Origin of the sequence: Gorillibacterium massiliense (assembly GCF_000455485.1) — a bacterium.
In the GTDB taxonomy this organism is placed as follows: domain Bacteria; phylum Bacillota; class Bacilli; order Paenibacillales; family NBRC-103111; genus Gorillibacterium; species Gorillibacterium massiliense.
The window spans coordinates 1-57,671 of the sequence record NZ_CBQR020000150.1 but is presented as its reverse complement, the minus strand read 5'-3'; the positions used below and the strand labels follow the sequence as shown (position 1 = coordinate 57,671).

At 51.5% G+C, this 57,671-nt stretch carries 55 protein-coding genes, 3 pseudogenes and 1 riboswitch (1 of these 59 running past the window's edge); of the genes and pseudogenes, 2 read left to right on the top strand and 56 right to left on the bottom strand.

Translation table 11 applies throughout. The features are described from left to right. The 24 genes and pseudogenes from TJ79_RS21180 to TJ79_RS21065 form a co-directional block, all read right to left on the bottom strand. Nucleotides 1-193, bottom strand: partial view of a methyl-accepting chemotaxis protein gene (locus TJ79_RS21180; RefSeq protein WP_040952340.1) — the beginning only. The gene continues 1,805 nt to the left of window position 1, outside the view; 193 of the gene's 1,998 nt are visible here — the first part of the coding sequence; its start codon is at nt 191-193; the stop codon falls past the left edge of the window. Nucleotides 194-327: 134 nt separating this feature from the next. Continuing rightward, nucleotides 328-858: a DUF4269 domain-containing protein gene (locus TJ79_RS21175; RefSeq protein ID WP_040952339.1), complete on the bottom strand. Its 531-nt coding sequence runs from the start codon at nt 856-858 to the stop codon at nt 328-330. Nucleotides 859-984: 126 nt separating this feature from the next. Further along, entirely contained in the window at nt 985-1,764 is a 780-nt protein-coding gene (locus TJ79_RS21170) for a prepilin peptidase (RefSeq protein WP_162162978.1), read from the bottom strand. A gap of 1,211 nt (nt 1,765-2,975) precedes the next feature. Beyond that, nucleotides 2,976-3,332: pseudogene (locus TJ79_RS28275) on the bottom strand (response regulator); the annotation flags it as partial. Nucleotides 3,333-3,367: 35 nt separating this feature from the next. Beyond that, the gene (locus TJ79_RS21160) at nt 3,368-5,128 is read right to left on the bottom strand and encodes a pilus assembly PilX family protein (RefSeq protein ID WP_040952338.1); all 1,761 of its coding nucleotides are present in this window, start codon (nt 5,126-5,128) and stop codon (nt 3,368-3,370) included. An 11-nt stretch (nt 5,129-5,139) separates the two neighbouring features. Next, nucleotides 5,140-5,727 carry a prepilin-type N-terminal cleavage/methylation domain-containing protein gene (locus TJ79_RS21155; RefSeq protein ID WP_040952337.1) on the bottom strand — a complete coding sequence of 196 codons (588 nt, stop codon included), beginning with the start codon at nt 5,725-5,727 and terminating at the stop codon, nt 5,140-5,142. Between the two features lie 13 nt (nt 5,728-5,740). After that, nucleotides 5,741-6,322, bottom strand: a complete 582-nt coding sequence (locus TJ79_RS21150; RefSeq protein WP_040952336.1) for a type IV pilus modification PilV family protein — start codon at nt 6,320-6,322, stop codon at nt 5,741-5,743. A gap of 67 nt (nt 6,323-6,389) precedes the next feature. Continuing rightward, nucleotides 6,390-9,611 (bottom strand): vWA domain-containing protein, encoded by a 3,222-nt coding sequence (locus TJ79_RS21145; RefSeq protein WP_040952335.1) that lies wholly within the window; start codon nt 9,609-9,611, stop codon nt 6,390-6,392. Nucleotide 9,612: 1 nt separating this feature from the next. Further along, nucleotides 9,613-10,827: an S-layer homology domain-containing protein gene (locus TJ79_RS21140; protein ID WP_040952334.1), complete on the bottom strand. Its 1,215-nt coding sequence runs from the start codon at nt 10,825-10,827 to the stop codon at nt 9,613-9,615. Continuing rightward, nucleotides 10,824-11,900 (bottom strand): type IV pilus twitching motility protein PilT, encoded by a 1,077-nt coding sequence (locus TJ79_RS21135; RefSeq protein ID WP_081757057.1) that lies wholly within the window; start codon nt 11,898-11,900, stop codon nt 10,824-10,826. The genes TJ79_RS21140 and TJ79_RS21135 overlap by 4 nt, the downstream gene beginning before the upstream one ends. Nucleotides 11,901-11,913: 13 nt before the next feature. After that, nucleotides 11,914-12,729: a hypothetical protein gene (locus TJ79_RS21130; RefSeq protein ID WP_040952333.1), complete on the bottom strand. Its 816-nt coding sequence runs from the start codon at nt 12,727-12,729 to the stop codon at nt 11,914-11,916. Further along, entirely contained in the window at nt 12,730-13,353 is a 624-nt protein-coding gene (locus TJ79_RS21125; protein WP_040952332.1) for a hypothetical protein, read from the bottom strand. Then, nucleotides 13,350-14,354 (bottom strand): type IV pilus biogenesis protein PilM, encoded by a 1,005-nt coding sequence (gene pilM, locus TJ79_RS21120; RefSeq protein ID WP_040952331.1) that lies wholly within the window; start codon nt 14,352-14,354, stop codon nt 13,350-13,352. Before pilM ends, TJ79_RS21125 begins: the two co-directional genes overlap by 4 nt. Nucleotides 14,355-14,427: 73 nt before the next feature. Further along, nucleotides 14,428-14,931: a prepilin-type N-terminal cleavage/methylation domain-containing protein gene (locus tag TJ79_RS28480; RefSeq protein WP_052339836.1), complete on the bottom strand. Its 504-nt coding sequence runs from the start codon at nt 14,929-14,931 to the stop codon at nt 14,428-14,430. A 100-nt stretch (nt 14,932-15,031) separates the two neighbouring features. Continuing rightward, complete coding sequence (locus TJ79_RS21110; protein ID WP_040952330.1) at nt 15,032-16,243, bottom strand: type II secretion system F family protein; 1,212 nt, start codon at nt 16,241-16,243, stop codon at nt 15,032-15,034. A 62-nt stretch (nt 16,244-16,305) separates the two neighbouring features. Further along, nucleotides 16,306-18,039, bottom strand: a complete 1,734-nt coding sequence (locus TJ79_RS21105) for a GspE/PulE family protein (protein WP_238323097.1) — start codon at nt 18,037-18,039, stop codon at nt 16,306-16,308. A gap of 58 nt (nt 18,040-18,097) precedes the next feature. Continuing rightward, entirely contained in the window at nt 18,098-19,024 is a 927-nt protein-coding gene (locus tag TJ79_RS21100) for a VanW family protein (RefSeq protein ID WP_040952329.1), read from the bottom strand. A gap of 225 nt (nt 19,025-19,249) precedes the next feature. Further along, nucleotides 19,250-20,092 carry a LuxR C-terminal-related transcriptional regulator gene (locus TJ79_RS21095; protein WP_155987979.1) on the bottom strand — a complete coding sequence of 281 codons (843 nt, stop codon included), beginning with the start codon at nt 20,090-20,092 and terminating at the stop codon, nt 19,250-19,252. Nucleotides 20,093-20,340: 248 nt separating this feature from the next. Then, a complete protein-coding gene (locus tag TJ79_RS26230; protein WP_052339835.1) occupies nt 20,341-21,006 on the bottom strand; it encodes a hypothetical protein in 666 nt (221 codons plus the stop codon). Between the two features lie 218 nt (nt 21,007-21,224). After that, nucleotides 21,225-21,935: a response regulator transcription factor gene (locus tag TJ79_RS21085; RefSeq protein ID WP_040952327.1), complete on the bottom strand. Its 711-nt coding sequence runs from the start codon at nt 21,933-21,935 to the stop codon at nt 21,225-21,227. Continuing rightward, a complete protein-coding gene (locus tag TJ79_RS26225; protein WP_052339834.1) occupies nt 21,932-23,209 on the bottom strand; it encodes a sensor histidine kinase in 1,278 nt (425 codons plus the stop codon). The genes TJ79_RS21085 and TJ79_RS26225 overlap by 4 nt, the downstream gene beginning before the upstream one ends. Before the next feature lie 213 nt (nt 23,210-23,422). After that, nucleotides 23,423-24,748: a UDP-N-acetylglucosamine 1-carboxyvinyltransferase gene (gene murA / locus TJ79_RS21075; RefSeq protein ID WP_040952326.1), complete on the bottom strand. Its 1,326-nt coding sequence runs from the start codon at nt 24,746-24,748 to the stop codon at nt 23,423-23,425. 191 nt (nt 24,749-24,939) lie between these two features. After that, complete coding sequence (locus TJ79_RS21070; RefSeq protein ID WP_040952325.1) at nt 24,940-25,188, bottom strand: DUF1146 family protein; 249 nt, start codon at nt 25,186-25,188, stop codon at nt 24,940-24,942. Between the two features lie 41 nt (nt 25,189-25,229). Then, nucleotides 25,230-27,425: a S8 family serine peptidase gene (locus TJ79_RS21065; RefSeq protein WP_052339833.1), complete on the bottom strand. Its 2,196-nt coding sequence runs from the start codon at nt 27,423-27,425 to the stop codon at nt 25,230-25,232. 311 nt (nt 27,426-27,736) lie between these two features. Here TJ79_RS21065 and TJ79_RS21060 point away from each other — a divergent pair. Next, nucleotides 27,737-28,246 (top strand): annotated as a pseudogene (locus tag TJ79_RS21060) (MFS transporter); the annotation flags it as partial. Nucleotides 28,247-28,457: 211 nt separating this feature from the next. Continuing rightward, entirely contained in the window at nt 28,458-30,452 is a 1,995-nt protein-coding gene (locus TJ79_RS21055; protein ID WP_040952324.1) for a sialidase family protein, read from the top strand. Between the two features lie 122 nt (nt 30,453-30,574). On the opposite strand, the gene TJ79_RS21050 is transcribed toward TJ79_RS21055, so the two are convergent. From TJ79_RS21050 to TJ79_RS20900, 32 genes and pseudogenes are all read right to left on the bottom strand, one after another. Continuing rightward, on the bottom strand, nt 30,575-32,092 hold the full coding sequence (locus TJ79_RS21050; RefSeq protein WP_040952323.1) for an NADH-quinone oxidoreductase subunit N: 1,518 nt from the start codon (nt 32,090-32,092) through the stop codon (nt 30,575-30,577). A gap of 4 nt (nt 32,093-32,096) precedes the next feature. Continuing rightward, nucleotides 32,097-33,719 (bottom strand): complex I subunit 4 family protein, encoded by a 1,623-nt coding sequence (locus tag TJ79_RS21045; protein WP_040952322.1) that lies wholly within the window; start codon nt 33,717-33,719, stop codon nt 32,097-32,099. Beyond that, on the bottom strand, nt 33,709-35,610 hold the full coding sequence (gene nuoL / locus TJ79_RS21040; RefSeq protein ID WP_040952321.1) for an NADH-quinone oxidoreductase subunit L: 1,902 nt from the start codon (nt 35,608-35,610) through the stop codon (nt 33,709-33,711). The genes TJ79_RS21045 and nuoL overlap by 11 nt, the downstream gene beginning before the upstream one ends. A 60-nt stretch (nt 35,611-35,670) precedes the next feature. Continuing rightward, nucleotides 35,671-35,982, bottom strand: coding sequence for an NADH-quinone oxidoreductase subunit NuoK (gene nuoK, locus TJ79_RS21035; protein WP_040952320.1), 312 nt, complete (start codon nt 35,980-35,982; stop codon nt 35,671-35,673). Next, nucleotides 35,979-36,533 carry an NADH-quinone oxidoreductase subunit J gene (locus TJ79_RS21030; protein ID WP_040952319.1) on the bottom strand — a complete coding sequence of 185 codons (555 nt, stop codon included), beginning with the start codon at nt 36,531-36,533 and terminating at the stop codon, nt 35,979-35,981. Before TJ79_RS21030 ends, nuoK begins: the two co-directional genes overlap by 4 nt. After that, the gene (gene nuoI, locus TJ79_RS21025; protein WP_040952318.1) at nt 36,523-36,978 is read right to left on the bottom strand and encodes an NADH-quinone oxidoreductase subunit NuoI; all 456 of its coding nucleotides are present in this window, start codon (nt 36,976-36,978) and stop codon (nt 36,523-36,525) included. The genes TJ79_RS21030 and nuoI overlap by 11 nt, the downstream gene beginning before the upstream one ends. A gap of 68 nt (nt 36,979-37,046) precedes the next feature. Continuing rightward, entirely contained in the window at nt 37,047-38,081 is a 1,035-nt protein-coding gene (gene nuoH / locus TJ79_RS21020) for an NADH-quinone oxidoreductase subunit NuoH (protein WP_040952317.1), read from the bottom strand. Beyond that, nucleotides 38,081-39,178 (bottom strand): NADH-quinone oxidoreductase subunit D, encoded by a 1,098-nt coding sequence (locus TJ79_RS21015; protein ID WP_040952316.1) that lies wholly within the window; start codon nt 39,176-39,178, stop codon nt 38,081-38,083. The genes nuoH and TJ79_RS21015 overlap by 1 nt, the downstream gene beginning before the upstream one ends. Nucleotides 39,179-39,184: 6 nt before the next feature. Beyond that, entirely contained in the window at nt 39,185-39,925 is a 741-nt protein-coding gene (locus TJ79_RS21010; RefSeq protein WP_040952315.1) for an NADH-quinone oxidoreductase subunit C, read from the bottom strand. Continuing rightward, the gene (locus TJ79_RS21005; protein ID WP_040952314.1) at nt 39,922-40,440 is read right to left on the bottom strand and encodes a NuoB/complex I 20 kDa subunit family protein; all 519 of its coding nucleotides are present in this window, start codon (nt 40,438-40,440) and stop codon (nt 39,922-39,924) included. Before TJ79_RS21005 ends, TJ79_RS21010 begins: the two co-directional genes overlap by 4 nt. Further along, nucleotides 40,425-40,790, bottom strand: coding sequence for an NADH-quinone oxidoreductase subunit A (locus tag TJ79_RS21000; protein WP_040952313.1), 366 nt, complete (start codon nt 40,788-40,790; stop codon nt 40,425-40,427). The genes TJ79_RS21005 and TJ79_RS21000 overlap by 16 nt, the downstream gene beginning before the upstream one ends. 612 nt (nt 40,791-41,402) lie before the next feature. Next, nucleotides 41,403-41,798: a F0F1 ATP synthase subunit epsilon gene (locus TJ79_RS20995; protein WP_040952312.1), complete on the bottom strand. Its 396-nt coding sequence runs from the start codon at nt 41,796-41,798 to the stop codon at nt 41,403-41,405. Nucleotides 41,799-42,041: 243 nt separating this feature from the next. Further along, nucleotides 42,042-43,448 carry a F0F1 ATP synthase subunit beta gene (atpD, locus tag TJ79_RS20990; RefSeq protein WP_040952311.1) on the bottom strand — a complete coding sequence of 469 codons (1,407 nt, stop codon included), beginning with the start codon at nt 43,446-43,448 and terminating at the stop codon, nt 42,042-42,044. A 145-nt stretch (nt 43,449-43,593) separates the two neighbouring features. Next, on the bottom strand, nt 43,594-44,466 hold the full coding sequence (atpG, locus tag TJ79_RS20985; RefSeq protein ID WP_040952310.1) for an ATP synthase F1 subunit gamma: 873 nt from the start codon (nt 44,464-44,466) through the stop codon (nt 43,594-43,596). A gap of 148 nt (nt 44,467-44,614) precedes the next feature. Next, a complete protein-coding gene (gene atpA, locus TJ79_RS20980; RefSeq protein ID WP_040952309.1) occupies nt 44,615-46,126 on the bottom strand; it encodes a F0F1 ATP synthase subunit alpha in 1,512 nt (503 codons plus the stop codon). 16 nt (nt 46,127-46,142) lie between these two features. Continuing rightward, nucleotides 46,143-46,694 (bottom strand): F0F1 ATP synthase subunit delta, encoded by a 552-nt coding sequence (locus TJ79_RS20975; protein WP_040952308.1) that lies wholly within the window; start codon nt 46,692-46,694, stop codon nt 46,143-46,145. After that, the gene (gene atpF, locus TJ79_RS20970; RefSeq protein ID WP_040952307.1) at nt 46,691-47,176 is read right to left on the bottom strand and encodes a F0F1 ATP synthase subunit B; all 486 of its coding nucleotides are present in this window, start codon (nt 47,174-47,176) and stop codon (nt 46,691-46,693) included. The genes TJ79_RS20975 and atpF overlap by 4 nt, the downstream gene beginning before the upstream one ends. Nucleotides 47,177-47,278: 102 nt before the next feature. After that, nucleotides 47,279-47,503: a F0F1 ATP synthase subunit C gene (gene atpE, locus TJ79_RS20965; protein ID WP_202903351.1), complete on the bottom strand. Its 225-nt coding sequence runs from the start codon at nt 47,501-47,503 to the stop codon at nt 47,279-47,281. Between the two features lie 94 nt (nt 47,504-47,597). Then, nucleotides 47,598-48,386 (bottom strand): F0F1 ATP synthase subunit A, encoded by a 789-nt coding sequence (gene atpB, locus TJ79_RS20960; RefSeq protein ID WP_040952306.1) that lies wholly within the window; start codon nt 48,384-48,386, stop codon nt 47,598-47,600. 34 nt (nt 48,387-48,420) lie between these two features. Beyond that, nucleotides 48,421-48,792 carry an ATP synthase subunit I gene (locus TJ79_RS20955; protein WP_040952305.1) on the bottom strand — a complete coding sequence of 124 codons (372 nt, stop codon included), beginning with the start codon at nt 48,790-48,792 and terminating at the stop codon, nt 48,421-48,423. Beyond that, the gene (locus TJ79_RS20950) at nt 48,785-49,021 is read right to left on the bottom strand and encodes an AtpZ/AtpI family protein (RefSeq protein WP_040952304.1); all 237 of its coding nucleotides are present in this window, start codon (nt 49,019-49,021) and stop codon (nt 48,785-48,787) included. Before TJ79_RS20950 ends, TJ79_RS20955 begins: the two co-directional genes overlap by 8 nt. Nucleotides 49,022-49,348: 327 nt before the next feature. After that, nucleotides 49,349-50,491 (bottom strand): non-hydrolyzing UDP-N-acetylglucosamine 2-epimerase, encoded by a 1,143-nt coding sequence (gene wecB, locus TJ79_RS20945; protein ID WP_040952303.1) that lies wholly within the window; start codon nt 50,489-50,491, stop codon nt 49,349-49,351. Nucleotides 50,492-50,624: 133 nt separating this feature from the next. Then, a complete protein-coding gene (upp, locus tag TJ79_RS20940) occupies nt 50,625-51,254 on the bottom strand; it encodes a uracil phosphoribosyltransferase (RefSeq protein WP_040952302.1) in 630 nt (209 codons plus the stop codon). Between the two features lie 229 nt (nt 51,255-51,483). Further along, nucleotides 51,484-52,078: pseudogene (locus TJ79_RS20935) on the bottom strand (LOG family protein). A 128-nt stretch (nt 52,079-52,206) separates the two neighbouring features. Continuing rightward, nucleotides 52,207-53,454 carry a serine hydroxymethyltransferase gene (locus tag TJ79_RS20930; protein ID WP_040952301.1) on the bottom strand — a complete coding sequence of 416 codons (1,248 nt, stop codon included), beginning with the start codon at nt 53,452-53,454 and terminating at the stop codon, nt 52,207-52,209. Between the two features lie 152 nt (nt 53,455-53,606). Beyond that, nucleotides 53,607-54,263: a TIGR01440 family protein gene (locus TJ79_RS20925; protein ID WP_081757055.1), complete on the bottom strand. Its 657-nt coding sequence runs from the start codon at nt 54,261-54,263 to the stop codon at nt 53,607-53,609. A 25-nt stretch (nt 54,264-54,288) separates the two neighbouring features. After that, nucleotides 54,289-54,747, bottom strand: a complete 459-nt coding sequence (gene rpiB / locus TJ79_RS20920; protein WP_040952300.1) for a ribose 5-phosphate isomerase B — start codon at nt 54,745-54,747, stop codon at nt 54,289-54,291. A gap of 186 nt (nt 54,748-54,933) precedes the next feature. Next, nucleotides 54,934-55,017, bottom strand: a riboswitch (ZMP/ZTP riboswitch). Nucleotides 55,018-55,165: 148 nt separating this feature from the next. Continuing rightward, complete coding sequence (locus TJ79_RS28265) at nt 55,166-55,348, bottom strand: low molecular weight phosphatase family protein (protein ID WP_052339831.1); 183 nt, start codon at nt 55,346-55,348, stop codon at nt 55,166-55,168. A gap of 66 nt (nt 55,349-55,414) precedes the next feature. After that, nucleotides 55,415-55,741 (bottom strand): arsenate reductase/protein-tyrosine-phosphatase family protein, encoded by a 327-nt coding sequence (locus TJ79_RS28260; protein ID WP_052339830.1) that lies wholly within the window; start codon nt 55,739-55,741, stop codon nt 55,415-55,417. A 203-nt stretch (nt 55,742-55,944) separates the two neighbouring features. Then, nucleotides 55,945-56,502 (bottom strand): manganese efflux pump MntP, encoded by a 558-nt coding sequence (locus TJ79_RS20910; RefSeq protein WP_040952299.1) that lies wholly within the window; start codon nt 56,500-56,502, stop codon nt 55,945-55,947. A gap of 189 nt (nt 56,503-56,691) precedes the next feature. Beyond that, nucleotides 56,692-57,003: a hypothetical protein gene (locus tag TJ79_RS20905; RefSeq protein ID WP_238323095.1), complete on the bottom strand. Its 312-nt coding sequence runs from the start codon at nt 57,001-57,003 to the stop codon at nt 56,692-56,694. A 223-nt stretch (nt 57,004-57,226) separates the two neighbouring features. Next, a partial coding sequence (locus TJ79_RS20900; RefSeq protein WP_040952297.1) for a Sua5 family C-terminal domain-containing protein occupies nt 57,227-57,671 on the bottom strand: 445 nt, incomplete at its 5' end.

Here is a 57,671-nt window from a genome sequence, read left to right as displayed (position 1 = left end):
CCAGCAAATGGACGTTTTGTTCCGCGCCGCTCTCCATTTGCTTGCCAACCTCGCTTTTTGCCGTTTGATAAGAAAGAACACTTATGGACAGTACAGGCCCAAATAAAATAATGACAAAGGTAATAATGAGTCTACTGCGTAGTGAAAGCCCTTTCAAAACTCCGAAGAGTGGTTTCCTTCCATTTCGATTCATGTTGCCTAACCTCCATTTAATTAATGAATTTATTAATAAAATCATAATTATATTATCCATTATTGTGCAAAAAACCGCAAGAACCCCGACCACATTTTGATCGGAGTTCCCCGGCTTTTTCTTATTCCGTCTATTTAGATAACCGCCAACTTTCGCCCCAGCACCAGCAGTGCCTCATACGGATCGCCTGCAAGACTTAAAACCTGGGCAAAAGCCGGTTCCGTCTTGACCCCTTGATCTTTCAATCGAATGACCTCCGCCTTAATCTCGGGCTGCTGCCGCAAAAGATACTCTTCCACGACCATATGCAGATAAGCATATTGCTCTACCACAGCCTGAGGCTGGCCAAACAATTCAATAGGGAAGCCGCCGTATGCAAAATTTGCTTTTACCGTCGGCACGTTCCGAATCTCTTTGTCTTTCACACGAAACCCCGGTAGAGTCCCATACAGCTTCTCGACCCGTCCCGTAAACTCCGCGAAATCCTCGACCCTCATGATGATATCCAGATCGGATCCTGCCACATCGATGCCAATGGGGAGCGTTCCACAGAGCAAAGGTTCATAGGCCGATAACGCTGCAAAAACACCCAACTCTTCGATTGCCGCATACGCTTCCCGCTGCCTGCCAGTTCCGTTTTTCAACCTCTCCAGACTATCAAACATGCCGATCACTCCTTTCCGCTAACTATACCAAAAAAGAAAAAAGAAGAAACCCGGCAACATTCCGCCAGGTCTCTTCGCTCACAGCCTCTGCCGTCTCGGGTCAGGGTTAGGGTGCTCCGTTCTCAGTTACGAAAATAAAATGAAGTCCAAGTACCACTTGATCATATCATTGCCAAAAAAGAACGCTACCAACGCTCCGAGAGCAATATACGGGCCATAGGGTATAGCCGTTTGCCTCTTTAATAGACCTGTCGCAATTAAAATCATCCCAACTAGGCTTCCGATCAGTGCTGAGATAAAAATGCAAAGGAACAGCAGCTTCAATCCCAGCACAAGACCCATAAGGGCGATAAGCTTCACGTCTCCCCCTCCCATGGCATCTTTTCCAAAGGCTTGAAACAACCGGGCGAGCCCGTAAAAGAACAATCCCCCGGCAAAAAAACCCGCCGCCGACTGCCACAACGGATAAGGATGAATGAAGATGCGCAGCAGAACAAAAAGCACCATTGCGGGATAAATGATTTTATTCGGAAGAAGCTGATACTTCAAATCCGCCACGGTGAGGATGACCAGAATAGATATAAGCGGATAGCCGATCCAAAGCTCCTGAGCAGGCAGGACAAAAGGCAGAGCGGCAAACAGGATAGCGGTAACCGCCTCTGTAACCCAATAAGAGTAACCGAGGCTTGCGCCGCAATACCGGCACTTGCCCCTGTTCCAAAACCAACTGACCAAGGGAATCAAATCGTTCCATCTCAAGGCATGGGAACAATGATCGCAGTGGGAGCGCGTGTTGATCCAATTTTCCCCTTTCGGGAGTCTTTCCCCTACCACCTGAAAAAAGGAGCCGAACACCGCCCCCGTTATGGCGAGTAAAGCGGTTAAAATGACTGTATCTGCAGACAATGAGATCATGAGCGATAGGATTTGAATGCCGGGGGAATTTTTTCGTCCATCCAATCCAGCAAAAGGTAGAAATTTTCCAACGACATCTTCATTGGATGGTTTTGATCGTTTTCATCCGTGGTCGTAATTTGAAAATGATCATCCCCTTCATTGTATTGGACCGTGTACAGCAAATCGTGCCCGTTTACCAGCTCCGTCCAATGACAGCTAAAGCTGCTGGCTAATCTTTTCTTCATCGGTCTCTCATTGTTGACGACAACGTCCGTTTTTACCAATTCCACAGGAACTGCCTCCTCTTTCACTTCAATCGCGTTTATTTCTGCCGGTTCCTCATTTTTTTCGAGGAGATCATCGATCCTATCGGCTTCGCTACCAATTGGAGCTTCCGTTTGTACGCTTAATACGTCTTCTTTGAAGCTTTCTTCTTCGAATGTGATACTCCCCTCAAGCACCTCTAGCTGCTCGCTAACCACTTCAACCTCACCCGTGATCCCGGTCTCGTCATGAAGAATCGCACTCGCGATCATTTCATCGGTGATCATGAGATTGTTCTCCGGAACTTCATTGTTCCGTACTACCTCCACGAGATTAACCAGATCATCATCTGCGGATTGAAGAGCGTGCATTCCCTGATCTTCCGGCGCAAGTGAAGCTTCTTTGATGATTACTGGAGCAGCCGGGTTTAACACAATCTCTCCCACCAAAGCGGATTCATCCGGCTCCGAATCATAAGTGGGGGCTGTCTCCAGCCGATGCTCATATGGCGGGTCTTCATCCTTCTGCAAGAACCTCCCTGTCCCCTCGATGACTTTGAGAGCCGGGACTCCTTCCTCTTCGTTCCGAATGATCCTCTTCTCCGAAGTATCCTTGTTGGATTTGCTCTTATTCACAAATCCAAAGCTCGCCAACCCGACGATATTGCGTTTACCCATTTCTTCGGTTTCTTCTTCGCTGATTAGCCCGTAAAGGCTTGTCTTCTCTTTCTCGGCAAGAGCCGCTTGCTGGGCCATTGCTGCTTGTTGAGCAAGGGCCGCCTGCTCGGCCACAGCTTGTGCAGCCGCTTGCGCGGCAGCCTCATCTGCCGCCTTTTCTGCCGCTCTTGCAACCGCCGCTTCTTGGGCTGCCGCCGCCGCTGCCGCCTGCTGGGCGAGAGCGGTTTGCTCGGCCAGAGCTAACTGTCTTTTTCTCTCGATGTTCACCTGGATTTTGGGCATCATTTCATTGATAAGCGTTTGAACCCGGCCTTCTTCAAATGGCTTCATGATGTACGTGTTAGCTCCAGCCTCCAGAGCATCCGCAATGAGGTCCTGCTGGCTGCTAGCTGAACATATGACGACGACGGCATGGGGATCGATCTTACGAATTTCTTTCATGGCTTCTACGCCATCCAGCTCAGGCATGGTGATGTCAAGCATGACCAGATCCGGCACGCACTCCTTATACCGTTCTATGGCCATTCTTCCGTTAGCAGCTTCCCCAACGACCCGATGACCGATTCTTTTTACAATATCCGCCAGCATCACTCGCATAAATCGTGCGTCATCGACAATCAACACGTCAATTGGCATTTTTGTTCACCTTCCTAGTTGAGGATGACCTCTTGTCATCTTACCGTATCGATACTTTTGACATAAACGTTGACGGTGTCAGTAACCGGTATGCCTTGGGGAGGATCATCATACAAGTTGTCGTCATACAAAATTTGCAGCCGGGATGTTTTCTCGGTTAAGTCGCTGTCGTCTTGGTTCGGTTCATTCAATGTGTCGGTTTCCGCGTTATACTTGAAATCTCCTCTTATTGCGTTAAGCGTGACGTCTTTTCCTCTTACGCCCCCTTGTATCATCAATTGAGACTTTACACCGTATAGGTTCATGCTTTTTTCTGAATAAAGATAAGAACGAAAACAGTTGGATGAATCTTTGCCGCACGACTTAACATTCGCATCCGTATTCGTGTCTGAAAAGCTGATGTTTCCGCTGGCAGCAATCACGATAGACTTTTTATTCAAAACATTGATGCTTTTTGCATTCTTCAATTCCACATCGCCGTCAACGTAAATCGTTCCGTTCGCCTCCAGCGTGCCGTTAATATACAGATTGCCGCGAATGAAAACATTGCCCGTCAGAGTCAAATCGGTAAACACCGCATCTCCCTCGACAATAAGACCGCCATCAGGTATGTCTACTGTTCCTCGTAAATCGGCGACTGTAATGCCCGATCCATTCAAAATGGCAACGGAACCGCCTGTGACAGACAGTTTGCCGGTTGACGGGATATCCAGACCGCCATCTTTTGTAATCCAATTGCCTGTATTGGATTTGGATATGGGGTATTCATTCGCCTCAGGCCAACTGTTAGGGCTTAACCACGGAGTAGTCGTCCATTTTTCCGCATCTGCAATCGCGTCGTTTACGTAATCGCGTACCGTCAAATAATCCCCATTGGTAAAGGAAGATCGAGTTGCAAGGGACGTGTCATAAATCGGATAAAAAGAAGCCCCGGTAAATTTCTGCGCTTTTTTTCGGCCAAGATCATCATTATCGTCGGCACCGGTGACCCGGAAGAATCCTCTTAGCGAGGGCCCTTTCGTTCCCGAAACGGTCTGATCACTCCCCGAAACAATAAAGTAATGGGCGATGTCGCTCAGAAGCAGCGTGGACGGATCGTCAGCCGGACCGTCAGCCGGTTTGTTATTCTTATCGGCTTTATCTACCAGCAAGTTGCCGACAATATAGGGAGCTCCGTTTAACATCATGTCTCCATGAGAGACTAGGGAATACCGGAAAACCGGTTCTATGGTGCTCACATATACTATCATCCGTTTGGTCACCACCGGCCATATCGCCTTGTTGGAGGCGGAAACCTGCCACTTCCCAGTGGATTCGATCATGAGCCGCTGAACATAAGGAACATGCGGGAAGCGGTCATTGTTTTTGTCCGGTTTCACAAGCGGCTGATCCGCTTGATTGTCAATTGATCCATCTGCATTTATCTTGCGGTAAATCCGCCATGAATACGTGCCTGCTCCCATCGTTTTGCTGTTCGGCGCTTTCAGCTCCCCGATCACGGTATTCACGTTTGTTTTGGAAGCATCTACCCTGTCAAAATAATCAGTATGACTGTCGTTAGCGGCATCAACGGCATTCTGAATGGCGGCCAATGCCTCATCCAGTCCATTCTGAGCCATAGTCTCCGCCTTGACCTTACCTTCAACCAGAGAGGAATGAACGAGCCCCCCCTGAACGATTTGCAGGAGCATTAGGCCAAGCCCCATCATCACGACGATCGTCAGCATGGCCACGACAAGAGCGGCGCCGCGTTGGGAGTATTCTTTTTTTCGGCATCTCCTGCCTATGTTCGTCACAGAGACACCCCCTATTTGTCGCGGAAAAATTTCAAAGTCGTGTTCAAATTGATTTCCGTCCTTTTGATATCCCGATAGTGGGCATTGCCTTGAGGGTCGAGGCCAAAATGCAACCGGAGATTTACGCTGTCGTAGGCCAGAACAGTGAAGCCCGAATCTCCCTTGTCAATTTGAAACAATTTCCCGACAGGCTCAATCTCCTGTTCAGCAACTGCTCCATCTTTGGCCGTCTTGATTACAACACCATTTCCTTTATCCACTAGCCACATTCGGTATCGGCTCATAAATTCATCCGCACCAGAGGCGCGCTTGTAATAGTAGAACTGTGTCGGGTCGATGCTCGTACCATTACTGATGGACTCTACGTAAATCGAGTCCCTTAACGCTTCCGTCACTTCACCCAGCACCATATCGGCCTGCGTTCGGATTTGGGATTCCGCCGTCACTCTCTTGTACATGGAGATCCCCATAAAGAATGCGGTATACAGAATAGCGACAACCATGCTGAAGATGGCAACAACGACAAGAACTTCAATAAGGGTGATACCTGATTCTTGCTTCATGAGCGACCGGGACGCTTTAGGTTTGAACATGTTCATAACCGATTCCTCTTCACTGTACCAAATAAGAATCCAGACTGGCTGACATTCGGGCCGAAGGCTCCTGTGTCTCAACAGCGCTCTCGGGAATCTGCCAATAAACCGTCGTCTTCATTCGCAGCAACTTTTTGGCCTTGGCGTCCGTTAGGCCAAATTTCAACGTATCCAAAGTGTGCGTAGGCTCAAGGCTAATCCGAAACCGGTATTCGGTACCGTTAAGCTCTTGCCCGGCAAGCCGGGAAACTTCCGCTCCGGAGGCATCTTTCGTCATAAAAGCGTTCTTCAGACTGTTCGAATCCAAAGTCAACGGAGTGAGAATAATGGAGTGGCTCGGCGCCGGTGCTGAAGAAACTTGGTTCGTAAGTTCATTGAAAACATTCGGATCCGCAGCCACTCTCCTGACTTCCTGTTGCATCTGCCGGGCCAGGTTGATGGCGATGATCCTCCGGCTTTCATCCGCAGATTTCTCCATGGCAGATACGAAATAGGACATAACCACAATGCTGATAATCGCCATGATCGTTACCGCCATAAGCACTTCAATCAATGAAAGTCCGCGCTCATCATGGCGAATATCATATTTTCCGCAGTCCATGAATCAGGCTTCCTTTCGGGGAAGAAACCGGCGGCGCAAAGAACAGCCGCCGGATTTCAACCGGAGATTAATACCGCTTTTGGTTGTAATCGATTTGAACCAAAACCATCTTTTCCACGATACTCCCATCCGACCAGGTCAGCCGGATATGAACGTACGTATTACCCGAATTGGAAATCTTGATGGATCCGCTGCCATCCGCTTTAGGCCAAGTCTTCCAACTTGCAGCAGGAATATCCTTCGGATCGGATATCGTGGTAGAAGTTGCAAACTTTATGCTGGTTAGCTTGTGCCCTGGATGGCTAGCATCATATGCTTCATAAGAAGCGGTAATATCCTTTATTTCGACATTCACCGGTGCATTGGATAATGTGGGGCTTATGGTGTAATCCCCTCCGGTCTTCTTAGCAGTAAAACTGGGATCGGGAGCAAGCAGGATGTACTTGGTGACTTTGACTTTATTGCCATTGACATCCTCTGCGGTGATAACAAGCTTTTTCCAACCGAAGCCGCTAAGTGGGACATCTACACTAACCTTGTCATCCACTACCGACGACTTTATCGGATCTCCTTCGTTTACAGCTACCTCCAGACTATAGACGTAGCTATCCGCATCCGTTGCGGTTATCGTAACCGTCTGATTTTCATTCTTGTACCGGATCGATTCATCGGCAGGAGCGATTACCGGTGCCGTATCATCAACAGGTGCTTGAACGGTATATTGTTTAACGTTATCGTCCAAGTCCGTAAGAATCAGCTTGACGCTTTGGGCATCTGTCTCTGACTTTCGTGCATAGAAGGAGCCTGGATTGCTGACTGGACGAGTCGTGGATTCGACTACTTTTTTGCCCGTCTGGTCATAGATTTTCTGCAGTTCGAATGTATCGGCTAGCCCATTGCCCTCGGAGTCATCTTTTAAGGAATTCTTATCAATGACGTAGGAATAGATTTTATATTCCTTCGTAAAGCTGCCTTCAACAACCGGATCAAGGGGTGGAGTCTCGTCTGATGTCGCGTACTTGGTGACCGTAGCAACATTGCCGTTGACGTCTTCCGCGGTGATTTCCAGCTTCTTTTTACCGCTTCCGCTAAGCGGAACGTTTACGCTGGCCGTCTTATCGATGATAGTCGACGATACCGGATCTCCCCCGTCCACCGAAACCGAAAGCTTGTAAACGTAACTATCCGCATCCGTTGCGGATATGGTAACCGTCGGATTAGCTTTTGTATAACGAATCGTCGAACTTGTAGGGCTGATACTTGGCGCATTCTTATCAACCGGCGCCTTAACGGTGTAATTGTTGACGTTCCCGTTTTTATCGGTGAGGATCAGTTTGACGCTTTCGGCATCCGTCTCCGATTTTTGGGCATAAAATGTGCCCGGATCACTAACAGGGCGAGTCACGGAATCTATAACTTTTTTCCCAGCCAAGTCATAGGTTTTCTGCAGCTCAAAATTGTCGGTTAATCCGGTCCCTTCCGGGTCATCCTTCAGCGAGTTCTTATCGATGTCAAACGAATAGGTCTTATACTCCTTAATAAAGCTGCCTTCAACAACCGGATCAAGGGGCGGAGTCTCGTCGGTTGTTGCGTACTTGGTGACCGTAGCAACATTGCCATTGACGTCTTCCGCAGTGATTTGCAGTGTCTTATTGCCGCTTCCGCTAATCGTGACGTTTACGCTAGCCGTTTTATCAATAACAGTCGACGATACCGGAGTCCCCCCGTCCACTGAAACCGAAAGTTTGTAAACGTAACTTTCCGCATCCGTTGCGGATATGGTAACCGTCGGATTAGCTTTTGTATAACGAATCGTCGAATCGGCAGGACTGATACTCGGAGCATTCTCATCCACCGGTGCCTTAACGGTGTAACGGTTGACGTTCCCGTTTTTATCGGTGAGGATCAGTTTGACACTCCCGGCATCCGCTTCCGCCTTTCGAGCATAGAATGTTCCCGGATCGCTGACGGGGCGAGTCACGGAATCGACCAGCTTTTTCCCCGTCAAGTCATAGGTTTTCTGCAGCTCAAAATTGTCGGTTAACCCGACCCCTTCCGGGTCATCCTTCAGTGAGTTTTTATCGATGTCGAACAAATAGGTCTTATACTCCTTGATAAAACTGCCATTCACCACCGGATCAAGAGGCGGGATCGCATCGGAAGAACAAACCGTAATTTGCAGCGGATCGTCGATGCTCAAGGTTTTACCGGCCGTAGCAACATTATAAGTTACAGTAGCTGGCTCGAAAGTAAACGTGGTATCCTGCTTGACTTTGCCCGTATACTTCAAACGTACGCTGAAAGTTTGAGCAGAACTATTCGTTACCGGATAAACAATATCCGAAAGGTTGCGGACGATATAGCCATCCGAAATGGTGTAACCTGTCTCGCCATCCGCCAGCGCAAATCCCGCAGGCAGCTTTTGCTTAAACACCAGATTGTTCATCTTATTGCTTTGTAGGTTTTCCGTTATAGTCGTAAAAGCATTATTCAAACTCGTTTGATCGCTGGCTTGGAAATAGGTCCCCCCAGTGGTTTTGGCAATGGATTGCAGCAAGTCAATGTCCACATCATCCGTTCGATCTGGAGAAACGACGGCGATGGTAAACACTTTTATGTTCTTGCCTGCCAGAGTCTGGGCATCCTTGAGCGCTTCCGATTTACCTAGAGACGCGCTGGATACGTTTTGCTTTTTTGCATCATCATAATAGTAGTTGGCGGCTCCATCAGATAGAAGGATCAAATATTTTTCGGGATTGCTTCCGCTGGTTACCATATCGGCGCCAAGCGTCAAACCGTAGTCGATATTCGTGCTTCCAGCTTTTACAAGGGCATTGATGACCGTATCCAGGGACGAGAAATTATTTGTTAATGGCTGTTTCAAGGATGCGGAAGTATCGAAAGTTACCAAGCCCACCTTATCTTTGTTCGCCGGATTTTGCGCTTTCGCAGCGGCAAACTTAGCCGTAACCAGTTTGGCGGCTTCCTTCAAAGCTTCTAAACGAGTCTTTGTAGAGTTATTCGTCATCGGATTGCCCATGCTACCCGATACGTCGAGAACAAGCCCCAGGTCAATTGCGGATCGGTCGAGCATTTCTCCCGTGGGAGTCACGGTGTACGAAAGAGTAAGTATCTCGTTGTCCTTCATCTTTACCTTGTCTGCCGTCCGGTGCCCGGAAAGCGCTGCTGTATTTGTCACTCCTGCAGATGCTGGAACCGCCGGCAGCAAGCCTGCCAAAAGAGCGGCGGCCATGATGAGGCTTGGCCATTTGCGTTTACGATTATTCACCTCATTCTCCTCCTTTCATTTTGTCTGCCCAATCTTGGATGCCATAGACGACACGGAAAGCCTCGGCTCTCGTAAGGGTGTCGGCTGGACGGAACTTTCCCGTCGGTTCTGCGGTGGTAATGATTCCGGCTGCGCATACTCTCTGTAGAGCCTCAACCTGCTCTTTCTTCAATTTACTAATGTCTTTGAACGAAATCTTGATTCCTTCAGGCGCTACCCCTTCTGCTTTCAATGCGCTATCAATCAGCACTGCCATATCGATACGGGTGATAAACGCGTCAGGACGGAAGGTTTCGCCTGCTTTAGGCACGGGAAGGATGCCTGCTGCGATGGCTTGGCCGATGACGTGCTTGCCCCAATGCTTGCCGGTATCCGCATAGGAGGCAGTCGATTCTTCCCCTGTGTAGCCCATTCCTTTAACCAACAAGGTGATAAATTCGGCGCGGGTCAACGTTTTATTCGGACGGATCGTGTTATCTTCATAGCCTTTCACGATTCCTTCCTGCATCAGGGTTACCATGTATTTCGTCGCCCAGTGATTAAAGATATCCTGCGGCAACGCGACATCCTTGATGGTACTGGGAATATTGGCATCCAGGTTGACCGCCGATTGATTGGATGCCTCAGCAACAGGCACCTCGAACTTCACCCCATACAAGTTGTAGACTTGGTCTTTGTCGAGTACGCCGCTCTTTGCCGCCTGCGCTTCTTTGTCCGTCGGGATATACGCGCCCCATGGAACAATGCCCAGATATCCAGCGGAGTGAAAGGCATAACTGCTGTCAGCCGTAAAATAATCCTTCACCAGTTCCTCGTTATCCGTAGTGCTAACCGTTACCTTTCCATCCTGATCCAACCAGATCTCATCCCAGTAGGTCTGCAGATTATCCTCGCTCCGAGATAAAACCCCCGTCCAAACTCGCAGGACAGCTGCCTTGATCTCCTTGTGTGCAGTGTTCACCTGCGTGACAACGGCAAAGGGCTTGTCCGAAATCACTTTTCCGGCTTCCCAGCCTGTCATGTCAAACACGATAGAACGATAGGCCTCATCACGGCCTGCGGCATCAAGGGAACTTGTTGTGGTAAAATACCCCTTAACCTCCGCCGCTTTAGCTGATCCTACGGCCCCCGGTACCGATGCCGCCACCAACAAGACGGCGATCAAAAGAGAGAACACTCCCGTTTTCAACTTGCGCCATTGCTTTTTTCCAATCATGACATTGCCTCCCCTGTGCTTAACTCATACTGCTTCCAGGTATCCGCATGGATGATCCCTTCATGAGCCAACTGCTTCAAAACAGAGCTCATCGTCTGCATACCCAAATTGCGGCTTGTCTGTAAAACCGATTTGATCTGATAAATTTTCTCCTGGCGGATCAGGTTGCCGATTGCCGGAGTATTCACCATAATCTCCATAGCCAGAACCCGTCCGTTGCGGTCAATGCGGGGGATCAGACGCTGGGAGAGGACGCCGATGAGGACAGACGCCAATTGGATCCGGATCTGCCGCTGCTGTTCGGTCGGGAACGCATCGATGACCCGGTCCACGGTTTGCGGAGCATCCGGAGTATGGAGGGTGGCAAGCACAAGGTGTCCGGTTTCCGCCGCCGTAATCGCCGTACGGATGGTTTCCAAATCCCGCATTTCGCCAACCAGAATGACGTCGGGATCTTGACGGAGCGCAGCCCGCAAGCCGCTGGAAAAAGAATCGGTATCGCGGCCAATCTCACGCTGAACGATCAGGCCGCATTTGCTGCTATGAATATATTCGATGGGGTCTTCGAGAGTAATGATGTGCTTGCTTTGGGTCTGATTGATCCAATCCACCATGGCGGCGAGAGTCGTGGATTTACCGCTGCCCGTTGGTCCTGTAACCAAAATCAGCCCTTGATGCTTGCCGATAAAATCGTGAACGATAGGCGGCAGCCCCAAGCTGTCCATCTGCGGAATCCGGCTGGAAAGAACGCGAATCGCGAGATTTATGCCGTTTTTTTGGCGAAAAGCATTAATCCGATATCGGCCGACCCCGGAGAGGGAGATGGAGAGGTCAACCTCTCCCTTCTCTAAAAGCTCCTTCCATTGCCGCTCCGTCAGGATTTCTTGTGCGATCCGCTGGGTATCCGCCGCGCGGAGAATGTGTTCCGACAGGCTGGTCAATCTGCCGTCCCGGCGAACGATCGGCTTTGTTCCCACATTCAGGTGCAAGTCCGAGCACTCATTGGTGACGACCGCAGTCAATAACTCAGATGCGGAATGAACCGAAGCTTCTTCCGCTTCAGGGGTAGACATGCCGGGATTCCTCCTACCAAATAGGATTGGTGCGTTTTGCTGACGGATCGTAATCGACCGGGTAGGGATTGTCGATAAACTTCTTTAATCCGGGAGCATAGTAAGCGACGAATTCGAGGTTGCACTCCGTCTCTCGGGTTTTGCCGTTTACTTGAACCGGAGCCGAAAATGGAGTTTTAAACTCCAGCTTTTTCAATGTCATCAGCCGCTGATTGGTCTCCAACTCTTTGAGAAACCGGGAAAGCTTGCTGTAATCTCCCTTTCCCACCATCTTGATATTGATCTTCGCAGTAGCCAGTGAACTGGAACTCGTATTCGTCTCCAGACTTTTGCTTGCAGCAGAATCATCCGTAGTTACAGTATTTTCATCAGAAGTCTTTGTCGGCGTTGGAGTTGGACTAGCTGAAACCATGGAGGCTTGTGCCGTTGCGGAGTCGGAGGAGGCCGTCGAAGTTGTTGAAGCTGAGCTGCTTGTTGGGATGACCATATCCTTTTCCAGTTCAAAAGAGTAATTCTTCAATTGCATCCGGCTCACGGACTCCAACATGTGCAGATCCTTGAGCAGATCCTCCAGTCTTGGCGTCTCCGGGATCTGGGCTCGAACCTTCGCTATAGCCTCCTGGTCTGCATCAGCCATTCCTTTATTTTCCTTCTGGGCAACCTGAACCCGAAGCTGCTGAAGCTCTCTCTGCGTCGAAGCCAAGAGGGCTTCCTTATCTTTCTTTTCCTGCAAGGTCGGAGATAACACATTCATATAAAGAGCCGCTAACCCAAGGAGCAAGACGACGGCAATAAAAAGTAGTCCGCGTTTGGAGAGAATTCCGCCCATCTACTCGCTCCCTTTCTTTTGCTCAGCTTGTACCGGCATGATTTGAAACTCCAGCTTCACCTGCCGAGTCAGCAGCTTGGACATATCGAGCGTTTCTTTTACTTTTTCTTTTGCGTTTCCATCTTGCTGCTTCTGAACATCTTCAATCTTCTGCAAGGTGAACTCTCCGTTTTTCTGCAGATTTTGCGAGAAAGCGATGATATTATCGTTGGTGGCAAAATTAGCCGTAATCTGCAAAGTGGATTTTTCGGGCTCGATATAAATCGATAACAGGTTCGCTTCTTGAGGCAGGGCGGCGGCAACCCGGTCGAGCACAACGGTAGGGGCAGGGAGATCGCCTTTTATCATGTCCGGCAATTTCGCTAGACTCCCCAATTCCGACGGATTGGCTTGTGCGGCTAATTTGTTCTGAATGGTTTGAATTTGAGTTTGGGCAGCTGCAATATCGTCTTTGCTCTGTGCAATATCCCTTTTGGCCTGCAGATACAATGTTGTTCCGAAGGCGCTTACTCCCAAAAGGATAGCCAAGAGGATAATAAATGGAACCGCCATGCTGCCGCCTGAACGTTTTTGCTGCTGGATCAGATTGATCTCAATCGGCCGGTATGTCGTGGAGGCGCTCATCCAACCGCTCCTTTCAGGGCTAAGCCGAGAGGGATCGCATAAGGCAACACCGATTCAAGACTGGTGCCTGCCACCATCTGATCGATCTCCATTTTCATGGCGCCACCCTTCACCAATCCTTCAAAGGTGCTAGGCAAAACCGTGAGAAGTTCGGGATTCCCGGTCAGAAAAATTTGATCAAGCTCTCTCTGACTCTCGGAGACGGAATACTTATAGTAATTAATCAGGCGGCTAAGCTCCATTTGCAAACTGCGAGTATAAGCTTCGATGTTCATCTCCGCTCCACTGTTTAAAGCTTTCGCCCCGAATATAGGGATCGTACGGGTAACCGTCGGCACGCCATTTTGAAAGACGACAGCCTCTGCCTGATCTTTCTCGACATGCAGAATCATAAAGCTTTCCGGCAGCGTCATCTTGGTGCGCTGCGCCATCAGACAGAGCAGGCGGTATAGAGCAAAAGAAGGAATATCGGCGCTGACCGGCTCAAGTCCGGCCTTATAAGCCAATCCGGTATAGGCATCCACAGTTTCCCGGGAAGTGGTGATGATCATGACTTGCTCTTGCTTTTTCGAACGGGATTTCCCGGAATCTTCCGCAGCTGCCGCCGCCTCATCATCAGCGGCTCCAAGGCGGATATAGTCAAAGCTTGGATTGGAGAAAGGGAGCTGCCCGGAGCTATAGAGCTCCACGTCAATCAAATTGCGCATTTCTTTATCATGAACAGACGGAAACACGGATTTACGCATGACAACACTGGATGTCGGTAGCGCCAAGTGTACTCTTGCCTTGCGCAAGTCCGCCTTGCGGATCAGCTTGCCAAGCGCCGCTGTCACTGCATCTTCGTCTATAATAGTCCCGTTTTTTATGAACTGATCTTCAAACTCCACGGCATGAGCCTGGAGCACCTTTACCGGAAACGAAGGCTTCACCTGAATGAGCTTGATTCCCGTATCATGAATGTGCAGGCCGCAACCTGCCTTGCCTTTCCCGAAGCCGAACATGGTGCAGGCTCCTCTCGCTAGTTCTGGAAGTTCCCGGCGCTGCTGGTGCAGCGCCGGGGGTGGGTAATGTATATTATTTAGTAATGGTACCAGTTTCAATATCTCCTTCAGCTACGGGAGCCGCGGAAGTTCCAAACCGATCGGTACCACCACTTTTTGCTAAATATATTGTATAGGTATACGTGATACCAGCTTCAGGGTCAGTTCCATTTTGAACAACATTGACTACTGATGCGGTTGGACTAAATGTGTTGCTACGATCCATGGGATCTCTCGGAATTGCCGACAAATAACCATTGTCAAATAGCTCTTTTAATGTCAGTGTTTTATCAGATAAAGCAGTGTTATTTGCATCAGTGGTGACCATCGTTCGTGCAGCATCAATAATCATGTGCGCAGAAGAACGTACGGAGTTTCTTTCTGATTTACTAATCACCGCACCAATCGACGGAATAGCAATAGCAGCAATAATCCCGATAATGACGATAACGGCAAGCAACTCGACCAGCGTAAAGCCTTTTTGATTCTTCAATACCGGCTCTTTTACTTCAATCTCTTGCACTTCAACGTTTTCCATAATTCTTTTTCACCCCTACATTTAATGGTTGATGCAAATGATATGTATAGCATGCGGACTCTCCGGAAGGCGCCTCCCGAGAGGAACCGCTTGGTGTACATCAGTTAAGGAAGTTCTCGTAAAGTGTGAACATGGGCGACATGATGGCAACAACGATGACCCCAACGATCCCGGCAACAAACAGCAGCATCAGCGGTTCGATCAGCGCCTTCATCTGATCAACACTTTTATCTACTTCAGCATCCAGGAAATCGGCTACCCGAGCTAACATCTTGTCCATTTGACCGGTCTCTTCTCCGACAGTGATCATATGGACCGCCATTACCGGGTACATGCCGCTCTTGCGGAAGGGTTCGGACAGCAGTTTCCCTTGCTCCAGCATGCTCCGGGCTTCTTGAAGAGAAGCCCCGTAGTACCGATTACCAACAACCTTCCGAGTTACATCCAACGCCTGCAATACAGGCACCGCGCTGAACATAAGCTCGGACAAGGTGCGGCAAACCCGTGAAACTGTCGCCTTGCGCAGTAGGGGACCGAAAATCGGGATAGAGAACTTCAGCTTATCCATGCGAATACGCGCTTTCTCTCCCCGCGTCCCGACCCAAGAAAGCCCAATTGCCAAGATCAGAATCAATAGAATGATCGGCCAGTATGCTACGAGTCCGTGGCTGAATCCGACAACCATGCGGGTGATCAAAGGAAGCTTAGCCCCCTGTTCTTCGAACATGCTTGTGAAAGTGGGAACAATCTTGATCATCAGGAAGATCACAACAATGACCGCAACGATCAGAACGACGATAGGATAAGTCATGGCTGACTTCACCTTTTGGACGATGACATGCTCCTTTTCATAGTGAGCAGCCATCCGATCCAGAACGTCATCCAGATTCCCGCCCGCTTCGCCGGATTCCACCATGTTCACGAACAGATCAGGGAATATTTTTGGATGCTTGCGCATCGAGACGGATAAATTGTGGCCGCTTTGCACTTCCCGCTCCACGTCGGAGATCGCCAGTTTCAGGCGTTTGGACTCCGTTTGCTCGCGCAGGATGCCGAGTGCACCGACGATTTGGACGCCGGCACGGATCAAGGTAGCGAACTGGCGGCAGAAAATGACGAAGTGCACCAGCTTAACCGCCCGGCCGATGGTGATCTCATGTTGCAGCAGCCCGGCCTTCTTCTCTTGAATGCTCCGCAGAATGAGCCCTTTGCCAGTCAACTCATTGATCGCTTCATACTTATTTACAGCGAGAACGGTTCCGCTTGCCTTCTTCCCCCGTCCATCCACCCCTTGGTAAGCAAACATAGGCATGTTTCGTCACTCCTTGCCTTACTCGATCACATTTGCAGATGCTGTATTAGCGGCATGTACATTTACTCATCGGATACCGCTTTAAGCACTTCCTCGACGGTGGTCCGTCCGTTCAGGACTTTGCCGAGGCCGTCCTCCAGCATGGTTCCAAATCCGTTTTCGGCCAGATGGCGCTTGATCTCGGTAAGAGGACGATTGGCGGCGATGAGATGCCGGACTTCCTCATCGAGAACGAAAACCTCATGAATCGCCATCCGCCCGGCGTACCCTGTTTTATGGCAATAGCTGCAGCCGGCTCCACGATTCAGCATAATTTTGGTGTTCTCCACGGAGCGGTTGCGGAAGAACCCGTACCCGCTGGCCTCCGCTTGTTTGACCTCGCCATGGGCAATCAGATGATGATCTTGTAGCAGCTTGAGCTCGTGCTCATTGGCCGGCACGCTCTGACTGCATTCCCGGCACACGCAGCGGACCAGGCGCTGAGCTACCACGCAAGATAAGCTGGATGCGATGAGATAAGGGTCAATCCCCATGTCGACCAAACGGCTGATCGTGTTGATGGCTCCGTTCGTATGAATCGTACTGAGCACCAAGTGCCCAGTCTGGGAGGCCCGAACGGCAATTTCCGCCGTCTCGGTATCCCGCATTTCCCCGATCATGACGATATCGGGATCCTGCCGCAAAATGGAACGCAGCCCTGAAGCAAAAGTCAGGCCGATTTGGGCGTTCACCTGCACCTGGGTGATGCCCGGTAGCCGATACTCTACCGGATCCTCAACGGTGATGATTTTGACATCAGCGCTGTTCAGCCGGTTCAAGGCGGAGTAAAGCGTCGATGTTTTACCGCTACCGGTAGGACCGGTCAGCAGGACGATGCCGTTGGGCTTCTTCAACACTTTTTCAAAGGATTCGCGGTTCGTGGGGCTGAATCCCAGCTCTTCAATCTGTTTGATCCCCGCCGACTGATCGAGAAGACGAAGCACGATGCACTCCCCGAAAACAGAAGGAAGGCAGGAGACGCGAATATCGATCTTCCGGTTGTCCACCACCATATGGATCCGGCCGTCCTGAGGCAGCCGCCGCTCGGCGATGTTCAATTTGGATATGATCTTGAGCCGGGCGGTTATTACATTCTGCATGTTACGTGGAAGCGTTTTCTCTGTATGCAGCACACCGTCTACCCGGAACCGGACATACATTTCTCGTTCCTGCGGATCGAAGTGAATGTCGCTGGCGCCTTGTTGGACAGCAGAATGAATCAACTGATTGACCAGCTTGACCGCAGGAGCGCTTTGATCGGATGTCTCGGTTTCCTCCGGCATCATCTCCTGAGTGGAGGAAGCTTTTATCTCCTCGATGAAGCTTTGGACCGAATCCTGGAACCCATAATATTTATTGAGACCCTGATCAATTTCCGACTTCAAGGCGATCATCGGCTGTACAGCCATGCCTGTGGCGATGCGAACTTCTTCAATCGCCTCGTAATTGAGCGGATCAAACATAGCGAGCTTGATTTTGCCGCCTTTGCGCTCCACCGGGATAATCCCATGTTTGCGGGCCAAAGACTCGGAGATCATATTGACCGTAGCCATATCGATGGTCGTTTCAAACAAATTAACGAACGGATACCCCAACTGGAACTCCAGAACTTCTACCAGCTGTCTTTCCGTAATAAAATTCTTCTCAACGAGAATTTCGCCGAATTTCTTGCGGGTCTGAACCTGGGCCTTCAGCACTTCCTCCAATTGAGCTTCCGTAATGATTCCATTCATGACCAGCAGTTCGCCTAGTCTCATTCGCCCTTCCCCCCAGACCATAATCCGGCCGCGTTGCAAAGCCACTCTTTCTTGTGTTTCATTCGGTCCCGCTAGTCGATTCCCCGGTTGTTTGAGCTGCGTCCGTTGACTTGTTCTCTGCTTCTGCTGAATTCGGATTGGCAGCAGTCTTTTCTTCCGGGGTTGGCGGCCTCGGCGCAATCGCCGGCTCCGGCGCGTAAAAATCCTTGTTGACTAGAGTGTCTTCGTTCCCACCCTTCCCCTTGTAAAAAACCTTAACCAATAAGCCCGGCTTGCCATCGGTGGCCTTAACTGCTTTGGCTGGGTCAGCACCAAAATCGACTACAACCTCTTTGGAAGCCTCGATCACTTCCTTGTTGACGTTTACATTGGGAGCGGTCCAATCATCAGGCGGATTGCCTTCGAGGGCGAGTGTCTGGGTTCCCCCTTCATTCTTGGTGCGTACAGCGACTGAGAACTTAGAAGTGTTATAGATAAGCAGATCAAAGGCATCTGCCGTAACGCGGGCGTCGAATCCAGGTTCTGCATAATTGGGCAGTTTCTCATGGATGTGCCGCTCCGGCACTTCCATCCTGGCTCGGAGGGCAGCTTCACTAAGTACACCGGCCAGATGAGAAGCATCCGCTTCTTTGAATTGTTCTCCCAAAAGATCGTTCTGCTTCAGCCAGTTCTTAATAGAGAACACTTTGCCAGATTTGATCTCTACCCCGTTCATGAGCTCCCACAGCTTCTTTTCCGATGGGGATAGGGCGACCTTGCTCTTAACGGTTGCGAGATTTTTAGCAGGACCGGCAACTGCTGCTTTTGGAGTTGGCCTTGCAGAAGCAGCTGGGGCAGTTGTTGCCGTTGCTTCCGTTCCCGATCCGATAACCTTATCTAAAAAGGGAATGGATATTGCGCATCCCGATAATCCGAGAGCGCATACAATGACGGTTCCTACTATGCCAATCCTGTGCCAAGGTTTTCTTATTTTTGCATCTGCCATTGTCTGAACTCCCCGCATTTTCGTGAAAATAGGTGAATTTTCCAACTAGTCTGTCAGTGTTATCTATCATAGTGGATGTGTGTAAGCGAAAAAATAACGCACAGGCATTATCTTGCTTAATAACGCATGAAGCGTAATGCATAGGCATTACGCTTTTCTCGTTGGTTCCCGAATATGAATGATTAGATCAGCCAACTATAGTCCCAACCCGCAATTGCCGAGACCTCAAATAGCCCCAAGCACCTTTAATATTAGGGAGGCCTTTGAGTTCACATGCATCTTAAGATTGATGCGCCCCACGAAAACGCGAACGGTATTTTCACTGATTTTCAGTACTTTGGCGATTTGTTTCTGGTCGTAATCCAACATCCAGTACATCGCGATCTCCTGTTCTCTGGGGGTAAGGCTGAAGTTCTTCAGCCGGTCCTCGAACATTTCCTCAATAAACCACGACTTTATCCTCTCCGAATGGATGTGGTAATCATGCTCTACATTGCCTATGATGGAATGGGCCAAGGCCCGGAGAAACAGATAGGGCACCTCGTTCATCGACATTAAGACGATGTACCCAACGACTTCTTTGGTGCTGTTGCGAACCGCCTGACATAACCCCGACCAGCTGTTAAAAGAGTTCAGATAGAAATCAGATCTCTGCAAATAAACATTCCGTCCAAGTTCCATAGCACACGCAACCGGATTGGTTCCCATACTTGAAAAGGACATCGAGCTGCCCGGTCCAAGCTGAAGCATATAATCCGAACGGGAAACCGTCTCCGTATCTCCGGAAATAGCAAGCACGATCCCCTTCTCATCCGTCAAAATTAATAAATATGAAAAATCATCAATCGACTCGTGGAGCACTTGCTGGCGGCGAAAGGCGAGCAGCAGGTTTTGATGTTTGATCAGCAGTCTTTGCAGCATGTCTCCGGGTATGCGATACCTGAGCTTCGTTTCCGTTTCAGACAGCCCGAATGAATGAGACCGATTGAAACCTTCCGTTTTCTCGTAGTCTGTAAGTCGGATATTTCCATCCAAAGACCCCGCGGAAAGTGAAACAGTTGCATTCATCTCTTTGTCACTCCTAATCAAAATTTGCCGATTTTTGTTGAAAGCGTTTTCTTTGAGTGTATGCCACAATTATTCTCCTTTTTTCCAGTTTTTCCTTCTCACTTCTTCAATATTTTTACATTTATATTAGTTTTACTCTTTTCGTGTCGTTTCGCTGCATAAAAAAAGCCCCCAGATCCACTCGCAACCTCGTGTATCACAAGGTTATCGAATAGGATCTGAAGGAATCGATTCGTGCCGGAAGTTTTTTATTTCATTTTGTATAAAATGCGGCCGCCTCCGACAATAAGCGCCAGCGCCAACAGCGTTCCGCCGTATTCGGTAAAGAGTTTACTTGCCCAGCCCGGAAAAACGGTGTAGATCATGAGGATAATCCCGAGATACAGCAGAATGTTCCCGGCGATGACAGGCTTGACCAGCATAGCGTCCAATTCCCGCTCGGGACGGTCGTCCAAGCCCGTGAGCCAGCTATTGACCAGGTCGGCCCGATGGCTCACGTCAAACAAACAGTAGACGTATTGGAGGGGCAACAGCAGCGCCATAAAAACGATGATCGGAACGCCTACCGATTCATTATTCTCAAAGACTTGAACAACAAGAGGGAGGAGCGCGATGTTCAGGATAAACGAAATCATGAAGCTTAGGCCCCGCCGCATCAACCCCAGATACAAGTGCCCCATCCCGGGAAAAATGAAAGAAAACCCGATGGCGCTGCCCCGGCTTTTGGGCGGTTTCGAGGAAACCGGGGGGCGGAAAGGCGGAACGCTGCCGTAAGGCGGCTCCTGGTAGCGGTAGTGCTCTTCAGCGCCGCGGTTTGGCGGAAAGGTAGGGTCAATGCGAAAGCTGGCGCTAGGCTCGCCAGGCTGTTCGAAGCCGTTAGGCTGTCCGTTCTTTGGATCGTTGGCATTCACCATGGAAATCAGGCTCCTTTTATCGGAAGGTTTCGTTTTCGTTGATCTCAGCATACAAGCTAGTTGTCATAAGCGTGTAGTGTCATCCGTCATGTGACGAATCACGCAAGGCTAAACGGCTAACGCAGTCCTAACAGGACGAGCGGCGTTTTTGCCATAGCGGGAATAAGGCTATTTATAGTGCCAGACTTATAAAGTCTTATGAAGGGGCAAAGCAGCAGCTACAAAAGCCCCTCTTCCTTCGCTTTCTTGGCCGCTGCCGTTCGGTTGTGCACATCCAGCTTGGAAAAAATCGAACTGATGTAATTGCGCGCCGTCCCTTCCGACAAATACAGCTTCTCGGCGATTTGACGGTTGGACAAACCGGCGGAAAGAGCGTCCAATACCTGCAGTTCCCGGTCGCTCAGACCGTAGTCAATGGGTTTACCGTTCCCGGCCCCCCCGTTTGAACAAGATTCTTGCCCTTGCCCTCCCGGGAATCCTTCCGATCCTGACCCCGCCGCTGCCTTCCCCTTATATTGGCTAAAGATCGCCTTGGCCAACTCCTGTGGGATCAGCGTTTCTCCTCGATGAACATGGCGAATGCCCGAAGCCAAGTCTCGGGGATCGATGGCTTTCAAAATATAGCCCTCGGCACCGGAATTGAGCGCCTCCAGCACATAATCCACCTCTTGAAAAGTGGTGAGAATGATGACTTTTACTTGCGGCCAGCGCTCTTTGATGATCCGCGTCGCCTCGACGCCGTCCATGACCGGCATGTTAATGTCCATCAGGATAATATCGGGCGCCCCAGCTTCACAGAGCCGCACCGCTTCCTCCCCGTTCTCGGCCTGGCCCGCCATTTCAAAATCCGGTTCTAAACCCAAAACAATGCCCAGGCTTTTGCGGATTAGCTCTTGGTCTTCCGCGATGGCTATACGAATTTGACTCATCGTTTCATTCCCCCTCCAACAGGCCCCGTTTCAAGAACGTCCCGCTCTTGCTGCTCTTGTACAACCAACTGATCCTCCCGCAAGGGAACGCGGCAGCGGACGTCGGTTCCCTCTCCGGGGCTCGAAATCACTTCTAGCATTCCCGCCAGTGCGGACAAACGCTCCTTCATGGAGCGGAGACCAAAACCTTCGACAACGGCAGCCATTCCTATCCCGTTATCTTTTACAGATAGCTCGACGAAGGCTGGCGCGTAAGTCAGACGGATGCGCACCCGCTTGGCGTCTCCGTGCTTTTTGGCATTGGTCAGTGCCTCTTGCAAACAACGGGTAAGGACCAACCGAAGCGTCTGGGATGTCTCGCGCTCCTGGCCGATAATCTCCAGCTCCGTAGAGGTGCTGGTATGCTTCGCAAATACGGTAGTGACGCGGCTCAGCACCGCCGACAGCTCCACTTCCTCTTCCGCCATCCGGTGAATGCTGGCTCTCACCTCATCCAATCCCCTGCGAGTGGCCGTGAGAAGTTCCTGTAAATTGGCTTTCGCTTCTTGCGGAGCCCGGTCAATCAGAAGCCGTACTGCGTCCATACCCATAACGGCTGTCGTAAAAGAATGACCTACCGTGTCATGGAGCTCCCGGGCCACCCGATTGCGCTCCTCCAGCACGGCGATGGTCTCCACCTGCCGGGAGTACTGCTCCAGCGCCTCATTTTTTTCCCGGATCGTTTGCAGGAGCTCGCTTGTCTGCTTATGAGATGAGGTGATAAAGTTCAGGGCATACCCTAAACCGTACAGAGCACAATAGGAAGCAAAAAAATCAATGGCGGACATCGAGGTTATTTCCGGTTTCCCCCACCATAACGTGAGCGCCGGCAAAATCAGTAAAACCAAGGGAGCGGTGAGCCAAATACTTTTCTTTCCGCTCAAATAGCCTAAGGTTAATGGCAAATAAAGGAATTTATAAACCCCCACTCCGCCAAGGATCGGCGTCGAGTAGAGGAACAATCCACCGGTTATCAGCGTTTCCGCCAGCAAATAAGGAGTCGGGCGAACCGAGCCCGGGCGAAAGAAAACTTGCGGAATCAAATAAGACAAAATGAACCAAGCCAACAGGATGCTATAAAAGTCGCCTCCTGCATAGCTCCGGGTAAGAACCGCGATGCTGCATGCAAACCAAAGCGTCCGCAAAGCGAATATGAAAAGATCCAGCCGCTGCCACTCCCGCTTATGCAGAAGCTCCTTTGTGACGGCCTGAATCAGGCTGCGACATGTTGCCAAATCCTTTCACCTGCCAAATCATGAGTTTCGTCACTACCATTTTCCTTGTCCAATTTGATTATACAGCGGCTATTCCGTGTACCATAGTGCAGAATATCATATGACAGGTTTGAGGAAGCAAAAAACCGCCCCTGTTTCGTCCTTGGGGACGGCAACCGGAGGCGGTTTGATTTGTTTTTCGTTTTCGGATAATCGGGAAATAAGGGCAGCTCATTAAGCTAATGTAGGTTGGATTTGGAAAAGCGGAACGCCTTCGTATTCTTCCTTCACGGCGATATCTGCCGGCTCCAACCGATTGATGTCAGCTCCCAGAGCGTACAGGTTCTGCACAATGCCGACATAGCCGCGGTCGATATGCTGAACACCAGTCACTTCAGTTTCGCCTTCCGCCACAAGGCCAGCCAAAATAAGCGCAGCTCCCGCCCGCAGATCGGAAGCGCACACTTTGGCCCCTTTGAGGCGAGCTCCGCCTTTTACAAGGGCAGTCCGGCCGTCCACTTTAATATCCGCATTCATGGCGCGGAAGGCTTCCACGTGCATAAAGCGGTTTTCAAATACCGTTTCCGTTACCAAACTCGCCCCTTCGGCCTTGAGAAGCAGCGCCATCATCTGCGACTGCATATCCGTCGGAAAGCCTGGATGCGGCAATGTTTTTACATCAACCGCACGCAGCGGTACTTTGGCAGAAACCCGAATAGAGGTCTCGTTTTCCGTTATCTCGACACCCATCTCCCGCATTTTGGAGATAAGCGGCCGCAGATGGTTGCCGATTGCTCCCTCCACCTCTACATCTCCGCCAGTTATTGCTGCGGCAACCATATATGTGCCCGCTTCGATCCGGTCGGGGATTACGGTATGGGTGGCGCCCACAAGTTTCTCTACGCCGTCGATGCGAATGACGCCGGTTCCGGCCCCCCGGACTCGCGCCCCCATGGCATTCAAATAGTTGGCTAAGTCGACGATCTCCGGCTCCATGGCGGCATTCTCGATATACGTCGTACCTTTGGCCAATGCCCCGGCCATCATGATGTTCTCGGTAGCGCCTACGCTAGCAACGTCCAGGTAGATCTTGGCGCCTTTCAGCCGTCCCTCGCTGCGGGCTTCAATATAGCCCATGCCGACATCGATGGTCGCTCCCATCGCCTCAAAGCCCTTCAGGTGTTGATCAATGGGACGGGAGCCGATGGCACAGCCGCCGGGAAGAGCGATCTTCGCCCGGCCCAAACGGGCCAGAAGCGGACCCAGTACAAGAAAGGAAGCCCGCATACGCCGGACCCATTCCGGGGAAGCTTCCGAAGTCGCCAAATTTGTCGCATCGATCCGCACCGTATCGCTGAGATAGTCGGATTTTGCCCCAAGGCTCTGAATCACCTTGTTGATGGTGTGCACATCGTCGAGCGGAGGAGCGTCATGAATGACACTCGTCCCTTCGGAACCGAGCAGAGATGCTGCCAGTATGGGTAGCACTGCGTTTTTTGCTCCGTTAATTTTAACCACGCCAGTCAGTGGATTCCCTCCGCGGACGATGATTTTGCTCATGCCCCTGTCCCTCCGCGCCATTCGAATTTTTGCATAATCGCCATAATATTCGCAGCCTCATTCATTTTTCATGTGGTCGTTCTTTTATCTATAACCATTTTGAGCAACACGGCTATCTCTTATGCGGTGGGATTGCCGTTAAATCGCCCCAATGGACACAGGTCGTTACACATTTTCATATGCCGCCGCGTTCAAAACAGTCCCGGCAGCAGTTGAGACCAAGAGAAATAATCCATCAAGAACCGCCCCAATTCATACCCAAGGACGATGGAAAGGAAGATCTGCAGCAGCTTTGCCATAGGCGATTTCGGCTGTTTGAGGAACAGATCAAACCGAAACTGCTGAAGACACAGCCAGGCTAACGTAATGCAGACCAATGTAATGAGAATGCTGCCCAGGCCGCTGATCGCCATGGACTGAGCCAAAGTGTTATCGGTCATGTTTTGGAGGATCTCCTTTCACTCAAGGTCTGTTAGTGGCTTTAAGGCCCAGAGTTTGCAGTCGTGAGCCGCAAGCTGTAGATATCGCCCACCGCGTCTTTCGAAGCCAACTTGATGTAGTATACGCCTGCGGGGAGTCTGGCTGTGTATCTCCATGTAGGCTGTCTTCCCATTTCCGACCACAAGGGGGAAGGCTCCTGAACCTCCGTCTTAACGGGCCGGAGCCCTTGGTCCAGAATCTCAGGCTGCTCTTTCCCGCTTAAGGTTCCCGCGTTCCACTCCAGATTGATTTCATCTTCTTTGTCCAAGGTGAAGGTAAACCAATCGGCATCTGCGCCGTCGTTCAGCTTACCGCTGTAGGACACTCCCGGCCTCATGATTGACGCTTCGTAGGAGGCATCGTTGGGTTCATTGGGGTCCGGCATCTCGGAATCGAACTCAATATCCAGCGTGTATTCGCCCACAGCCGGATAGGCGGAACGGGCGACATTGCCTACCCGCAAATAGTACGTTCCAGGCTCAAGCGCAAGCACAGGGGATCTTTCCGTAACGCCGTCACTTTCTTGATCGAGAAAGACACCCTCTTCATTCTCTCTGCGAATCAATAAGGTTGGGTCCAGTCTCTTGCTGTCTACTGAAACCGTAAATCGGACGCGGCTTGCCGCCGTAAGGTGCAGCTGAAACCAATCCTTGTCGCCGACGGTATCGAAATTGCCAACCAGCGACTGGCTGCGTAAAGGCAAGGTATATGCCTGATAAGGGCGATCATTACCTTCAAAGGCATCCGGATTCATCCGAAAACGCGGTGTCAAATGGTAAGGTTGCAAAATCGGCTTATTCGAATACCGGAGTTCGGAGTCATCGATTGCGGGGTCCGTCCTAATTTCATCGGATGGGCCCGTTAATTTAATATAGGTACGGCCTTTATGTACCGGCAATGTAGCGATTCCGCCTCCATCACCCGCTTTAAAGGAAAAAGAGCTCCCCTTGTCTTCCCCACCGAGAAAGCTCTCGGTCTGCCAGCCCTGGGTCTTGTATTCCCAGCCCCCGGCTTCAAGAGTCAGATCGAGAAACCCGTCGAAGGGGGCATCCACGAAATACCAATCTTCATCGCGAGATCCGGTAAATCCGGCCTCACTTTGTTTATTCATCGGCAAAATCCGGGGGATCGGCGTCTTCTTCCCTGTAACGGCAGACTCATCCTGACCTGTTGCCGGTTTCGTATCCGTTTCTTCATAAGCGTCGATACTCGGTTCCATCGCAATAGCGCGATCCGCCCGAAGCAGACCGTAGCCCGTTTCCGGGTCCCAGCCCGGCTTGCCTAAATCTTCGGCAGAACGACGGATAATATCGCGGATTTGCGCAGGCGTCAGCTCGGGATGAAGCGCCCATACCATCGCGCAAACAGCTGCTACCTGCGGCGCTGCCAGTGACGTTCCTCCGCTGAACTGATAACCTCCCTGCCGAGCGGTAGTAAACACGCTCCAGGGAGCCAAAACATCCAGTTCATCGCCATAGTTGGAGGCAACGGAACGTTCATTATCCGCTGTCGCTCCCCCCACCGACAAAACGGTGGAATAAGCAGCCGGATACTTCACCGGCCCGCCTTCATTGCCGGCGGCGGCTACGAGCAGCACGCCTTTTTTCTCCGCATAACGGACGATGGATTCCATATATTCGGATGGTTTATTAAGACCGAGTGAAAGAACGACGATGGAAGCTCCGTGGTCAACGGCATAACGGATTCCCTCGCCCAGCGTATCTTCTTCGCCGGTGCCATCGGACTCCAGCGCTTTCACCGGCATGATTTTCGCATCCCACAATAACCCGGCGATGCCTTTTTCATTGTTGGCTACTGCGGCGATGACACCCGCCACGTTGGTACCGTGGCCGTTGTCATCATTGGGAGGCGTACCTGGATTCACTAGATTAATGCCGGAAACAAGCTGTGACGCTAAATCCGGATGGTTCAGCTCAACGCCGGTATCCACGATGGCGATGACTCGTTCGGGATTTCCCGTCACGACGCTCCAGGCTTCGAAGGCATGAATTTGATTCAAATATTTTTGATGACTCTCCATGGGGTCATTGGATCGGCGACTTTCTGTAGGAAGGTTCGCTTTAAGCGGCGTAGCCGCCGGCACCGAGGTGGTGTCCCCCGAAGAAGGCGCAGCAAGAGCGAGATTCGCCGGAAGGAACAACAGGAACAACAATACGGCAAAGCCCTTGATCCTCATACACGCTCTCCTTGCTGACAACTTTTCCGAAATTCCCCGCTCTTTCGATGGAATCTCCCCCGAATTGTCTATATTCGTATTCGCTGTTTATCGAACCTCCTCCTGCCTTGCAAAAAAGAAACAGTACGAAAGTCCCAGCACCCTTTATTGTAATAAATAACGGCCATTTCCGTCAAAAGGTTTCATTTGCCACGGGCAGATAGGCAAACGTTTGCCCATTTTCGGCATACAGTCCCAGCCTTACCGAAGGGGGCGGATTCCATACCGTTCAGGCCGCTAGCCCGAATATGGTTGAATGAGGCTTCGGCGCTTTTGAAGCCGGGCTCGTGACTCTCCCCTATTCTTTTGCCTCCGCTGCTTTCATGCAGCTTGCCGGCCGCTTGTTCGACAAATTCGGCATCCGCTGGCTGGCTATCACCGGCTGCGGTTTGCTTGCTGCAGCTACGTTCTTGTTTTCCCGGCTTTCCGGCGACGCTTCTCTCGGAATAATTATTCCTCCTCTTGTCTTGATGGGCGCCGGTATGGGGCTTTGTATGATGCCGCTGAACACCCATGTCATGAAATCCGCTCCCCTTCACTTGGCCACTCGTGTTTCCTCCCTTACCAGCGCCATGCAGCAAGTGATCACCTCTCTCGCCGTTGCCGGGATGACGACCAGCTTGACCAGAAGCGTGGGAAAACACCTCCAATCAGGAGGTCCCGATCACACGACGGCTTGGATGTATGCTTATAGCCATGCCTTCTCGATCATCATGTTTATCGCCGTTTTCGGCGTCATTCTCGGATTTTTCATCCGCAAGACAGAACCCAGCCAAGGATAAACGCTAATGGTTCTGCCCAATTTGCGCAGCAGGAACAAGACCAAATGCCCCTTATCCGCAAGCATCCGCCCTGTAAATGTTGTGTATTCATTGGTCTATTCACCCACCTTTGTTAGAATCGGCTGAATATGAAAGAAGGTATTTCTTCCATATTATAGAATTGGTAAACGTACTTTTACGTGTACTTATACCATCAAAGGGGCGAAAACAATTGCTGCAAGTTAAAACGAAATATGGCGGATTTGTTCGAACTTTTATTCTTTTGATTATTGTTTTTTTACTCATCATCCCAGGCTCTATTATCCATGGCGAATCTCCAGAAACTCCTGAGAATCCCAGTCTTGTTTCAGAGTCAGATAAACTCATCATTCCATGGAAAACAGAACAGACCGGTTTTCAAAATTATTATATAAGCGATTATGCATACGGGAATGGAACATATGTCGGCGCATCTGAAGAAGGAACAGTCATGACGTCGAAAGACGGAATAAACTGGACTCCACATAAATATAAGGGTGACCGGTTTAATCGTATTATTTGGGCCAAGGATAAATTTGTAGCTGTAGAACACGCAGACAGTGCGAATAAATCAATCTGGACATCAACGAATGGGATAGACTGGTCGCCTGTGGATTACGTATTCCGAACTTATAGTTGGCTAGATGATCTTGCTTGGGATGGCAAGCGTTTCGTTGCAACTGGCGGGCCTAACGGAGTCGGAGTAATCTTCACATCGGAAGATGGTTTAAATTGGACTGAACGAACATCCGGTTTAAAGACATCCATCAAATCAATCGCTTATGGCAATGGTGTGTTTGTAGGATTGGGTTATAAAGGAAATGAAGCCGTGGTTTCGAAGGACGGGATTACCTGGAAGAAATACAAGACCAGTAAAAAGGACTTAACCATTTGGGATATCGACTATGGCGGCGGTCTCTTTTATGGCGTTGGTGATCAATCGTTGATCTATTCAAAAGACGGAGTGAACTGGACGGAAATAAACAGCACCATTTACTGGTACAAAGCAACATGGGTCAAAGACCGGTTTTATTTAGCCGGTAATGAACGTATGAAGGATGGCACGTACCATAGGGTTATGATGTCTACAACAAAAGACAACAAGCTTACACCCGTCAAACTATCAAATGACGACGCGACTCTATTTTATATTCTTTATAACAATGAACAGCTAATTACTTCTACCTCTCGCGGATTGTTGAAATCCAAAGACGGATTGGGTTGGACCTACATCAAAAGATTCCCGCTGCATTTCTTTGATGCGATGAACGATGCTGCGGCTAGTCCCGATAAGATGGTCATGGTTGGGGGTTACAGGGCTTCTTATGATGTACCCAAAGGGAGTTATGCAGCAAGTATTCGGCTCGATTCAAATGGTGTTTGGAAGAGCAATGAAATGATAGATTCTTTTCCGCTAAATAGTGTAGCTTGGACCGGTAGCGAATTTCTGTCAGTCGGCCACAAAGGAATAATAATGGCATCCAAAGACGGGATAACGTGGAGCAACCTGCCTTCGCCAACGAAGAACAGTTTAAATGTCATTCGGAAGTTTGGTGACAAGATCTACATAGGTGGAGACAATGGAACCCTCTATTCTTCAAAAGATGGTAGGAAATGGACAAAGTGCGCCGCTACTTTTGCCATGTCCCCTGAACTTATTGACAATGTTTCCGCTCTTTCCTCTAATGGCAAAGTTATTGTTGCCGCTGGAAAATATGGAGTAATTGAAACCTCATCTGATGGTGTGAAGTGGTCGAAAAGCAACATAGATAGCGTGTCTCGGATCTATGATATCACTTGGGAATCCAACCGATTTTGGCTATCAGATAGTTCGGATAATACTTATTATTCAGTAGATGGAAAGAAGTGGGATCGTTTGATCAGACTTTCTCCTGACTACTATTCCAATGGCATAATGAAAATAGTGGCCGCTAATGATTTATTTGTTGGAATAAGTGAACCAGGCACCTTCTATCTTTCTCAAGGTTCTCGAATATCAGGTTACCTGGAGTGGGAGCCACAGAAAAATGCAGTGGGCACGTGGAACGCGACGATCCTTTTTAAAAATAAAATCTACTCTTTCAAAGGACAAGAAGGCATGTTAATTGGCGATCTGTCGAAGCCTAGTTTTGAAAAAAGCGACGAGGATATGCCCAATATTCCATTCGATCAGTTGAAGTCAAAGTGAGGATGAAGTCCAATCTCGCAAAAAACAAGCCCTCCTTATCGGCCCGTAAGGGTAGATAGGGAGGGCTTTCCTTATGCTTTCGACCGGACAAAGATCAACTATTCGCCCGGCAGACAACCGTCTTAGAACACTTCGAGCAGGTTGAATACTTCGTTGACAAATCGCAGCAGACCTTGCGGGTATGCACCCATCGCTACGCTAGCCAGTGCGCAAATCCAGATCGTAACGATCAGCGCTTTGGCAGGTTTAACTTCGGTTTGCTGAGCTTCCGAACGCATGAACATTTGACGGATAACGCCAAAGTAGTAGTAGAACGAAAGCACGCTGGTCGCCAGCATGATGGAAGCCAGCCAATAAATCTTGTTTTCCAAGGTTCCCATCAGGATGAAGATCTTCCCGAAGAAGCCACCGGTAACCGGGAAACCTGCCAAAGACAGGACCAGGATAACCATAGCGAAGGTTGTCCAAGGAGCACGGTAGAACAAGCCGGCATAGCCGCGGACATCTTCGGTGCCCGATGCTTTCTTCACAACCATCAGCACGGCGAAGGCGCCGATGTTCATGAGCATGTAAGCTGTCAGGTAGTAGGAAAACTCCGCAAAGTTGGAGTAATGCACCAGAGAGAATTTCGCCGCCAACGGTACCAGCAAGTAACCCGCGTTGGCAATACCGGAGTAAGCCAACAGTCGTTTCATATTGCTTTGCTTGAGCGCCAGTACGTTACCGACGATCATAGCCGCAGCCGCAACGACACACAAGGCCAAGAAAGCGTCCTTTTGGATATTCAGCGGTGCGCCGCTAGAATCGGATTGCAGGTAGATGCCGTAGAAAAGACGGAACATGACGGCGAAACCGGCGCCTTTCGAAACAGTCGCCAAGAAGGCGGAGATCGGCGTCGGCGCTCCTTGATAAACGTCAGGAGCCCAAGTATGGAACGGCGCAGCGGCGATTTTGAAGCCAAAACCAGCCAGCAGCAGGAAGAAGCTCATGTACAGCATCGCTTCCATGGACGGATCCAATTGAGCGATGCCTTGGCGAATCGCCGTAATATTGGTGGAGCCGGTCATACCGTACAGGAAGGACATACCGTACAGGATGAAGGCCGAAGCGATTCCGCCTTGCACTGCGTACTTGAACGCGCCCTCGCTGGAGAGAAGGTTTCTCTTGCGCATGCCCACCAGTACATAGGATGCGATGCTGAGGGTTTCCAGGCCGACATACAAGGTGATCAAGTCGCTGGAGGAAGCCATGAACATGGCGCCCATCGTTGCCGGGAGCAGCAGGTAATAATACTCGCCGGTTTGATGGATCTCTTCCTCTTCCGTTGAACCGAAGCTCATGAGCAGGATCAGCGCCGTGCCCACCAGGAAGATCAATTTAAGGATATTGGCAAAATCATCGATCCGGTACGCGCCGCCCAGCAGGCTGACGGTATTTGCAGGATCGAGGTTGTAGATGACGAAGCCGGCCGATACGGCGACACCCAGGAGGGAAAGCCAACCGATGACGGTCCTGCTCATTTTCCGCGGCAGGAACAAATCCAGAAGAATCAGGGCAAGAGTGAAGGCGACCAGCGTCAGCTCCGGAGCCAGGTGCCCCATGTCCGCAAGCGTCAGCCCTGTAAATGCTTGTGTATCCATTGGTCTATTCACCCGCCTTTGCCGTCAGAATCGACTGAATGTGTTGGTCAAAACCGGTTACCGTATGATCAAGGGTATGATTCAGGATACCGGGGTACAAGCCCAGCAGCAGGATAAAGGCTACCAGGATGATCATAGGTACCGCTTCGATTAGACGGGCGTCGCGCATAACGACTTCCTTGAATTTATTCGGTCCGAAGGTAATGCCGAGAACCCCGCGGAGCATGTATACCGCCGCGAAGATAATGCCCAAGGCACCTACGACGGTGATCCACTTCATCGAGTCAAACAGACCGAGGAAGCTCAGGAATTCGCCGACAAAGCCGGATAATCCGGGCAGACCGAGGGAAGCCATACCAGCCGTCAGCAAAATGCCGCCGATAAACGGAACATTGGCCGCAAGGCCGCCCAGCTGATCCAGATCGGTGGTCTTGGTCCGCTCGTAGATGGCTCCAACGAGAAGGAACAAGAGTGCCGAGATCAAGCCGTGGGATACCATTTGGAAAACCGCGCCGTTCAAGCCCGTAGTATTAAAGGCCGCGATACCGAGAAGCACGATGCCCATATGGCTGATACTGGAGTAGGCCAGCAGCAGTTTGAAGTCGGTTTGAACGAAAGCGAGAACCGCTCCATACAAAATGTTGATGACGCCCAAAATCGCCAGAGCCACTGCCCAATCTTTGGCTTGTTCCGGGAAGATGAGGATGCCGAAACGGATCAGACCGTAGGCGCCCATCTTCAGCAAAATGCCGGAGTGGATCATAACGATGGAAGGCGGAGCTTCTTGGTGCACCTTCAGCATCCACGTGTGGAACGGGAAGATCGGCAGCTTGATGCCGAATGCCACAAGGAACATGGCGAATAGCGTGGTCTTCAAACCAGCTGTCAGATGGAACGGAGCTTCCTTAATGTTCACGTATGCATCCGGATTATGGAACAGGTTGTTCATGATCGTATCCAGATTGCCGCTGAACACAATGGAGAAGCCGGAGGCGTTTTGCGCTTCGCTGAAGCCAGCCGTCGTCACGAGAATGAGGAAGGCGAGCAGCATGATCGCCGAGCCCAAGCCGTTGTAGAGCAGGAACTTGATGGCTGCTTTTTCCCGATCCAGATAGCCCCAAATGCCGACGAGGAAAAACATCGGAACGAGCACGGCTTCAAAGAACAGGAAGAACAGGAACACGTCGTGGGCCATAAACACGCCGAACATGCCGGTTTCAAGGATCAAGAAAAGAATATAGTAGAGCTTCCATCTCTTTTTGATATAAACCGAGCCCAGTGCCGCCATAGTTGCAATGAGTGCAGTCAGGAACACGAAGGGCATGGATAAACCGTCCACTGCAAAATGGTACTGGAACGAGATGGTGAAAGACGTGATATCCTCGCTGATCTGCGCCGCGCTAAGCGGAATGTTCAGCCAATCGTATTTCTCCACGAACTGCGAAGCGGAACTCGCGGCATTGAAATCGGCATACAGCAGAGCAGACAGCACCAGCGGGATAATCGTGGCGGAAACGCCGACGATCTTGATCCAACGTCCGTTATCTTTTTTCAGGAACAACAGCACAAGGACGCCTAACAGCGGCGAGAAGGCAATCAAGCTGAGAATCGGCCAATCAGAAAACATGGATGAACCTCCTTCCCGCCAGAACGAGCACAAGCACAATGAGACCGAGCACCGTTACCAAACCGTAGGTTTGCATTTGGCCGTTTTGCAGGCGCGTCATGAGACGACCCAGCCACAGGAAGAACCAGGTTACGGCTTTGACGATGCCGTCCACGACATACTCGTCAAAGAGGGCAAGCAGTTGGCCCAAGCCTTTCAGCGGAGTAACAATGATCGCTTGATAGATTTCGTCGATAAAATATTTACGGTGAACTAGGGTGTACAACCAAGGCAAGTTGCCCGACACAATCGTCGAAGAAATGGCTTGTTTGGAGTACATGGCCCAACCGAAAGCGATACCCAAGAGTCCGGCAACGGTGGAAAGCACCATGACCGTGATGTTGGCTTTCTCTTCCAGAGCACCGCCTGTAAGCCAGTGACCCAGTCCGCCGTTCATGCCCGGAATCATCACGAAACCGGCGACAGTGGCCAGAACAGCCAAAATGATCAACGGAATCGTCATAGAAGCAGGAGATTCATGAGGCTCGCCGTGACCGTGAGCGTCCGCTTTGGAACGGCTCTTGCCGGCAAACACCATGAAGAAGACCCGGGACATATAGAAGGCGGTGAAGAAAGCCGCCACCAGTGCAACCCAGAACAGGATTTGATTGTTGTCGTATGCTTCCGCCAGAATCGCATCCTTGGACCAGAAGCCAGAAAACGGCACGATACCGGAAAGAGCGAGTGCACCGATCCCGAAGGTCCAGGCCGTGATCTTCATCGTTTTGCCCAAGCCGCCCATTTCGCGAATATCCTGGGTTCCGGCGGAGTGAATGACACTGCCAGCGCCGAGGAACAACAGCGCTTTGAAGAAGGCGTGGGTTAACAGATGGAAGATCGCAGCGACATAGGCCAGCTCAGTGCCGAGGCCAAGAGCCATCATCATGTAACCCAATTGGCTGACGGTGGAGTAAGCCAGCACCCGTTTGATGTCGTTTTGCGCCGTGCCGATGGTAGCCGCAAAGATCGCGGTAAAGCCCCCGACGATGGCAACAACGAGACGGGCATCGGCGGATGCCATGAAAATATCATAAGTGCGTGCCACCAGGAATACCCCGGCGGCGACCATGGTAGCGGCGTGGATCAGCGCACTGATCGGCGTCGGACCTTCCATGGCGTCGGGAAGCCAAGTATGTAGCGGGAATTGACCGGATTTACCCATGGCGCCGACAAAAATCAAGATACCGATCAAGGTGATTAGGCCGGCTCCCAGCGCGGGACTGTTGCCAAAGAAGTTATGGATCTGCGAGAAGCTGACATCATGGTTCGGCATGTTCCACCATAACAGCAGAGTGGCGATGAACAGGCCCACGTCCCCGATACGGGTGACGATGAAAGCTTTTTTGGCAGCCGCTCTCGCTTCCGGCTTGTGGAACCAGAACCCGATCAAGAGGAAGGAACAAACGCCTACCAATTCCCAGAAGATATACAACTCAATCAGATTTTCCGCCAGCACCAGTGCCAGCATCGAGAAGGTGAAAAGGGAAACATACGCGTAAAACACGTTGATTCGCTCATCCCCGTGCATATACCCCTTGGAGTAAAGGACGACCAGCAGGCTGACCAGGGTGACGACCCCAAGCATCAGCGCGGTCAAGTTGGTTACCTCAAAGCCCATTTTCAGCGTATAATCGCCGATTTTGAGCCATTCCAGCGAGTTCCAGGTATAGTCGCGAGCGTCGTCAAGCCGTCCGATCAACACCAGAACAGCCATCACGAAGGATGCTAGAGCGGCGACAATGCTGACGATTGCGCCCAGCCCCTTCAATTGCTTGCCGGCCGCTATCAATACCACGAACGCGAGCAGCGGGAAAAGAGGGACCAACCACGCGTACTGCGATAAATCGGACATGGTTCTTGCCTCCTAAAAGCTTCAAGTCAAAACGTCGTTTAGCCTTTCCTGCGATGCAGGTTAATTCTTCATTTCATCCATTTCGGTAACATCCGATGTTCCCTTCGTGCGGAACAAGGCAATGAGAATCGCGATTCCCACCGCGACTTCTGCCGCCGCCACCGTCATGGTGAACAGCGAAAAAATCTGCCCCGTCAAAGACGGATTGACGCCCAATTTGGAAAAGGCGACGAGATTCAGGTTGACGGCGTTAAGCATGAGCTCAACAGAAAGAAGAACGATGACCCCATTTTTTTTCGTCAACGCCCCAAACAGGCCGATGCAGAACAGGATCGCTCCAAGGGTTAAATAAGGAGTAATGATTTCGCTCATTGTTCATCCTCCTCCCGTCTGGCAATAATGACAGCTCCGAGGAACGCGACAGTCAAAAGAACCGACATGATTTCAAACGGAATGACGTGAACGTTGAATAGAAGCTTGCCGAGCTCCAGCGGATTGTCCTTTCCGGGATCAAAGGTGCCGCCCGGGAAGCTTGCCTTTTGAATGGCGTAGAAAAGAATGCCGAAAAGGACCAGACAGGCTGCAAGCACCACGCCGATATAGGCCGGCTTGCGTTGATCGCCTTCCCCTTCGCCCTCCTCATCCCCTTCAGCCTTATGGGTCTTGGTCAGCGCTATGCCGAAAATCGTCAGGATAGTGACGGCGCCGGCGTAAATCAGCACTTGGACAAAAGCGACGAATTCCGCCTCCAGCATAATGTACAGACCCGCCAAGCTGAGGAACGTCACCGCGATGGAGAGAACCATGTAGACGACTTTCTCAGCGTTGATCATCATAATGCCGCCGCCGATGGCCAATACCGCGAAAATCAGATAGAAAATACTGCTTGCATCCGAAAGATTATCAACAAGATTATTCAGCATCTTTCTTAGCCCCCAGTTTCTGCATCGCGGAATTGTTTTCCTGACGGATGTTGCTGTTGTTTTCGCTGAGCCATTTTTTATCCTTGAACAGCTCATCGCGGGTGTATGCCGCAATTTCGAAGTTGTTGGTCATGACGATCGCTTCGGTCGGACATACTTCCGTGCAAAGATCGCAGAGAATGCAAAGTTCAAAATTCAAGTCGAAGGTATCGATGACCTTCCCTTTTTTCTCAGGGTCGGGATTCGGTTTACCTGTCAACGTGATGCAATCCGTCGGGCACGTACGCGCACAGGCGTTGCAGACGATGCATTTCTCCGGATCAAAGTGTTGGATCCCCCGGAAACGGTCCGGCATTTGAAGCGGAACTTCCGGATAGGAATGGGTAACCTTCTTGGTGAACATTACCTTCAAGGTAGTGCCCAGCCCTTTGGCTATGCCTCTCACAGGCATTTCACCTCACTTTGGACTGACCGCGCTCATCAACAATGAGAAGCGGCGTTCGGTTTGTTGGATTAGAAGATCTGCATGATGGCGGCGGTAATGAAGATGTTAAGCAAGGATAACGGCAGCAGCACTTTCCAGCCGAAGCTCATCAGTTGATCGACCCGCACCCGCGGCATCGACGCCCGTACCCAGAACATGCAGAATACGCAGAAGACGAATTTCACGGCAAACCAGAACAAGCCGGGAATGACGTCCAGAATCACGTTGCCGGTGTGCCAGCCTTCCAGAGCCGGGAAGGGCGCATGGTGGCCGCCCAAGAACAGAACCGTGGTCAAGCAGGCCATAGCGAAGGTGTACACATACTCGGTCAGATAGAAAAAGGCGTAACGGAAACCGGTATACTCGACGTTGTAGCCGGCAACCAGCTCGTTTTCCGCTTCCGGCAAGTCGAAGGGCGTCCGGTTCAATTCGGAAATGCCGGCGATGATGAAGACCACGAAGCCGACGATCTGCGGGATGAAGTTCCAGTGCCAGAAGCCACCGGCTTGGTACTCGACGATACCGTGCATGTTGAGCGTTCCGGCCATCATCACGGTACCGGTGACGGAAATAACCAGCGGAATCTCGTAGCTGACCATTTGCGCCGCCGAGCGCATGCCGCCGATCAAGGCGTATTTGTTGTTCGAGGACCAGCCGCCCAGCATGAAGCCGATGGTCGAGATGCCCGACAAAGCGACATAGTATAAAATGCCGATGTTCAGGTTTGTGAAGTACAGCTTATCCGTAAACGGAATGATTGCCATGATGACGAAGGACGGCACGAATGCAATAACCGGAGAGATGAGAAAGAGATATTTTTCCGCCTTGCGGGGAACGACATCTTCTTTAAACAACAGCTTCATGACGTCCGCCACGGACTGTAAAAGACCCCATGGACCCGTTCGGTTGGGTCCGATCCGGAACTGCATCCAAGCGATGACCTTGCGTTCGAAAAAGATCGCGTACACAACATAAGTTAAGATGATAACCAGTAAAACGACTGCGAAAAAGACGAAAACGAAAAAGCTCCACCACGATATCGGTTGATTCAGCAAATCGCCCATCAGCAGTCCACCTCCCCGACGATAATATCGGTAGCGCCCAGGATGGTGACCAGGTTGGCCATCGTTTCCCCAACCAAGAGCTTGGGCAGAATTTCGAGATTGACGAAAGAAGGACGGCGGAATTTCAGCCGGTACGGCTTATCCTTGCCCTTGGATACGACATAGCAGCCGAGTTCTCCCCGGGGACCTTCCACGACACCGTAGGTTTCGCCTTCCGGTACACGCAGCACCTTCGGAACCTTGCCCATGGTTGGACCCTCCGGAAACTGAGCTATCGCTTGTTCGAGGATACGGAGCGACTGACGCATTTCTTCAACACGAATAAAATAACGGTCAAAACAATCGCCGTTCTTGCCCACCGGCACATCGAAATCAAAACGGTCGTATACGCTATAGGGATTGGTTTTGCGCAAATCCCGGTCTATGCCTGTGCAACGCAGATTAGGGCCGGTCAAACCGTAGGCAATGGCTTCCTCCGCGGTGTACTGGCCGACGCCCTTGAGCCGGGCTAACAGAATTTCATTGCCGCTGATCAAGTTCGTGTACTCTTTGATCTGCTTCTTAAAGTAAGTCAAGTAATCCCGGACTTTCTCAATCCATCCAGGAGGTGCGTCCCACTTCACTCCGCCGATGCGCATGTAGTTGTAAGTCATCCGCGCGCCACAAAGCTCATTAAAGAGATTGAGGATCAGTTCCCGGTCGCGGAATGCAAAAAGAAACGGGGTGAGCGCCCCCATGTCCAGCAGATATGTACCCCACCATACGAGGTGGCTGGCGATCCGCTGCAGCTCCATCGCGATGACGCGCAAAAATTCCGCCCGTTCGGGAATTTCCACTTGCATCAGCTTCTCGACGGTGGTGACAAGCGCGTAGTTATTGGTCATGGACGAAACATAGTCCATCCGGTCCGTATAGGGAATGATCTGAGTGTAATTCAAATCTTCCGCGAGCTTTTCCGTGCCGCGGTGTAGGTAGCCCATCACCGGCGTCGCCTCGGTGATCACTTCACCGTCCAGCTTGACGATAATGCGAAAAACACCGTGGGTGGCGGGATGCTGAGGACCTACGTTCAAAAGCAATTCTTCCGTTCGAATCACTTTGGGTTACACCTCCGGGTCCAACGGGATATAATCTTTGCGCAACGGATGGCCGACCCAGTCGTCCGGCATCATAATCCGCCGCAAATCGGGATGCCCCGGAAAATCGATGCCCAGAAGGTCGAAGGTTTCCCGTTCCATCCAGTTAGCTGTAGGCCAAACCGGCGTGACGGAAGGAACGGAAGGCGTTTCCCGGTCGGTCTTCACCTTCAGGCAATATTCATGCAGCGTTTTCGTGGAAAGGAGGTAGTAGACGACTTCCATGTAGGTTTCCCGGTCGACCCCGGCTACCAGACGAAGGAAGTCAAGCTTCAGTTCGTCATTTTCCAGCAATAAACGCGCTGTAGCGGACAAATGCGCAGCGCTGACGGTCAGCGTCGGCAGGTCATTGTCCCGTTCATTCAAAGTCGCTTCAACCACGGCTTCGTCGCTTACCGCTTCCCGGATCAGCTCGACAACGCGATCCAGTCGGGGCTGCAGCGGGGACGGCTCCTTCGGCGCCGCTTCTTCGGCTGGCGCGGCTGGGGCCGCTGCGGGTGCTGCCTCCCGTGCCGCAGCTCTGGCCGCGCGCGCTTCAGCGCGAGCCTTAGCGGCTGCTTCCGGGTCCGCAGCGGCAGCCGGTGCCGCTGGCGCAGCTGGTGCTGCAGGTGCCTCCGGAGTTGCCGGGGCTTCAACCGCTGCGGGCGCCTCAGCCTTTATCTCTTCGCCGGCAATTTCCGTTTCCGGCGCTTTCTTTTCTTCGGTCATCGACTGGTCACCCGCTTCCCGGTTTTCGCTTCATACCGGATTTTCTCTTGAAGCTTATTTATGCCGTAAAGCAGTGCTGCGGGTTGAGGCGGGCATCCAGCGATGTAAACATCGACTGGAATGATTTCATCCACGCCCTTGACGACCGAGTAGGATTTCACGTAAGGTCCGCCTGCAATTGCGCAGGAGCCCATGGCAATAACCCACTTCGGTTCCGGCATTTGATCGTACAGCCGGCGGAGAAGCGGGGCCATTTTTTTCGTGACCGTTCCGGCGACGATCATCAAATCTGCGTGCCGGGGTGATGCGCGGAAAACGAGGCCAAAGCGGTCAAAATCATAATGCGGTCCGCCGATGCCCATCATTTCGATGGCGCAGCAGGCAAGCCCGAAGCTGAGAGGCCACATAGAACTACTCCGCGCCCATCCCTTCACCTGCTCCAGCGTCGTCAGAAAGACGTTGCGTTCCAACTCCTTCTCATCGTCAAGAGGAGCACTGTTTAAATTGATGTCCATTGCAGCACCTTCTTCTTCCAAGCGTAAAGCAAACCGATTCCGAGCATGACGATAAAGACGCACATTTCCACAAAGGCGAACATTCCCAACTTGTTGTAAGCAACCGCCCACGGGTAAAGAAAGACTGTCTCCACATCGAAAATGACGAACATCAACGCAAACAGGTAGTAACGAATATTAAAGCGAATATTGCCTTCGCCCGTCGGCTCGTTACCGCTTTCATACGTGGTTAATTTCTCGTACAGCGGATTTTTCGGACGCAAAAATCTGCCGACTGTCCATGCGGCGACTGGGAGGAAAATACCCAATACGATAAAAATCGCCACAATGACAAAATTTGCGGTGTTCATTTCTTGTTGCCTCCCGTCCTTAGGTAATGTAAGTGCTTTCTTATTATATCAGAGCGTCAAAAAAATTGTCTAATAGCTGGCACACCCCCATTGCATGCAAATTTCGCTTTTTAACGAACTTTCACAGTTATTTCACGCGACCCCACCAACATTTCCCATCATTTTGAATGGGTTGTGACGGAGATATGCCTGTACTCTTATTTCGCCACTCGTATTCTCTTTCCTGTTTTTTCATCAAATAATTACAAAACCGCAGTACGTACCTTTTTTCACAATGTTTGTCTATTTATTTTCCTATCTGTACTACTATTTTCTCATTGCTATTCCATACCTTTAACTTATTCCGCTATCTTTAAAAATAGAGCAAAAAAAGACAGCCGACATCGGCTTTTCTGAACACGAATAAGCGAATGAAGCTATCTTAAACAGTAGAGCGGTGTTTTCCCTAGTGGAAACCTGCTATTTCTGCTTCAATTCGTAAAATCTGAGGATATAAAAAAAGCCGCCCGCCAGGTCGTTCAGTTCCCTGGGGACAGCTCTTTCATGTTTTATTCTACTCGTGTTTCACCCGGCACAATCCGGTGTACTAACCGCACTCGCAGGCCGTTTCCTTTACCGGTGTTCGCCGACGCGAATCCGGTTGATTGCCCGCTGCAGCGCGAGTTCAGCCCGGGCATGATCATACTCATGCTGGTTCAGGCGTTTTTCCGCCCGTTCCTTCGCCATTTCCGCCCGCTCCAGGTTGATGTCGCCAGGCAGCTCGGCCAGTTCGGCCAGGATGATCACTTTATCCTTGCGGACTTCCATGAAACCGCCGTGTACCGCCACTTCATCTTCGGTATTCCCCAGCTTGATGCGCACCGGCGCAATTTTCAAGGGAGTCACGAAAGGAATGTGGTTGGCGAGAATACCCAATTGGCCTTCAACGCCTTCGACGACGACCATGTCGGCGTCCTTCTCATACACTTTGCGTTCCGGGGTCACGATTTCCAGCTTGAATGTACTCACGGTGCACCCTCCGATCAAAAAGCTAATTCAGTAATGCGGGCAGGTTGAGAAAGCTTAATTCTTGATGAAAAGCGGGAAGCCGGTGTGGGGTATCCCTTCCGGTCACTCTTGAAATCATGTCCTCCAATTGAAAACAAAGAAAGTGGTAAGGACAAGATTTCAAAGGCGACCCGTAAACTCTTCAGGGACACCCCATCACCTAATTCCCTAATCATCAAGGAATAGATTTCTCAAACAGCCGGATTACAGGGTTTTTGCTTTTTCCACAGCGTCTTCGATGGTGCCTACGTTATGGAAAGCGGCTTCCGGAAGATCGTCGTGCTTGCCTTCCAACACTTCCTTAAAGCTGCGTACCGTATCCTTGATCGGCACGTATACGCCCGGCTTGCCGGTGAACTGCTCGGCTACGAAGAAAGGTTGAGACAGGAAGTTTTGGATCTTCCGTGCCCGGTAAACGGTCACTTTATCTTCATCGCTCAGTTCATCCATACCCAAAATGGCAATGATGTCCTGAAGCTCTTTGTAACGCTGCAAAATCCGTTTAACGCCTTGAGCCACTTCGTAGTGCTCTTCTCCGACAATGTTCGGATCAAGCAGCCGCGAGCTGGATTCCAGCGGGCTGACCGCCGGGAAGATCCCAATGGAAGCGATACCCCGGTCAAGGTTGGTGGTGGCGTCCAAGTGAGCGAATGCCGTTGCCGGCGCCGGGTCGGTGTAGTCGTCGGCGGGAACGTAGATCGCTTGGATGGAGGTAACGGAACCTTTTTTGGTGGTGGTGATCCGTTCTTGCAGTTGGCCCATTTCCGTAGCTAACGTCGGTTGGTAACCTACTGCGGAAGGCATCCGGCCAAGAAGCGCGGATACTTCGGAACCCGCTTGGGTGAAGCGGAAAATGTTGTCGATAAAGAGCAGCACGTCCCGGCCTTCTTCATCGCGGAAATATTCCGCCATGGTCAGACCCGTCAGAGCAACCCGCATCCGGGCTCCAGGCGGCTCGTTCATTTGGCCGAATACCATCGCCGTCTTCTCGATAACGCCGGAATCGGTCATTTCATGGTACAAGTCGTTGCCTTCCCGGGTCCGCTCGCCAACACCGGCGAAAACGGAAATCCCGCCGTGCTCTTGGGCGATGTTGCGGATCAATTCCTGCATCGTAACGGTTTTACCTACGCCGGCGCCGCCGAACAGGCCGATTTTGCCGCCCTTTGGATAAGGGGCCAGCAAGTCGATAACCTTGATGCCGGTTTCCAGAATTTCCTGGGTTGGGGAAAGCTCTTCGAAGGTCGGAGCCGGTTTGTGAATTGGGCTCATCAACGTACGGTCAACCGGCGCATCGTTGTCGATGGCGTCGCCCAATACGTTAAATACCCGGCTCAATGTGGTCGGGCCGACCGGTACCGTAATCGGTTTACCCGTATCTACGGCTTCCATGCCGCGAACAAGCCCGTCGGTGCTGGACATCGCTACGCAGCGGACGACATTGTCGCCCAGTTGAACAGAGACTTCAACCGTAAGATTGATGTCCTGTTCTCCGGCGCTGGCCGCCTTTTTCTCAATCCTGATCGCATTCAAGAGCTCCGGCAATTGCCCGCGCTCGAACTCGATATCGACAACGGGACCCATGACCTGAAGCACGCGTCCTTTGTTCATTGTTTTCCCTCCTAATAGCAGAAAGTGTTCTCTCACTTAGCGCTCGAGCTGCATTTCTGCGTAAATTGCAGAAAGTTTTCTCTCGCTTAGCGCTTGAGCTGCGTTTCTGCGTATTCAATCCGCCGAATTTACCCTACATCAGAACTTAGCTTTGCGAATTCGCACCCGCTACGATTTCCGTTATTTCCTGGGTAATCGTAGCTTGGCGGGCTCGGTTATACTGGAGCGTCAGCGAGGTGATCAGCTTAGTCGCATTCTTAGTCGCGCTGCCCATTGCGGTCATTTTCGCGCCGAATTCGCTAGCCTTGCTTTCTACCATTGCGCTGTAGATCAGCGTTTCCGCATACTTCGGAAGCAGAACCTCCAGCACTTTTTCCGCTGACGGCTCGTACTCGTATCCCGCAGTGCTCTTAGCGCCTTTGGATTCGCCGACTTCCTCCAGAGGAAGAAGCTGCTTTTGCGTAGGCGTCTGGGTAATCGCGTTGATAAAACGGTTATAAATAAGATAAAGCTCATCGTAGGAGCCGTTTGCGTAGTTGTTCACCGCCGCCAGCGTAATCGGGCGGATATCCGCAAAGGTCGGGGAATCAGTCAATCCGGTAACTTCTTCGAGCACCGGCATGTTCCGTCTGCGGAAATAGTCCCTGCCTTTACGACCGACAACCAGAAGCACGTACTCATCCGAGGAAGCGTGGCGTTCCTTGATGGTCTGCATCGTCGCGCGCAGCAAGTTGGCGTTGAATCCCCCTGCCAAGCCCCGATCCGAGGTGATCACCAGATAACCAGTCTTCTTCACCGGACGCTTGATCAGCATCGGGTGATTAACTTTGGTGGTGCTATCGCCGGCAATGTCGGAAACCATCTCGCGGATTTTGTCCGCATAAGGACGGGAGGCTTCCGCCGCGGCTTGAGCCTTTTTCAGCTTGGAAGCAGCGACCATTTCCATCGCTTTGGTGATCTGCTTCATGTTCTGAACGCTTCTGATTTGGCGCTTGATTTCGCGCATACCTTTGGCCATTTTCTCACCATCCGTTCTGGCCCATCGCCGGTCCCAGGCGGTAACCGCCCGAGTCCGAACCTATGGGATTGTATCCATACTGGCCAGGCAAAGAAAACCCGCCTCGCCTATAATCGAAACGGCGAACCAGCTCGCCGCTTATGACTTGTTATTGAATCGCAAAGCCCCGACGGAACTTCTCGATGGCTTCCTTCAACGCCGTTTCCGTTTCCGGTTTCAGATCCTTAGTATCGCGGATCGATGCGAAGATGTCCGCGTTGTTTTGATCCAAATAGGAAAGGAATTCTTGTTCGAAGCGGCGGACGTTGCTCACCGGAATCTCGTCCAGATAGCCTTTCGTAGCCGTGTACAAGCTCACGACCTGCTTTTCGACAGGCAGCGGTTGATTGACGCCTTGCTTCAGGATTTCCATCAGCCGTTCGCCACGGTTCAAACGAGCTTGGGTGGATTTATCCAAGTCGGAACCGAATTGGGAGAACGCCTGCAGTTCCCGGTATTGCGCCAGGTCCAGCTTCAAGGTACCGGCAACCTTCTTCATCGCTTTGATCTGCGCGGAGCTGCCGACCCGGGATACGGATACCCCGACGTTGATAGCCGGACGCTGACCAGAATAGAAGAGTTCGGATTCCAGGAAGATTTGACCGTCCGTAATGGAGATAACGTTGGTTGGGATATAAGCGGAAATATCGTTCGCTTGAGTTTCAATGAAAGGCAATGCCGTCAGAGAACCGCCGCCCAGCTCATCGCTCAGCTTGGCTGCACGTTCCAACAAGCGGGAGTGCAAATAGAAAACGTCGCCCGGATAAGCTTCCCGACCCGGAGGACGGCGAAGCAGCAAGGACAGCTCGCGGTATGCAGCAGCTTGCTTACTCAAGTCGTCATAAATGACGAGGACGTGCTCGCCCTTGTACATGAAGTATTCGCCCATGGAGCAACCGGCGTACGGCGCCAGGTACAACAGCGGAGCAGGCTCCGAAGCGCTGGCGGTTACGACGATGGTATAGTCCAAAGCACCATGGCGGCGCAAGGTTTCTACAACGTTGGCTACCGTGGATTGCTTTTGGCCGATGGCCAAGTAGATACATTTTACGCCGTTGCCTTTTTGGTTCACGATGGTGTCGATGGCAATAGCCGTCTTACCGGTTTGCCGGTCACCGATGATGAGTTCCCGTTGGCCGCGGCCGATAGGAATCATCGAGTCGATGGCTTTGATGCCGGTTTGCATCGGTTCAAAAACCGATTTCCGCGCCATAACCCCAGGAGCCGGGGATTCGATGTTGCGGAATTCCGTCGTTTTGATTTCACCGCGGCCATCCACCGGTTGACCCAAAGGATTGACGACGCGGCCCAACATTTCTTCGCCTACCGGAACTTGCATGATACGGCCGGTGCGCTTTACTTGGTCGCCTTCACGGATGTCCTGATAAGGTCCGAGAATAACGATACCGACGTTGCTTTCTTCCAGGTTGAGAGCCATCCCCATGACGCCATTGGAGAATTCCAGCAGCTCTCCCTGCATGCACTTCTCCAGACCGTGAGCCCGGGCGATACCGTCGCCGATGGTGATGACGGTTCCAACCTCGGAAACTTCCATTTCCGATTTATATTGTTCGATTTGGCTTTTAATCAGCGTGCTGATTTCATCCGCTCTAATACTCAACGTAATCTCACCCCTATCACAATGCTTGAGATCTTACCAGCGTTTTGCGCAGCCGGTTCAATTTACCCGCCAGGCTGCCGTCGTAAAGCCGGTCGCCAATGCGGACTTGCATTCCGCCCAACAGATTGTCGTCAATTTGATTGGTTACCCGGATTTTTTTGCCGGTGATCTTGCCAAAATGCTCGGCGACGACCTTGATTTCCTCATCGGTCAGGGCGAGCGGCGTAGTGACAATGGCTTCCGCCTGTCCAAGCGCCTCATTGGCGATTTTCACGTAATCCTCAACAAGGGTCGGCAGAATCGCTTCCCTGCGCCGGTCGGCCAAGAGAAGCAGAAGATTGCTAACGTCGCTGCCGATCTTCCCGGCGAAAAGCGACTGGACGATCTTCTTCTTGTCCTCCGGTTGAACACTCGGATGCTCCAGCACCTGGCGCAGCTCAGCACTGTTTTTAAGCGTGTCGGCAATGAGCCGCAAATCCTGTTCAACCTCGGAAACTCGCCCATGATCCCGGGCTACCTCAAACAACGCTTTGGCATAACGCTTCGACGCTGCAACATCCCGGCTCATGATTTGTCCCCTACCTCTTGGAGGTATTTGTCAACAAGCTCCTTCTGGGTTTGCTCGTCGACCTGCTTTTCGATGATCTTCGAAGCGATCATGACGGACATCGCGCTGACCTGACTGCGCAGGGCTACGACGGCTTTGTCCTTTTCATGTTGGATTTGCTCCACCATGTCGTCCTTCAGACGGCTAGCTTCCTCACGAGCGTGTCCGAGGATGTCATCCGCTTGGCGAACGCTGGCCTGTCTAGCTTGCTCGACAATACCCAGAGCTTCCTTACGTGCGCCGTCCAGCGCTTGCTTTTGCTGCTCTAAATACTGAACGCTCTCGCTGCGGTTTTTTTCCGCGGTTTGAATCTCGTTTTGGATATGTTCGCGACGTTTCTCCATCATGGCAAAGAGCGGACCGAAGGCATACTTGCTCAATAACCAGTAAAGAATCCCGAAAGCAATGATCGTAATCAAGAAACTCATATAGTTAAAACTCATTTCGTGTCCTCCCTTCAAAAAATGGCCGACATGCAACCATTCGGGTAAAACGAAGGCGCGGACGGCTTAGGCCTTCCCCGCCAAAACCTGCAGTTTATTGAATTAAGCTCCGAAGTAAAAGAGGAACCCAAGAACGACGCCAATGATCGGAACAACTTCGACGATACCAACGCCGATAAACATCGTCGTTTGCAGCTTGCCGCTCAGTTCCGGTTGACGGGAAATACCTTCGACCGTTTTGCTTACGATAATACCGTTACCAATACCTGCACCAATCGCACCGAGGCCTACTGCGATCGCAGCTGCCAAATATGCCATAACTCCCATTGTTAGAAATCCTCCCTAGTCTTTTGAAATTTATATGGTTGACCTCGAACCTTGGACCTGGCTTATAGCGCCCGAAGGAGAGTTCGACTCATGGTTAATGCCCTTCTTCATGCACGGTGGTTTGCGCAATGTAAACCATCGTCAAAATCGTAAACAGGAACGCTTGGATCGCACCGACAAAGATACTGAAGCCTTGCCAGGCCGCCATCAGCGGAAGTCCCGCCCAGCCTGCCATCAAGATGGTGGAAATCAGCACTTCCCCCGCGAAAATGTTGGCGAAAAGCCGTAAAGCAAGGGTAAGCGGTTTGGCCAGCGTCTCCAGTAAATTAAGTGGGAAGAAAAACCAGTATGGTTTAAAGAAATGCGCAAAATAATGTTTGGTATTGCGCCTGATCCCTTCCACGTGGATGATGATGAATACCATAAGCGCCAAAGCCGCGGTTACGGAAATATCGGCCGTCGGCGATTTCCACCAGGAAACGCTGACTTCTTCATCCCCTTTTTCAATGGCTTTATCGATCACGCTTTGGGATATCACGTCATGTCCCGCCCACTGTAAAGGATGGTGATGCTCCGTGGTGACGAGAAATGGCAAGCCCAACAGGTTACTGACGAAAATGAACATGATCAGCGTCGTCGCAAGACTGACGTAGACCTTTCCTTTCTTCAGATCCTGGGTGCTGGCAACGAGGCCGCGCACGAAGTCGACCACCCATTCTAAAAAGTTCTGCATTTTCGACGGGTTGGTCACGGACAGATTGCGGACAGCCAAACGGCAGATGACGAAAACGATGATGCTGCTAACTAAAAGCGCGAGTATGGCCGAGATGTCCAACTCGAACCCTTTGACTCCGAATAAGTCCCACTTAGGAAATTCATGCATTGAAGTGTTTCACCTCTTTCCCAGCGTGCCGTAATTATTTTGTAAAGGCGGAGAAAATGCCGGATATGATGATGACAAAATGGATAAATACCAATCCGATCACCACGCCCACGAGATCCACATGAGGCTCCTTAACCGCAATCGCAACGACAGCAAGCGCGATGCAAATTCGCGTAATGAAGCCGAGTCCCACTCGTTTCCCCGTACTTTCAACCAAATTTCGGGTGAAGCTCTCTGTCTTACGGCCGAGGTGCCAGGTGATCGCTATGCTTGCAAGCGTACCTAGACAGAGTCCAAATGATAGGGATCGAATGGAGGGAATGAAAAGACCGACTGCGGCGCAGATCACGATAAAATAAAAAGCAATTCGTATGACCCTGCGCACGAGAGTTGCTAAATCATCCATTCGAATCCTCCAAAAATCGTTTGACGGTCAAAGCGGCACCGGCGATTCCCAGCGCAAGACCGGTTAAAACGCCTCCGATGATCCAGGATTTCCCGCCTCCGGTCAGCCTGCTTATGTATGAGCCGATAAAATAACCCGCCAATACGAGCACGACCACTTCCGTTGCCAAACCGCCAACCAGACCAGCTGCTTTCCAGGGATTATCTTTGTCAGAATTCCGTTGACTCACGCGCTTCTCCTCCTTGGCAAAAGGCGAAAACAGGCGGGTGAATACCCTTTAGCGGCAAAACAGATCTAGGCCATTTGAGCAATCCTCATTAATTGTAGCTAAGCCCAGAGATCAAGTCAATTCGATCAAATACGAAATTTCTGTGAACGAAATCCAGAAAACCCTTATATATCAACAGTTTCCGCGTTTTGCAACCATACAGTGCCACTGTTTACTGTGAGGTTAAACATTGACTTTTTTTGGCTGTTGATATATATCTGATCATTCGACTTGATTCGAGAATAGGATAACGGCTAATCTGCCGTAATTGGTTCCTTTTTATTCCTACTAAGGCTGGAAAGGTTCAGGCCGCTTGTCCGAATAACCGAAATGGTACAGAATCGCCTGAACGATCCGCTCAGAAGCGTGGCCGTCGCCATAAGGATTAGCCGTTTGGCTCATCCGTGTATAGAGGGCTTCGTCGGTCAACAGTGCCTTCGCGCGTTCGTAGACCATCTCCTCGTTGGTGCCCACCAGTTCCAGCGTTCCGGCTTCCACCCCTTCCGGCCGTTCTGTCGTATCCCGCAGCACAAGGGCAGGGATACCGAAGGAGGGCGCTTCCTCCTGCAAGCCGCCGGAATCCGTCAGCAGCAGATGCGTATGCGGATAAAAGTTGTAAAAATCTGTTACATCGAGAGGATCGATCAGCTTGATCCGCGGATGATCGCCCAAGATTTCATGGGCCGGTTCTCTCACGGCAGGATTGGGATGTACGGCGTACACGATGGCGACATCGTCAAACTCGTCAGCAATACGTTTTACTGCGCGGAAAATCTGCCGGTGCGGCTCGCCGAGTGATTCCCGGCGGTGCGCCGTCATCAGAATCAAGCGCTTGCCTGCCGCCCAGTCCAAAACGGGATGATGGTAATCCTCCCGGTGCATATACTGCGGCACATCCGTCACCGTATTGCCAGTTATATAGACCGCCTGCTCCGGTTTGTTCTCTTTAAGTAGGTTGCCTGCGGACCAGCCCGTCGGAGCGAAATGCAAATCCGCCAATACGCCGGTAAGCTGTCGATTCATTTCCTCCGGATAGGGGGACAGCTTGTTCCAGGTGCGCAAGCCCGCTTCCACATGCCCCACTTGAATCTGCTGCAGGAAGGCAGAGTAACTGGCCAAAAATGTCGTCAGCGTATCCCCGTGAACGAGGACGATGTCCGGTTTTGCTTCCTTCAGAACTGGCTCCAGTCCTTGCAGGACGCGCACCGTCAGCTCTTGCAAGGTTTGCCGATCCTTCATGACGTCCAGATCATAATCCGCCGACAGTTTAAAAACCTCCATGACCTGATCGAGCATCTGCCGATGCTGAGCGGTCAAACAAACCACTGAATCGATAACGTCAGAGTGCTTCTGCAGCTCCAATACCAAAGGAGCCATTTTCACTGCTTCCGGTCTCGTTCCGAATACCGTCATCACTTTAAGTCGCTTCAAATCCGTTTCCCTCTCTTCCGAAATTACTCCTCGTATACGTAAAAGGGCTCGTACCCGTTTCGTTCCAACAATAATAAGTTTCCGGCAAAAAACAAATCGCCCGCAAACCTTACGGTGAGCGAGCGTATCCCTATTACTTTGTGCCGAACAACCGGTCTCCTGCATCGCCGAGTCCGGGAACGATATAGCCATGATCATTCAAGTGGTCGTCGATGGCGGCCACATAAACATCCACATCCGGATGAGCTGCTGTAAACGCTTTAACCCCTTCCGGTGCCGCGATCAAGCACATCAACTTAATTTGGTTGCAGTTCCGTTCCTTCAACACGTCGATGGCAGCAATGGCGGAGCCACCGGTTGCGAGCATCGGATCAATGACAATAAGCTCCCGTTCGGTGACGTCCGTTGGCAGCTTGCTATAATATTCCACTGGCTTCAAGGTTTCCGGGTCGCGGTACAGCCCGATATGACCAACCTTAGCTGCCGGCAGCAGTTTGAGGATACCGTCGACCATGCCCAGACCCGCCCGCAGGATCGGTATGAGTCCCAGCATGCGGCCGGAAATGATTTTAGCATCTGTTTCCGCGACAGGGGTTTTCACCCGTACTGTTTCGAGCGGAATTTCACGGGTAATTTCGTAAGCCATTAGTGTGGCTACTTCATCCACCAGCTCGCGGAAATCTTTTGTTGTTGTGTTTTCATCACGGATATACGTTAATTTGTGTTGAATTAATGGATGGTCGCAAACGACTACTTTACCCATAATTACCTCCCGAACGATTAAATGTGTCTGCCCTTTTGGACGCCCGTTCCGAGCTTGAATAACAGACCATTCGAAAAATCTCGTCCATTATACCATATCGCTCTTTAATAATGTTGTCCAAAACCGTGAACTCCATGAGTTTTGTCCCCTCAAACTTCAGAGAGCCTCGCGAGTACAAAAGGACAGTCAAAGGGCCGTCCTTTTTAATAAGGAAAGCATAGAGACCGCTTCATTCCTTTTCTAATTCCGCCCACTTGTTCAGATCCCCTGGATGAACAAATGAAGTCATCCGTTCGATCAACTCCGCCGGATTATCGTGCATGAGGCACAGTCCCACATGGTTTTCATGAATAAACCCGCCTTTGCTGGCATGAACGATAAATTCATATAGAGGGGTGTAAAAATCCTCGACATTGAGCAGACCGATCGCTTTTCCATGCAGACCGATTTGCGACCAACAGAGCACCTCGAACAATTCTTCAAACGTCCCAAAACCGCCAGGGAGCGCAATGAATCCATCGGCCAAATTACCCATCATCGCTTTTCTCTCGTGCATGGAGCCGACTTCAATCAATTGCGTCAAGGACGAATGAACCACTTCCCCCCGAAACAATCCGCGCGGCATAACGCCGATCACTTCTCCGCCGCCTTCCAATACGGTGTCGGCCAGACGCCCCATCAAGCCGATCCTCGAGCCTCCATAGACCAGGATAGACCAGGCTGATTCCCCGCCGTACGAGTTCCTGCCCCAAACGGACGGCATTCTCTAAATACAAAGGATTGGAGCCGGGATTGGAGCCGGCAAACACGCAAATCCGTTTCATTTTTCAACCACTCTCCGTGAGAATTTGATCCCAACGACTATACCAAATCCCTCGCCACCCTGTCCATAAAAAAACCTCCCACCGTAAATACGGTAGGAGGCTTTGCATGATCGGGTCCGTCCCGAGAATTAGTACTGAATATTCGCGTATAGCGGGAACTGATCGGTCAGCTCGCGGACGAGACCGCGTGCTTTTTCGTGGACGCCGGCGTCCTCGGGGTTTTTCAAGGTCATGGCGATGATCTTGGCGATTTTCTTCATCGCTTCTTGATCCATGCCGCGGGTTGTCACCGCCGGAGTGCCGATGCGGATACCGCTGGTGATGAACGGGCTGGTCGGGTCGAACGGAATGGCGTTCTTGTTGACGGTGACGCCCACTTCATCCAGCAGGTGCTGGGCGGCTTTACCCGTCATATTGATGTTGCGCAGGTCCACCAGCAACAGGTGGTTGTCCGTTCCACCGGAAACGATGTTCAAGCCTTCGGCTGCCAGGCTGTCAGCCAAGGTTGCTGCGTTTTTCACGATGTTCTCGGCATAGGATTTCCACTCCGGCTTGAGCACTTCGCCGAAGGAAACGGCTTTCGCCGCGATGATGTGCTCCAACGGTCCACCTTGGGTGCCGGGGAATACGGCTTTGTCGATCTCTTTCGCCCACGCCTTTTTGGTGAGGATCATCCCGCCACGGGGGCCGCGCAACGTTTTATGGGTCGTGGTGGTTACGAAGTGGGCGTGAGGTACCGGCGACGGGTGAACGCCAGCGGCAACCAAACCGGCGATGTGGGCCATATCGACCATAAACAGGGCGCCCACATCATTGGCGATTTGCGCGAAGGCTTCGAAGTCGATGGTACGCGGGTAGGCGCTGGCGCCTGCCACGATCAGCCGCGGACGGTGCTTGAACGCAGCCTTGCGTACTTCGTCATAATCGATGCGGAAGGTTTGGTCGTTTACGCCGTAAGCGACAAAGTTATACAGCAACCCGGAAGCGTTAGCCGGATTGCCGTGGGTCAAATGGCCGCCATGAGCCAGGTTCATGCCCAGGATCGTGTCGCCTGGCTTAACGCAAGCGAGGTAGACAGCCAGGTTGGCTTGAGCGCCGGAGTGAGGCTGAACGTTGGCATGCTCAGCGCCGAAAATTTCCTTGGCGCGTTCGCGGGCGATGTTTTCCACGACGTCGACATACTCGCAGCCGCCATAGAAACGGTTGCCCGGATAGCCTTCAGCGTATTTGTTGGTGAGCACGGAGCCCATGGCTTCCAGAACCGCCGGGCTGACGAAGTTTTCCGAGGCGATAAGTTCGATATTACCTTGCTGACGGCCCAGCTCTTTACCCATTGCCGCCAAAAGCTCAGGATCTTGCTTGCGTAAATTTTCCACGTTAAGTCCCCTTCCTTTTTCACAAATCGATTTTGGAATCTATCCAAGGATAAACGGCTAAATCTGTCCTTACAGGACGAGTGGCGTTTACCACAGCGGAATAAGGCATATTATAGTGCCAAGCTTATGAATTCTTATGAAGTTAGTAAATGTTAATCACATGTTCCAGCTGCTTCCCTCGCTGCGTGATCATCATAGACCGCCCGCGAGCCGCCGATCAACTTCGGCCGAGAATAGGCCATCGTCACCGCCGCCTCGCCGATCCGGCGCAAGGTTGGACGCACAGGCACTGCCACCGGCCGCATATGCATGCCGATCAGCGTCGACCCGATATCGAGCCCGGCATGGGCACGCACCTCTTCCACCACAACCGGTTCCTGAAAACGAAGATAGGCGGTTGCGGCCATGGAGCCGCCGGCTTTTGGAACCGGAACGACCGATACAGGCGTCAAGTCCGGATGAAGGGCAAGCAGCTCCCGCTCCACGACAAGGGCACGGTTTAAATGCTCGCAGCATTGAAAAACCGGAAAGAATCCGAATTTTTCCCGGGCTTGCCGAACTCCCTTGAAAATAGCTTCCGCTACTTCCCGGCTGCCCGCCGAGCCGATCCGTCTTCCCGCGACTTCACTAGTGCTTACGCCGATGACGATCATTTGTCTTGGACCGATCCCCCCGGCTGTCACAAGCTCCGTTAAAATCTGCTCCACATTGCCGGGAATCATCGCCAACTGATCCTCCGTCAGAGCCGCACCGCTGTCAGAAGCCGGTTTTCCCAGCTCCGACTCCATAGGTTGCCGATTGTCTGCCATTTCCCCCACCTCTTCCTATAGGGTTTTACGGATGCAGCGAGGCGCTTTCTTCCAGCGCCATGACCTTGGATACCCGGGCTTTGTGACGTTCGCCTTGAGAAAACTCGGTTTCCAACCAGACACGGACGATCTCTTGAGCCATTCCCGGCCCGATAACCCGCTCGCCCATGGCAAGAATGTTAGAGTCATTATGCTCTCTCGTCGCTTTCGCCGAGAACAAGTCATGAACAAGAGCGCAGCGGATGCCAGGAATTTTATTGGCGGCGATGGACATACCGATTCCCGTACCGCAGATGAGGACACCTTTATCCGCTTCTCCGGAAAGAACGTGACGGCACACCAACGAGGCAAAATCAGGGTAATCTACGGAATTGGCAGAATGGGTGCCGAAATCTTCCACCTCGTGACCGAGACTTTTAATGAAATCAACGATGCCGCCCTTCAAGGCATAGCCGGCGTGATCGGCTCCGATGGCCACTTTCATAATCAGGCTTCCTCCTCGCGCTGCCCATTGGGACAACGTTATGTTTTCACCTATTATAACCGACTTCATGCAAAGCGTTAACCCGATGAATCCTTATTCAAGCCAATGGAGCCGTGTTTGAAGACATCCCTCCCATCCCTGAAAAACAGAAAAAGAGCACTCACGTGTCCAACAAGACACGACGATGCTCTTTGCCCAGGCGACCGGCCGTATGCTCCGATGCTCCCTTGTGGTTTCACCCACCAGTTGTCGCCAGTTACACCGGAGTTGCAAGGATTTGCTTTATCATAACGCAGCCCGCTGCCCTTTGTAAAGCGAAGCAGGCGGAACATTAATTGGAAATGATAAACGGATGACTTTTACCGTAGTGGAAAAAAATATTGTGCCAAACCTATACCTTCTTATGAAGAATAGAGTGTTACTCGTTCTTCAGCTTTTGTACCAGTTTTTGCAAGCTCGCTTCAATCTCATCGCCCACAAGCCGGTATTCTCGAAGTGAACCGCCAAAGGGATCGGCAATATCGTGATCGGCAGATCCGAAATCAAAGGACAACGAGGGACTTTTTGCAAAGGGAAATCCCTTCATCGCCAGTTCCGCCACCTGATCCGCCCATTCCTTGTCGCCTTCCTCCCTCTCTTTCTGGACTTCGGGCTCCTCGACATACTCTTACAACGTATAAACGCGGCCTGCCGCATCGGGGAAACGGGAAAGTACTTGCCGCTTATGCGATACGGTCATAGTCAGAATGAGATCCGCCTCATCAGCCAGCTTTCGGTCCAGGATCTGCGAACAGCCGCCGTTGGTTTTCGCTCCTTTTTCCCGCAGTACCGTTTGCGAGTGAGTGGAAATGGAAGCTCCGTTCATGGCGGATACACCGGCGGATTTGATGACGATCGCCAAGCCTTCCCGCTTAACCATCTCCCGAAAAAGCCCTTCTGCCAGCGGGCTGCGGCACGTGTTGCCAGTGCATACAAATAAAACCGTGCGAACCATGAAGGTTCCTCCTTCCTCATGACTGAAGCTCCGGTGGAAATCTGGAGCCTGATATTCTTCTTTATTATACCGAAAACAATCAAAACGTGGAACCGACAAGATGCCCACCCGCAAACTCGATAAATAAACAAAGGGCGTGCCCTTGCTCTAGGATACACAGAAAAAAGCCTCCGCATAAGCGGAAGCTAGCGGATATCGGCCGATTAGAACAGAAATTTGATCCCGAAGGCCAGTAGAATCAAGCCGCCCAGCGCTTCCCCGTAATCCCCCGCCCATTGGCTTGCCCGGCGTCCAAGCAGAAGTCCCATAATGGACATCAAGCCGCCGAAGAATCCGAAGATAAGCACCGTCAGCGCCACATCCGAAGCAAAGATGCCCAAGGAAACACCGACGGAAAACGAGTCAATGCTCACGCTGAGGGCGAAAATCAGCATCCCCCAAGGGGTGCGGTGGTCGATAGTCCGGACCGCTCCGCCGCGGATGGACGAGTAAATCATGTGGCCGCCTAACAGAGCCAACAACCCGCCACCTGCCAAAACCGCTAAATTGCCCAACAGTTCCCCCAGATAATGCCCGGTCACCATTCCGCCGAGCGGCATGAAAATATGGAACAAACCGATGACGAAGCTCATTTTGAATGCATCGAGAAAGCGGATGCCGCGAATGCCGACACCGACGCCAAGCGAAAATGCATCCATCCCCAAAGCTGCCGCCATGATCAAAATGGTAAACAACTGCCCCATTTGCGGCAAAGCCAGCATGTCCCTCTCCCCTTTGTCCCTCGCATCCTTATACCCATATGCTTTGTCCCAGCGAAACATGACGGAGTTGTCCGATAAAGAGGACGCGTCAAATAGCCCCCACCTAACAGCGGGAGCGAAATTGACTTATCACCACGTTAACTAACGGTAATCCACGGTTTTCTGATTCGAAGGTGGTGAGAGTTTGACTTAATGGGACGAAATCAAGAGGTAGACTGAGCAAAGGATGAAATGAGGCTGGGGTAGGTTGAAGGAATGGATGCGGAAAGCGTTATCGTCCAGCTTTTCCGCCAGGCTGCTGATCCTCGCCGGAGTAGAAAAGATGACGATTGTATAACCTGCAACCGAATTACCAACTACTGGTGAATTCGTCCCGCTCAGTTGCAAAAAGTACAGGAGAATCAGCAAAAGCCATACCCTTCGGGGGTTTTGGCCTCTTTCTCCTGTATTCCGTACAATTGCAACCTCGAAATGAAGCCGCCAAAAGAAAATCTGTTGCACTTTTTGCAAGCGAAGGGCGGTTTTGAATAGCTGTCGAGTCAGAGCCGAGCCTAGGGCGTCCTGACCAGCTGTTCAGCCGGAGCCGGAACCGAGCCTGGGCTGGATGGACCAGGCAGCTTTAACAGAGGCGCGGCTGCCATACTGGTTGGAGCGGTTGCCAAGCAGTATAGGCGAGGCAACATCATTCAATCGCCGCAAGCTCCTGAGCCGCGAGCACTTGCGGCTAGGCTTCGATGAACCGGCCGCCGGCGGCTTTGCGCAGCCGGTTCATCACGGCGGCGCCGATCCCGCTTTCGTCGAAGGCCTCGGCCAGGATGTACGTCGCCCCGGCTTCATCGAAGCCGCGCAGGGCGTCGTACAGCCCCCGGGCCAGAGACGGGGGATCGGCCAAGCTGCCGCAGACGAGGACGATGTCTGCGGCATAGCGGTGGGCGTGCTCGGCGCAGGTGAGCACGCCGGTTCGTTCGCCTGCGGCCCGCGCCTCCACGATGTCCCGGTTGATCCGGGACTCCACCGCTTGCGCGGGCCCGCTCACCACGGCGAGGCGCCCCCGCGGCGCGTAATGCAGGTACTTCATGCCCGGCGAACGCGGGGCATCGGACGGCGGCGCGGCTACAGCAGCGCTGGCCGCTGGGCTGGCGCCGCTTACGGCGGCCTGCGGGTCCGCG

Excerpts from the sequence above, each read along its gene's own strand:
- TJ79_RS21065 (WP_052339833.1), bottom strand. The coding sequence starts at position 27,425 with ATGAGGATCAAGGGCTTTGCCGTATTGTTGTTCCTGTTGTTCCTTCCG.
- upp (WP_040952302.1), bottom strand. The coding sequence starts at position 51,254 with ATGGGTAAAGTAGTCGTTTGCGACCATCCATTAATTCAACACAAATTA.
- TJ79_RS21155 (WP_040952337.1), bottom strand. The coding sequence starts at position 5,727 with ATGAACATGTTCAAACCTAAAGCGTCCCGGTCGCTCATGAAGCAAGAA.
- TJ79_RS21085 (WP_040952327.1), bottom strand. The coding sequence starts at position 21,935 with ATGAGTCAAATTCGTATAGCCATCGCGGAAGACCAAGAGCTAATCCGC.
- TJ79_RS21095 (WP_155987979.1), bottom strand. The coding sequence starts at position 20,092 with ATGAATGCAACTGTTTCACTTTCCGCGGGGTCTTTGGATGGAAATATC.
- atpE (WP_202903351.1), bottom strand. The coding sequence starts at position 47,503 with ATGGGAGTTATGGCATATTTGGCAGCTGCGATCGCAGTAGGCCTCGGT.
- atpF (WP_040952307.1), bottom strand. The coding sequence starts at position 47,176 with ATGAGTTTTAACTATATGAGTTTCTTGATTACGATCATTGCTTTCGGG.
- TJ79_RS21010 (WP_040952315.1), bottom strand. The coding sequence starts at position 39,925 with ATGACCGAAGAAAAGAAAGCGCCGGAAACGGAAATTGCCGGCGAAGAG.
- TJ79_RS20955 (WP_040952305.1), bottom strand. The coding sequence starts at position 48,792 with ATGGATGATTTAGCAACTCTCGTGCGCAGGGTCATACGAATTGCTTTT.
- TJ79_RS21150 (WP_040952336.1), bottom strand. The coding sequence starts at position 6,322 with ATGGACTGCGGAAAATATGATATTCGCCATGATGAGCGCGGACTTTCA.
- TJ79_RS20975 (WP_040952308.1), bottom strand. The coding sequence starts at position 46,694 with ATGAGCCGGGATGTTGCAGCGTCGAAGCGTTATGCCAAAGCGTTGTTT.
- TJ79_RS28480 (WP_052339836.1), bottom strand. The coding sequence starts at position 14,931 with ATGGAAAACGTTGAAGTGCAAGAGATTGAAGTAAAAGAGCCGGTATTG.
- pilM (WP_040952331.1), bottom strand. The coding sequence starts at position 14,354 with ATGTTCGGCTTCGGGAAAGGCAAGGCAGGTTGCGGCCTGCACATTCAT.
- TJ79_RS21130 (WP_040952333.1), bottom strand. The coding sequence starts at position 12,729 with ATGGGCGGAATTCTCTCCAAACGCGGACTACTTTTTATTGCCGTCGTC.
- TJ79_RS21125 (WP_040952332.1), bottom strand. The coding sequence starts at position 13,353 with ATGAGCGCCTCCACGACATACCGGCCGATTGAGATCAATCTGATCCAG.
- murA (WP_040952326.1), bottom strand. The coding sequence starts at position 24,748 with ATGAGCAAAATCATCGTCCGCGGAGGGAATCCACTGACTGGCGTGGTT.
- TJ79_RS21110 (WP_040952330.1), bottom strand. The coding sequence starts at position 16,243 with ATGCCTATGTTTGCTTACCAAGGGGTGGATGGACGGGGGAAGAAGGCA.
- TJ79_RS21005 (WP_040952314.1), bottom strand. The coding sequence starts at position 40,440 with ATGGACATCAATTTAAACAGTGCTCCTCTTGACGATGAGAAGGAGTTG.
- TJ79_RS28260 (WP_052339830.1), bottom strand. The coding sequence starts at position 55,741 with ATGGTTCGCACGGTTTTATTTGTATGCACTGGCAACACGTGCCGCAGC.
- nuoL (WP_040952321.1), bottom strand. The coding sequence starts at position 35,610 with ATGTCCGATTTATCGCAGTACGCGTGGTTGGTCCCTCTTTTCCCGCTG.
- TJ79_RS21175 (WP_040952339.1), bottom strand. The coding sequence starts at position 858 with ATGTTTGATAGTCTGGAGAGGTTGAAAAACGGAACTGGCAGGCAGCGG.
- atpD (WP_040952311.1), bottom strand. The coding sequence starts at position 43,448 with ATGAACAAAGGACGCGTGCTTCAGGTCATGGGTCCCGTTGTCGATATC.
- TJ79_RS21030 (WP_040952319.1), bottom strand. The coding sequence starts at position 36,533 with ATGCTGAATAATCTTGTTGATAATCTTTCGGATGCAAGCAGTATTTTC.
- TJ79_RS26230 (WP_052339835.1), bottom strand. The coding sequence starts at position 21,006 with ATGGTGAATGCCAACGATCCAAAGAACGGACAGCCTAACGGCTTCGAA.
- TJ79_RS21135 (WP_081757057.1), bottom strand. The coding sequence starts at position 11,900 with ATGTCTACCCCTGAAGCGGAAGAAGCTTCGGTTCATTCCGCATCTGAG.
- TJ79_RS21140 (WP_040952334.1), bottom strand. The coding sequence starts at position 10,827 with ATGATTGGAAAAAAGCAATGGCGCAAGTTGAAAACGGGAGTGTTCTCT.
- TJ79_RS20925 (WP_081757055.1), bottom strand. The coding sequence starts at position 54,263 with ATGGCAGACAATCGGCAACCTATGGAGTCGGAGCTGGGAAAACCGGCT.
- nuoH (WP_040952317.1), bottom strand. The coding sequence starts at position 38,081 with ATGGGCGATTTGCTGAATCAACCGATATCGTGGTGGAGCTTTTTCGTT.
- rpiB (WP_040952300.1), bottom strand. The coding sequence starts at position 54,747 with ATGAAAGTGGCCATCGGAGCCGATCACGCCGGCTATGCCTTGAAGGGC.
- TJ79_RS20910 (WP_040952299.1), bottom strand. The coding sequence starts at position 56,502 with ATGCTGGCTTTGCCGCAAATGGGGCAGTTGTTTACCATTTTGATCATG.
- TJ79_RS21045 (WP_040952322.1), bottom strand. The coding sequence starts at position 33,719 with ATGTTTTCTGATTGGCCGATTCTCAGCTTGATTGCCTTCTCGCCGCTG.
- TJ79_RS21000 (WP_040952313.1), bottom strand. The coding sequence starts at position 40,790 with ATGAACACCGCAAATTTTGTCATTGTGGCGATTTTTATCGTATTGGGT.
- TJ79_RS21100 (WP_040952329.1), bottom strand. The coding sequence starts at position 19,024 with ATGGCAGATGCAAAAATAAGAAAACCTTGGCACAGGATTGGCATAGTA.
- TJ79_RS21070 (WP_040952325.1), bottom strand. The coding sequence starts at position 25,188 with ATGACCGATAACACTTTGGCTCAGTCCATGGCGATCAGCGGCCTGGGC.
- atpB (WP_040952306.1), bottom strand. The coding sequence starts at position 48,386 with ATGCATGAATTTCCTAAGTGGGACTTATTCGGAGTCAAAGGGTTCGAG.
- nuoK (WP_040952320.1), bottom strand. The coding sequence starts at position 35,982 with ATGAGCGAAATCATTACTCCTTATTTAACCCTTGGAGCGATCCTGTTC.
- TJ79_RS21050 (WP_040952323.1), bottom strand. The coding sequence starts at position 32,092 with ATGGATACACAAGCATTTACAGGGCTGACGCTTGCGGACATGGGGCAC.
- TJ79_RS21105 (WP_238323097.1), bottom strand. The coding sequence starts at position 18,039 with ATGAGACTAGGCGAACTGCTGGTCATGAATGGAATCATTACGGAAGCT.
- atpG (WP_040952310.1), bottom strand. The coding sequence starts at position 44,466 with ATGGCCAAAGGTATGCGCGAAATCAAGCGCCAAATCAGAAGCGTTCAG.